Annotated in this window: 48 protein-coding genes (1 of these 48 running past the window's edge); 36 read left to right on the top strand and 12 right to left on the bottom strand. The window is 61.6% G+C overall.

All coding sequences use genetic code 11. From position 1 onward, the window contains the following. Positions 1-212 carry the 3' portion of a polysaccharide pyruvyl transferase family protein gene (locus tag ASD52_RS10840; protein ID WP_057224272.1) on the top strand. 739 nt of this gene lie to the left of the window's left edge, so 212 of the gene's 951 nt are visible here — the last part of the coding sequence; its start codon lies beyond the left edge, outside the window; the stop codon is at positions 210-212. Between the two features lie 44 nt (positions 213-256). On the opposite strand, the gene ASD52_RS10845 is transcribed toward ASD52_RS10840, so the two are convergent. Next, complete coding sequence (locus ASD52_RS10845; protein ID WP_057224337.1) at positions 257-1279, bottom strand: glycosyltransferase family 2 protein; 1023 nt, start codon at positions 1277-1279, stop codon at positions 257-259. Positions 1280-1431: 152 nt separating this feature from the next. Then, positions 1432-1716, bottom strand: a complete 285-nt coding sequence (locus tag ASD52_RS10850) for an exopolysaccharide production repressor protein (RefSeq protein ID WP_057214409.1) — start codon at positions 1714-1716, stop codon at positions 1432-1434. 784 nt (positions 1717-2500) lie between these two features. On the opposite strand from ASD52_RS10850, the gene ASD52_RS10855 reads away from it, so the two are divergent. From ASD52_RS10855 to ASD52_RS10870, 4 genes are all read left to right on the top strand, one after another. Beyond that, positions 2501-3181, top strand: coding sequence for a sugar transferase (locus ASD52_RS10855; RefSeq protein ID WP_057214412.1), 681 nt, complete (start codon positions 2501-2503; stop codon positions 3179-3181). 144 nt (positions 3182-3325) lie between these two features. Next, positions 3326-4528 (top strand): polysaccharide biosynthesis/export family protein, encoded by a 1203-nt coding sequence (locus ASD52_RS10860; protein ID WP_272502213.1) that lies wholly within the window; start codon positions 3326-3328, stop codon positions 4526-4528. 112 nt (positions 4529-4640) lie between these two features. Next, positions 4641-5924: an O-antigen ligase gene (locus ASD52_RS10865; RefSeq protein ID WP_057224274.1), complete on the top strand. Its 1284-nt coding sequence runs from the start codon at positions 4641-4643 to the stop codon at positions 5922-5924. Between the two features lie 14 nt (positions 5925-5938). Then, a complete protein-coding gene (locus ASD52_RS10870) occupies positions 5939-6940 on the top strand; it encodes an acyltransferase (RefSeq protein ID WP_057224339.1) in 1002 nt (333 codons plus the stop codon). A gap of 40 nt (positions 6941-6980) precedes the next feature. Here ASD52_RS10870 and galE read toward each other — a convergent pair whose 3' ends face one another. Next, on the bottom strand, positions 6981-7967 hold the full coding sequence (gene galE, locus ASD52_RS10875) for a UDP-glucose 4-epimerase GalE (RefSeq protein WP_057224276.1): 987 nt from the start codon (positions 7965-7967) through the stop codon (positions 6981-6983). 307 nt (positions 7968-8274) lie between these two features. On the opposite strand from galE, the gene ASD52_RS10880 reads away from it, so the two are divergent. From ASD52_RS10880 to ASD52_RS10910, 7 genes are all read left to right on the top strand, one after another. Further along, entirely contained in the window at positions 8275-9915 is a 1641-nt protein-coding gene (locus ASD52_RS10880; protein WP_057224278.1) for a TIGR04028 family ABC transporter substrate-binding protein, read from the top strand. Positions 9916-9984: 69 nt separating this feature from the next. Beyond that, complete coding sequence (locus ASD52_RS10885) at positions 9985-10929, top strand: ABC transporter permease (protein WP_057224280.1); 945 nt, start codon at positions 9985-9987, stop codon at positions 10927-10929. Further along, a complete protein-coding gene (locus ASD52_RS10890; protein ID WP_057224281.1) occupies positions 10926-11810 on the top strand; it encodes an ABC transporter permease in 885 nt (294 codons plus the stop codon). Before ASD52_RS10885 ends, ASD52_RS10890 begins: the two co-directional genes overlap by 4 nt. Next, positions 11807-13453, top strand: coding sequence for an ABC transporter ATP-binding protein (locus ASD52_RS10895; RefSeq protein WP_057224283.1), 1647 nt, complete (start codon positions 11807-11809; stop codon positions 13451-13453). Before ASD52_RS10890 ends, ASD52_RS10895 begins: the two co-directional genes overlap by 4 nt. Positions 13454-13482: 29 nt before the next feature. Further along, positions 13483-14529, top strand: coding sequence for a putative FMN-dependent luciferase-like monooxygenase (locus ASD52_RS10900; RefSeq protein ID WP_057224284.1), 1047 nt, complete (start codon positions 13483-13485; stop codon positions 14527-14529). A gap of 60 nt (positions 14530-14589) precedes the next feature. Further along, positions 14590-15207 (top strand): CMD domain protein, encoded by a 618-nt coding sequence (locus ASD52_RS10905; protein ID WP_057224286.1) that lies wholly within the window; start codon positions 14590-14592, stop codon positions 15205-15207. A gap of 19 nt (positions 15208-15226) precedes the next feature. Further along, positions 15227-15832 carry an alkylhydroperoxidase domain protein gene (locus ASD52_RS10910; RefSeq protein WP_057224287.1) on the top strand — a complete coding sequence of 202 codons (606 nt, stop codon included), beginning with the start codon at positions 15227-15229 and terminating at the stop codon, positions 15830-15832. A gap of 234 nt (positions 15833-16066) precedes the next feature. Here the strand turns inward: ASD52_RS10910 and ASD52_RS10915 are convergent, their stop codons facing one another. Together ASD52_RS10915 and ASD52_RS10920 are read right to left on the bottom strand one after the other, a co-directional pair. Next, positions 16067-16477: a DUF983 domain-containing protein gene (locus tag ASD52_RS10915; protein WP_025428846.1), complete on the bottom strand. Its 411-nt coding sequence runs from the start codon at positions 16475-16477 to the stop codon at positions 16067-16069. Between the two features lie 186 nt (positions 16478-16663). Continuing rightward, on the bottom strand, positions 16664-18061 hold the full coding sequence (locus tag ASD52_RS10920; RefSeq protein ID WP_057224289.1) for a PLP-dependent aminotransferase family protein: 1398 nt from the start codon (positions 18059-18061) through the stop codon (positions 16664-16666). Between the two features lie 479 nt (positions 18062-18540). Here ASD52_RS10920 and ASD52_RS10925 point away from each other — a divergent pair, with 479 nt between their 5' ends. Beyond that, positions 18541-19329, top strand: a complete 789-nt coding sequence (locus ASD52_RS10925) for a pentapeptide repeat-containing protein (RefSeq protein WP_082571793.1) — start codon at positions 18541-18543, stop codon at positions 19327-19329. A 13-nt stretch (positions 19330-19342) separates the two neighbouring features. Here ASD52_RS10925 and ASD52_RS10930 read toward each other — a convergent pair whose 3' ends face one another. Further along, entirely contained in the window at positions 19343-19918 is a 576-nt protein-coding gene (locus ASD52_RS10930) for a nucleoside 2-deoxyribosyltransferase (protein WP_057224291.1), read from the bottom strand. Positions 19919-20065: 147 nt separating this feature from the next. Here ASD52_RS10930 and ASD52_RS10935 point away from each other — a divergent pair, with 147 nt between their 5' ends. Next, positions 20066-20563 carry an acyl-CoA thioesterase gene (locus ASD52_RS10935; protein ID WP_244497454.1) on the top strand — a complete coding sequence of 166 codons (498 nt, stop codon included), beginning with the start codon at positions 20066-20068 and terminating at the stop codon, positions 20561-20563. 21 nt (positions 20564-20584) lie between these two features. Here the strand turns inward: ASD52_RS10935 and ASD52_RS10940 are convergent, their stop codons facing one another. After that, positions 20585-21544, bottom strand: coding sequence for a LysR family transcriptional regulator (locus ASD52_RS10940; protein WP_057224293.1), 960 nt, complete (start codon positions 21542-21544; stop codon positions 20585-20587). Between the two features lie 141 nt (positions 21545-21685). On the opposite strand from ASD52_RS10940, the gene ASD52_RS10945 reads away from it, so the two are divergent. From ASD52_RS10945 to ASD52_RS10985, 9 genes are all read left to right on the top strand, one after another. Then, positions 21686-22468, top strand: a complete 783-nt coding sequence (locus ASD52_RS10945; protein ID WP_057224295.1) for an ABC transporter substrate-binding protein — start codon at positions 21686-21688, stop codon at positions 22466-22468. An 80-nt stretch (positions 22469-22548) separates the two neighbouring features. After that, positions 22549-23196, top strand: coding sequence for an amino acid ABC transporter permease (locus ASD52_RS10950; protein ID WP_057206385.1), 648 nt, complete (start codon positions 22549-22551; stop codon positions 23194-23196). A 13-nt stretch (positions 23197-23209) separates the two neighbouring features. Then, positions 23210-23869, top strand: coding sequence for an amino acid ABC transporter permease (locus ASD52_RS10955; protein WP_057224297.1), 660 nt, complete (start codon positions 23210-23212; stop codon positions 23867-23869). After that, positions 23866-24630 (top strand): amino acid ABC transporter ATP-binding protein, encoded by a 765-nt coding sequence (locus ASD52_RS10960; protein WP_057224299.1) that lies wholly within the window; start codon positions 23866-23868, stop codon positions 24628-24630. The genes ASD52_RS10955 and ASD52_RS10960 overlap by 4 nt, the downstream gene beginning before the upstream one ends. 8 nt (positions 24631-24638) lie before the next feature. After that, on the top strand, positions 24639-26276 hold the full coding sequence (locus tag ASD52_RS10965) for a N,N-dimethylformamidase beta subunit family domain-containing protein (protein WP_057224342.1): 1638 nt from the start codon (positions 24639-24641) through the stop codon (positions 26274-26276). Positions 26277-26288: 12 nt separating this feature from the next. Beyond that, positions 26289-27656, top strand: coding sequence for an aspartate aminotransferase family protein (locus tag ASD52_RS10970; RefSeq protein WP_057224301.1), 1368 nt, complete (start codon positions 26289-26291; stop codon positions 27654-27656). A 10-nt stretch (positions 27657-27666) separates the two neighbouring features. Then, the gene (locus ASD52_RS10975) at positions 27667-28614 is read left to right on the top strand and encodes a 3-keto-5-aminohexanoate cleavage protein (protein WP_057224303.1); all 948 of its coding nucleotides are present in this window, start codon (positions 27667-27669) and stop codon (positions 28612-28614) included. A 61-nt stretch (positions 28615-28675) separates the two neighbouring features. Next, entirely contained in the window at positions 28676-29188 is a 513-nt protein-coding gene (locus ASD52_RS10980; protein ID WP_057224343.1) for a GNAT family N-acetyltransferase, read from the top strand. A gap of 22 nt (positions 29189-29210) precedes the next feature. Then, the gene (locus ASD52_RS10985) at positions 29211-30242 is read left to right on the top strand and encodes a histone deacetylase family protein (RefSeq protein WP_057224304.1); all 1032 of its coding nucleotides are present in this window, start codon (positions 29211-29213) and stop codon (positions 30240-30242) included. Positions 30243-30302: 60 nt separating this feature from the next. Here ASD52_RS10985 and ASD52_RS10990 read toward each other — a convergent pair whose 3' ends face one another. After that, positions 30303-31226 carry a LysR substrate-binding domain-containing protein gene (locus ASD52_RS10990; protein WP_057224306.1) on the bottom strand — a complete coding sequence of 308 codons (924 nt, stop codon included), beginning with the start codon at positions 31224-31226 and terminating at the stop codon, positions 30303-30305. A gap of 263 nt (positions 31227-31489) precedes the next feature. Here ASD52_RS10990 and ASD52_RS40590 point away from each other — a divergent pair, with 263 nt between their 5' ends. The 10 genes from ASD52_RS40590 (at position 31490) to ASD52_RS11040 (ending at position 49274) form a co-directional block, all read left to right on the top strand. Beyond that, positions 31490-37426: an Ig-like domain-containing protein gene (locus tag ASD52_RS40590; protein WP_057224308.1), complete on the top strand. Its 5937-nt coding sequence runs from the start codon at positions 31490-31492 to the stop codon at positions 37424-37426. Between the two features lie 126 nt (positions 37427-37552). Continuing rightward, a complete protein-coding gene (locus ASD52_RS11000) occupies positions 37553-39304 on the top strand; it encodes a type I secretion system permease/ATPase (protein WP_057224310.1) in 1752 nt (583 codons plus the stop codon). 2 nt (positions 39305-39306) lie between these two features. Then, positions 39307-40611, top strand: coding sequence for an HlyD family type I secretion periplasmic adaptor subunit (locus ASD52_RS11005; protein WP_038578260.1), 1305 nt, complete (start codon positions 39307-39309; stop codon positions 40609-40611). A 457-nt stretch (positions 40612-41068) separates the two neighbouring features. Continuing rightward, positions 41069-42631 carry an ABC transporter substrate-binding protein gene (locus ASD52_RS11010; protein WP_057224312.1) on the top strand — a complete coding sequence of 521 codons (1563 nt, stop codon included), beginning with the start codon at positions 41069-41071 and terminating at the stop codon, positions 42629-42631. Positions 42632-42690: 59 nt separating this feature from the next. Continuing rightward, complete coding sequence (locus ASD52_RS11015; RefSeq protein ID WP_025428826.1) at positions 42691-43662, top strand: ABC transporter permease; 972 nt, start codon at positions 42691-42693, stop codon at positions 43660-43662. A gap of 9 nt (positions 43663-43671) precedes the next feature. After that, entirely contained in the window at positions 43672-44622 is a 951-nt protein-coding gene (locus tag ASD52_RS11020; RefSeq protein ID WP_025428825.1) for an ABC transporter permease, read from the top strand. A gap of 3 nt (positions 44623-44625) precedes the next feature. Then, positions 44626-45819: an amidohydrolase family protein gene (locus ASD52_RS11025; protein WP_057224344.1), complete on the top strand. Its 1194-nt coding sequence runs from the start codon at positions 44626-44628 to the stop codon at positions 45817-45819. Then, positions 45816-47306 (top strand): amidohydrolase family protein, encoded by a 1491-nt coding sequence (locus ASD52_RS11030; protein WP_057224314.1) that lies wholly within the window; start codon positions 45816-45818, stop codon positions 47304-47306. The genes ASD52_RS11025 and ASD52_RS11030 overlap by 4 nt, the downstream gene beginning before the upstream one ends. Beyond that, on the top strand, positions 47299-48285 hold the full coding sequence (locus ASD52_RS11035) for an ABC transporter ATP-binding protein (RefSeq protein ID WP_057224316.1): 987 nt from the start codon (positions 47299-47301) through the stop codon (positions 48283-48285). The genes ASD52_RS11030 and ASD52_RS11035 overlap by 8 nt, the downstream gene beginning before the upstream one ends. Then, on the top strand, positions 48282-49274 hold the full coding sequence (locus tag ASD52_RS11040; RefSeq protein WP_038577875.1) for an ABC transporter ATP-binding protein: 993 nt from the start codon (positions 48282-48284) through the stop codon (positions 49272-49274). Before ASD52_RS11035 ends, ASD52_RS11040 begins: the two co-directional genes overlap by 4 nt. A gap of 81 nt (positions 49275-49355) precedes the next feature. Here ASD52_RS11040 and ASD52_RS11045 read toward each other — a convergent pair whose 3' ends face one another. Continuing rightward, positions 49356-50090 carry an aspartate/glutamate racemase family protein gene (locus ASD52_RS11045; protein ID WP_057206407.1) on the bottom strand — a complete coding sequence of 245 codons (735 nt, stop codon included), beginning with the start codon at positions 50088-50090 and terminating at the stop codon, positions 49356-49358. A gap of 308 nt (positions 50091-50398) precedes the next feature. Between ASD52_RS11045 and ASD52_RS11050 the strand changes: the two genes are divergently transcribed. Both ASD52_RS11050 and ASD52_RS11055 read left to right on the top strand, forming a co-directional pair. After that, positions 50399-51085 carry a GntR family transcriptional regulator gene (locus ASD52_RS11050; protein ID WP_057224318.1) on the top strand — a complete coding sequence of 229 codons (687 nt, stop codon included), beginning with the start codon at positions 50399-50401 and terminating at the stop codon, positions 51083-51085. A gap of 75 nt (positions 51086-51160) precedes the next feature. Further along, entirely contained in the window at positions 51161-51988 is an 828-nt protein-coding gene (locus tag ASD52_RS11055) for a bifunctional allantoicase/(S)-ureidoglycine aminohydrolase (RefSeq protein WP_057206409.1), read from the top strand. A gap of 245 nt (positions 51989-52233) precedes the next feature. Here the strand turns inward: ASD52_RS11055 and ASD52_RS11060 are convergent, their stop codons facing one another. Together ASD52_RS11060 and ASD52_RS11065 are read right to left on the bottom strand one after the other, a co-directional pair. Next, positions 52234-52779, bottom strand: a complete 546-nt coding sequence (locus tag ASD52_RS11060; RefSeq protein ID WP_063978339.1) for a class I SAM-dependent methyltransferase — start codon at positions 52777-52779, stop codon at positions 52234-52236. A 456-nt stretch (positions 52780-53235) separates the two neighbouring features. Beyond that, complete coding sequence (locus ASD52_RS11065) at positions 53236-55044, bottom strand: ABC transporter ATP-binding protein/permease (RefSeq protein ID WP_038578250.1); 1809 nt, start codon at positions 55042-55044, stop codon at positions 53236-53238. Between the two features lie 279 nt (positions 55045-55323). Here ASD52_RS11065 and ASD52_RS11070 point away from each other — a divergent pair, with 279 nt between their 5' ends. Next, entirely contained in the window at positions 55324-56172 is an 849-nt protein-coding gene (locus ASD52_RS11070) for a methyltransferase domain-containing protein (RefSeq protein ID WP_057224320.1), read from the top strand. Positions 56173-56374: 202 nt separating this feature from the next. On the opposite strand, the gene ASD52_RS11075 is transcribed toward ASD52_RS11070, so the two are convergent. After that, entirely contained in the window at positions 56375-57670 is a 1296-nt protein-coding gene (locus tag ASD52_RS11075) for a S41 family peptidase (RefSeq protein ID WP_057206415.1), read from the bottom strand. Position 57671 lies beyond the last annotated feature (1 nt).

A 57671-nucleotide genomic window follows, 5' to 3' on the forward strand; every position in this document is an offset into this window, starting at 1 on the left:
GGCAGATCGACGGAGACCTGGTCGTCGGAGCGACCCAGCCAAGGCAAACTTTCTTGCGTGGAGCGGCCAAGCAGCTTCTGGCGGCGCCGTCGACGTTGGCATTGTGGCAGGCAAGCAGAGCGCAGCCGCAATTGAGCGAAGACCGCGTCCTGGCCGAACGCAAGGCACGCTTCCGCGACGTACTCGATACAGTTCGTCGCGATTATCTCTAAGGGCTGAGATCAAGCGGCGCCCCGAGCGGGCGCCGTTTAGCCTATCATTGGCTCAACTCAGCGGAAGCTGGGAGCAGGTAGCGCAGCCGCCCCGAGCCGCCGAGTCCCACCGGGGCATCCGGCTTGCCCGGTCGCATACGTTCGGTCTTATCGGCAAAGATCCCACCGGCGACTGCCGGAACGGCCCCCGGCTTGCCGAGCAGGTAGGTGACGGCAGCCATTGGGCCGCCCTCGCTCTTCAGGTCGAGAAAGCGCCGATGTTCGTAACGTCCCCGGATATGGCGTTCATGCCGGCGGATCACGGCCGTCGCTTCTGCACTCAATTGATTGTCGGCGAGGATGGCACGGTCGGCCTCATAAAGGCGCTTCAGGTCTTCGGTGCGGTGACTACCGCTGAGCGAATTGCCACGCACGATCGCCGCATAGCCGCAGCTGTGGATGATCTTGTAGCGTGCACCCTTGGCAAGCGCCCGCAGATAGAGGTCGTAGTCTTCCCCGAGGCGGAGGGTCTCGTTGTAAGCGAGTTGATGGCTGGACAGAAACGCACGCCGCATGAGGGGTTTGAGAAAACCGATCTCGCCACGCCTGACACCGCGGCGCGAGATATTGCCTTCGACGAAGCCGGTGAGATCGAGAAGGCGCGGCTCCGGTTGGAACCGGCCCACGTCGGCCGCTGCGCTGGCGGCAGCCGTCTCGTCCATGAAGGCGATGTTGTCGGCGACAAAATCCCAATCCGAAACCCCAAGAAGCTGGGCCAGCCTGCCGGGCAGAAAGAAGTCGTCGGCATCGAGGATGGCGAGGATAGGCGAGCGGCTGATCGAGATCGCGTGGTTTCGTGCTGCAGCCGGCCCCCTGTTTTTTTCAAAGCGCACGATGTTCAATCGCCCGGTGTCATCGGCAGCGGACAGGGCGGCTGATGCGGTCGTGTCGGTGGAGCCGTCGTCGATGACGATGACCTCGGCCGTTTCCGGCTCGGCCAGAGCCGAAGCGACGGCCCTTGCGATCGTTTCGGCGGCATTTTTTGCGGCGATGATGACACAAACGTCCATCGTTGCAGCTGCGGTCATTGTGGCCTCCAGCGTTACGTCGGGCATGGCCGGCATTGGTTTTACTCGCCGGCCCGCCGCACGATGCAACGGGATCATGTCGCAACCGCGTCAAAACGTTGACATTTTTGTTGTAGGCATCGCGGGCGGCGAGGGGAGCTCCCCACCGTGCCCTACGGGTTGAAGTGACCCGGCCTGTTCAAACGCCCCGGCGAAACCTTACCCGCCTGTTTTTCATCGGTCGTTGCGCGTGCGTTCTCGGCCGCCTGCCTGTCGCGCTCGCGGGCCTTCTGCCAGACGAGAAAAACGACAGCCAGAAAATACCCGACCTGCATCAAGACGGCGCAAATCAAGGTTTGAAAAAGGGTCGAGGTAAGCGAACCGTTCAGCAGATAGGTGACGATGGCAAAGACCGCCAAAGCGCCAATCATGCTCGCAAAGACGCGTGGTGCGAACATCGCGCTACCTTGCCTTCGGGGCTGTTGTTGGTGTCTCCATATGAGCTAAGGCCCTTCCCACCACAGAGGTTCAATATATTGGCGGTTATCCCTCGGTTCAACCGACAATAACCGCAGATGCAATATAAGCCGCTATAGCCCCTAAAATGTTTATGTCGCCTTTAGAACAGGCCGCCTCCAATCAAATTCCGTTGATTGCACGGCGTGGGGCGGATGCAAGGAATCAGTTTGCGGCCGGCCATATCGAGGTTGGTTGGGGGTTTAACGGGGCGAAATGTGTCGCTCGATATTCCACCCTCCGTGGGTTTCGCCCTGTTTCGCTCGTCTCGAAGTTGGCCTCGCTCTCACTTTGTTATCAACTTTTGTTACAAGATTCGCGTTTGTGAAGGTTTTGTGCGTGCAGTGCAAAAGAATGCTGCGCCGCAAAAAGCGCCCGTGAATTTGACGGATTTCAATTTACAGAGCGGGAAAATCTTCTGATGCAAGACGAAAGCAAACATCACTAGTTCAAGGTAAGGCCAATTTTTTCATGAGTAAATTCGGTTTGCCCGCGAACTACATCGAAATCGACTGGAAGCCACTTGGCTCGCCATGAATAGATGATCTTCGGTCCCGAAGAAATATTACATATTCGCGATCGATGATATACGTCCGCGAACCGCGGGCACGGCACCGGCCATCATTTCGCCTTTAAAAACCAAATTCTAACCATACACTCATTCTTGGATACGAGTGCGCCCCCACAGGGGACCGACCAATCGCCAACGTAAATGGAGTCTTCTCTATGAAGTCTGCGACTCGATCGGCCAATTCGCCGTTTTTCAGTACCGCAGAGTCGGGAGCATTTCGTCCGGTAGGAGGAATATCGAAGCGTGGCTTTGATATTTTCACCGCTTCACTGGCTCTCGTCTTTCTCAGTCCGCTCTTCCTGCTCTTGATGATGCTCGTCAAGTTTTCCGATGGTGGATCCGTTTTTTACGGTCACCGCCGTATCGGCCATAACGGCCGTGCATTCCGCTGCCTGAAATTCCGCACGATGCGGGCAGACGGAGATCGGCTCTTGCAGGACTATCTCCGCAACAATCCGGGCGCCTACGAGGAATGGCGTGCGACGCGCAAGCTTCAGGACGACCCGCGCGTGACCATTGTCGGCAGCGTTCTGCGCAAACTCAGCCTCGACGAGTTGCCGCAGCTGATCAACATCATCCGTGGTGAGATGAGCATCGTCGGCCCGCGCCCTGTCGTGGAAGACGAACTCGAACTCTACGACGCCGCAGCCGTGTTCTATCTGCAGTCTCGCCCGGGTCTTACCGGCCTGTGGCAGATCAGCGGCAGGAATGACGTTTCCTATGCCGCCCGCGTCGCCTTCGACACGCACTATGTACAGAACTGGTCGCTGATCCGCGACTTCTTCATCGTCGTCAAGACGATCCCCGCAGTCTGCTTTTCTCGCGGCAGCTACTGACAAACGCTGCGCCACGGAGCCTGACGACCTCGTCGTCGGACGCCGGCGCGCGCGACCAGCAACCGGGAAACCGTAATGAAACATCAAATTGCCAAGGGGAGATCGCGTATCTCCCTCCGAAAGCCGTATTCTCTGAAGGTCGCCATGCTGGCGGCCATAACTGTGTTCGGCACCTTGCCTGTCCATGCCGACGAGTACCATCTCGGAGTCATGGACAAGTTGAAGATCCGCGTGGCCGAATGGCAGACCGCAGAAGGTGCTGTGCGCGACTGGTCGGTGGTCAGCGGCGAATACACCGTTGGTGCCTCCGGCATGGTCTCCATCCCCTTCATCGGCGATCTGCCGGCGGCGGGCAAAACGACCAACGAGATGAGCGAGGCGATCGGCCTCAAGATGCAGACGCTGTTCGGCCTGCGTGATCGGCCTTCGGCGTCGGTCGAGCTCGCGCAGTATCGTCCGGTCTATCTTTCCGGAGAAATCCAGAAGCCCGGTGAGTACCCTTACGTGCCGAACCTGACGGTCCTCAAGGCCGTCAGCCTTGGCGGCGGGTTGAGACGTTCGGAAAGCGGACAGCGCTTCGCACGCGACTACATCAACGCACGCGGAGATTCGAGCGTGCAGGTCTCCGAACGCAACCGGTTGCTTATCCGGCGCGCGCGCCTGCAGGCGGAGATCGCCGGCAAGGAAAAGATCGAATTGCCGAAGGACTTGAAGGACGCGCCTGACGTCGCCGGCTTGCTTGAAAGCGAGACTGCATTGATGGTTTCGCGCGACAAAAGGCAGAAACGCCAGCTGGCGTCGCTGGCCGATCTCAAGTCTCTGCTCGAAAGCGAAATCCAGGCACTGGCGAAAAAGTCAGAAACGCAGAACCGTCAATTGGATCTCGTGATCGAGGACCGGGACAAGATCGAGGGGCTTGCCGAAAAGGGGCTGGCGCTGAGCGCGCGCAAGCTCGCGCTGGAACAGCGCGTGGCGGAGCTGCAGTCAGCTGTTCTGGATATCGACACGGCGTCTCTGAAGGCAAAGCAGGATGTCAGCAAGGCCACCCAGGACGATACCAACCTGCGCAACGATTGGGATGCCCAGCTTGCCCAGGACCTGCAGAACACCGAAGCTGAGCTCGATACGCTGTCCATCAAACTTGGCACCAGTCGCGACCTCATGACCGAGGCGCTGCTGCAATCGGCCGAGGCGGCACAGTCCAAGGACGACATGTCGGACGCTGTCATCAGCTATTCGATCGTCCGTGAAAAGGATGGCAAGGCGCAACAGATTGCCGCTGACGAGAACACGCCGGTGCTGCCGGGCGACGTGATCAAGGTCGAAGCCAATCTGGCGATGCGCTAGAGCCTTTCCAAGGAAAAGTGCGAAGCGGTTTTCCGTCAGGAAATGCTTGGAAATAAAGAGATGGAGCGTTTCTGTGACTCTGTTTAACCCGGCTACGCTCTAAGGAATCGTGATGAGGATTTCCAAGGCAAGCCTCGTTTCTCCTGGTGCAAACCAGGCCTACGGTACGTTTGCGCTGGCGATATCGTTCTTCGTCTTTGCCTATTCCTCGCGGTTCGGGCAGGCGTCGATCCTTGTCTACTATGCGCTGTGGCTGCCGTTGGTGCTCGTCGACTATCGAAGCGTGCTCGGCAATTACGGCAGATATATCTGGATCCTTGCTTTTGCCGTCTTTGCCTGCCTTTCCGTCTTCTGGTCGGCAGCGCCCGGGATGACGGCAAGGACGGGAGTTCAGTATCTCTCGCATGTCGTTTGCGCGCTGATTGCCATGCGCACGATCGACATCCGCACGCTCGTGCGCGGCGCACTGGCGGGCGTCGGTATCGTGCTCACCTATTCGCTGCTGTTCGGCGTCTACCACCTCGATCCGCTCGACGGTACGTTCAGCTTTGTCGGCGCCTTTTCCTCGAAGAACCAGCTTGGCTTTTACGCCTCACTCGGGATCTACTTCGCCTTCATCGCCCCAGTCGCGCTCAGGGAACGCGGGCTTTGGCTCGCCGCCGCCGGGGCCGTTGGGCTGATATCAGCCTATTCGCTGCTTGCCTCGCAATCGGCGACGTCGGTTCTGACGGCCGTCGCCATCGTTGGCTGCTGGCTCGGCATGCGCGCCGTGGGCATGCTGTCGCCCGGTCATCGCAAGGGACTGTTCTTAGGTGCTGTTGTCGTCGGCGGGATCACCGCCGTCGCTGCGACCTATGGCGGCGGCGTCGACCTCGTTCTCGGCCTCTTCGGCAAGGATTCCACGCTTACGGGGCGAACCTACCTTTGGCAGCAAGGGATACAAGCCGCTTTATCCTCGCCTGTCGTCGGGGTGGGCTACCAGGCCTATTGGGTCCAGGGCTTCTCCGAACCCGAACGTCTCTGGGAAGAGTTCTTCATCGCCACCCGCTCGGGCTTCCACTTCCACAACACCTTCATCGAGGCGATGGTGGAGACCGGAGCAATCGGGCTCGGGCTCCTCTGCACCGTGCTTCTGGTCACTGTCTTCGGCCATATCAAACGGTTGCTGGCCTATGACGATCACATCGAATCCTCGGTGCTCTTCGGCGTCGCCATGCTGCTTTTCGTGCGGGCATTTGTCGAAATCGACATCATGAATCCCTATCACGTCGGTTCCTTCCTGCTCTACTTCGCAGCCGGCAAGCTGACGATAAGGCAAGGCCGGCGCATCGTCAGCGAGCGGCGCCTTGCAGAGGCCAGGGTGTTGGCGAGCCATCATCCGCAGCTGAGGTTCTGATGGCACCAACGCCGATGAAAACCATCCACGGCATCCAGTATCTACGTGCGCTTGCGGCGCTGGGGGTCGTGCTCTTTCACGCAGCCGAACGAACAGGCCATCACTTCGCGATCGGCGCGGCCGGGGTCGACGTCTTCTTCGTCATCAGCGGCTTTATCATGTGGGTGATCAGCGACCGGCGCCCGACCGCGCCGCTGGCATTCCTTAGAGAGCGCCTACGCCGGATTGCGCCGATCTATTGGCTCGCGACCCTGGTGATGATCGGCGGCGGCGTTGCCGGCCTCTTCCCGAACCTCGTGCTGACGCTCGGACACATCCTGGCGTCCCTGGTGTTCATCCCCGCACGCTCGCCAAGCAGCGGCGAGATCTGGCCGGTGCTCGTGCAAGGTTGGACACTCAACTTCGAAATGTTCTTCTACGTCGTCTTTGCGGCATCTTTGATGCTGCCAAGGGACCGCCGGCTACCGGTGATGGCAGCGCTGTTTGTGTCGCTGGTGCTGCTCGGCCTCACGATCACTACGCAAAACGCGCTGATTTTGACCTATACGCGCCCGGTCATCCTGGAATTTGTCGCCGGCATGATTGTCGCCGAGTTCTGGCTGCGGGGCAGGACCGCCGGGCCAGGCCTCGGCATTGTGCTTGTCCTTGGCGCATTCACCGGATTTGCAGCCCTTGCCGTCCTGCGCCTGCCGTTTGACGAAAGGGTATTGGGGCCGCTGGCAGTCATGCTTGTCGTCGGCACTCTTGCGCTTGAAGCCGGCGGCTGGTTTCAAAAATGGACATTACCGACGTTGCTCGGCGATGCCTCCTATTCGATCTACCTCTGGCACACCTTCGCCATATCGGTCGTCGTCAAGGCTGCTGCGATGATCGGTCTGAATTCAGTGCTGACGCTGCTCTGCGCTCTGGCCGCCGGCACGCTGGCCGGTGTTGCGGCTTATCTCCTGATCGAGCGTCCGCTCATTCGACGCACCCGCTCCAGATTGCCTCTGAACCGGGTACGCGAGGCATCCTAGGCATCTAAGCCTGGGGTGCGATCAGCCGAGGTGCCCGATGTCATGCGCCCTGGTTACGGCGGGAATGCCAGTTCCAGGCCGTGCGCGTGATCGCCGCCAGGTCGTATTGCGGCTCCCAGCCGAGGACTTCGCGAGCCTTGTCGTTGTTTGCGACAAGCGTGGTCGAATCTCCCTCGCGGCGATCGACATAGTCGATGCCGAAGCTGCGGCCCGAGACATCGGTAATGGCGTTCAGCAGTTCCTTCACCGTCGTGCCAGTGCCCGTACCGAGATTGAGTTCGACGCTGTCGCCGCCTTCAAGCAGGTATTCGACGGCGCGGACATGGGCGTCGGCGAGGTCGAGGACGTGGATATAGTCGCGTACGCAGGTGCCGTCGCGGGTGTCGTAGTCCGTGCCGAAGACCTTGAAGCCGTCGCGCCGGCCGAGCGCGGCATCGATTGCCAGCGGGATCGCATGGGTCTCGGGTTCATGCCACTCGCCGATCCGACCCTCCGGGTCGGCACCGGCAGCGTTGAAATAGCGCAGGATGACCGAGCGCAGGCCCTTGTACTGGCCATAGTCCTTCAATGCCTGCTCGCAGACCCACTTCGTGCGGCCATAGGGGTTGATCGGGGCCTGGCGGTGCTGTTCGTCGATCGGCACGCTCTCCGGCAGGCCGTAGGTGGCGCAGGTCGACGAGAACACGAAGGCTTCGATGCCGGCGGACAGTGCTGCCGACAGAAGGGTCAAGGTCCCGATGACGTTGTTGTCGTAGAATGAGACCGGATCCTTGACGGATTCCCCGACCTCAATCATTGCGGCAAAATGCAGGATCGCCCGCGGTTTGTGGCGCGCAAGCACCTCATCGAGACGCTGGCGGTCGCGGATATCGCCCTTTTCCAGAATACCCCATTTGACGAACTCCTCGTGGCCGTTCGACAGATTGTCGTAGACCACGGGTTCGAACCCCTTGGACGCAAGCTGAAGGCAGGTGTGCGAGCCGATATAGCCGGCGCCGCCGACGACAAGAACCTTGTTATTTGTCATGAATATCTCAATCTCGGGCTTGGAAGGAATTGGCAAAGTTTTCAATGAACAATGGCCGAATTGTCAATGGCTCGTGGCGCGTTTCGCGCGATCGTCTGCTCTCTTTCCGCACCATGATCCACATGCCGCTTGATCCCAGCAAAAGAAGGCAGGGAGGCGGCCGCGGGTGAAATATCTCCATCGGCTCTGAGGCGGAGATGCTTCTTTCGCTTCGCGCGAAACTTATAGCATATTAATTTACTAGATTTAGTTGATAAGCCGACGCCTAGTCGTACGATAGCCTACAGACATCCAAAGGAAGGCTCCCATGACGACGAAACTGAAACGGCTCGCGCTGACGCTGGCGACACTCTCCGCCTCCGGCTTTTTCCTGCCCGGCGCTTTCGCACAAGGTGCAGGCGATCCGATCAAGGGCGGGACGCTGATCTATCTCGAGCAGCAGGCCCATACCAATCTCTACCCGCCGGCCGGCGGCTTTTACCCAAATGGCGGCATCCTCAACCAGATCACCGACAAGCTGACCTACCAGAACCCGAAGACGCTCGAGATCGAGCCTTGGATCGCGGAATCGTGGACGGTCAACGCTGATGCGACCGAATACACCTTCAAGATCCGTCCTGGCGTCACCTTCTCCGACGGCACGCCGCTGGATGCCGCTGCCGTGGCAAAGAACTACGACGTCTTCGGGCTCGGCAACAAGGAACTGAAGCAGCCGGTCTCGGAGGTCATCAACAACTACGCGCGCAGCGAGGTCATCGATCCGCTAACCGTCAAATTCTACTTCAAGAAGCCGTCGCCGGGCTTCCTGCAGGGCACGTCGGTGATCGGCTCCGGGCTCGTTGCCGCAAGCACGCTGGCGCTTCCGTTTGAACAACTGGGCGATGCCACCAAGATCATCGGCTCCGGTCCGTTTGTCGTCGACAGCGAAACGATCGGCAAGGAGCTGAACCTGAAGGCGCGCGAAGAATACGCCTGGGGTCCGGCAAAGCTGGAGCATCAGGGGCGGCCCTATCTCGATGGTATCACATACATCATCACCGGCGAGGACAGCGTGCGCATTGGCGCTCTGCTTGCGGGCCAGGCCGATTTCATCCGGCAGGTCCAGGCCTATGACGAAAAACAGGTTGAAGCGCAGGATTACCAGATCTACGCGCCTTCGACGCGCGGTGTGAACAACAGCGTCGTCTTCCGACCCGACAATCCGCTCGTCGCTGACGTGAGGGTCCGCAAGGCGCTGCTGCACGCGACCGACGCCAAGGAAGTCGTCACCACGCTGTTTTCCGCCAACTACCCACAGGCGACGTCAATCATCGCCTCCACGGCGCTCGGCTATCGCGACATTTCGGCAAAGCTTTCCTTCGATCCGGGAAAGGCAAAAGCCCTGCTCGATGAGGCCGGGTGGACGGTCGGCGCCAATGGCCTGCGCCAGAAGGACGGCAAGGAACTGGTGCTGACCGCCTATGAATCCCTGCCGCAGCCGCAGAACAAGGAAACCTTGCAGCTTGTCGCCCAGCAATGGGGCAAGCTCGGCGTCAAGCTGACCGTGCTTGCCGGCGACAGCGGCAGCAGGATCGTCGACGATCTCGATCCGCTCAAGACACCGGTTTCACCGGCCATGGTCGGGCGCGCCGATCCTGACGTGATCAAGAGCCAGTACTACCCGAAAAACCGTGACGTCCTTCGCCAAAAGGGCGGCCAGAGCGACAAGGTCCAGAGCTTCGCCGATGACAAGCTGAACGGCCTGCTCGAGGCGCTTGCTTCGGAGCCGGACCGCGAGAAGCGGTTGGCGATTGCCGGCGAGGTTCAGGACTATGTCGTCGACCAGGCCTATGCGATCCCGATTTTCGAGGAGCCGCAAGCCTTTGCCGGTGCGCCTTACGTCCAGGGCGTCGCCTTCGAGGCGGTTGGCCGCCCAAGCTTCTACAGCACATGGCTTGCCGAACACTGACATCGACCGATCGGCCACGTCCATTGCCGTGGCCGACCCTCGCAATGAGATCAAGCAGAGGAACGGCGAATGTCCGGATATTTGCTCAACCGCCTGGGGCAGGCGTTGTTCGTCCTATGGGCGGCTTTTACCATCTCTTTCGTATTGCTTCAGGCGATGCCCGGTGACGCCATCCTGATCAAGTTTCAGAACCCGGAACTCGGGCTCAACCCGCAACAGATCGCCGATATCCGGGCGTCCTACGCCGCCGACAGCGCCATCTGGGTGCAGTATCTACAGACGATCGGCAGGTTTCTCACCGGCAACTTCGGCTATTCCGTTCAAGCGGGCGTTCCGGTCAGCACGATGCTTGCGACCCACCTGCCGGCGACGCTGAAACTCGCCTCTCTTGGTTTCGTCCTTGCCGCTGTCTTTGCCGTCGCAATCGCCTTCGTTTCGAGCCTCACGCCCTTCGCCTGGCTCCGCGGTGCACTCCAGTCCGTGCCGTCGCTCTTCATCTCGATCCCGACCTTCTGGCTCGGCATCATGCTGATTCAGATCTTCTCGTTTCGTTTGAAACTCGTACCGGTCATCAACCCCGGCCCTTGGCAGGAACTCATCCTGCCCGTCGTCACGTTGGCAGTGCCGATTTCCGCGCCGCTCGCCCAGGTCTTGGTGCGCAACATCGACGATGTGCTCACACGCCCCTTCGTCGCGGTTGCTCGCGCCAAGGGGGCAACCCGCCACTGGGTCCTGTGGCGCCACGTTGCCAAGAACGCGCTGCTGCCGACGCTCACCATTGCCGGCGTGCTCTTCGGTGAACTCATCGCCGGCGCCGTCGTCACCGAGACTGTCTTCGGCCTTAACGGCATCGGAGGGCTGACGGAAAGGGCGGTCGGCAGCCAGGACGCGGCCGTGCTCCAGGCGATCGTTGTGCTCTCGGCCTTGGCCTTCGTCGTCATCAATCTCATCGTGGATCTGCTCTTTCCTGTGCTCGATCCGAGTCTTCGGACAAAAGCAGGAGCCACCGCATGACCACGTTCGATACAATCCACGATGACGCCATCGCGTCAGGGCACGGACACCGGGTGGGCGGGCGCTTCTCGCTCCCCCATTTCATCCGCCGGTTGCCAGTGGGCCTGGCTTTGTCCTGGCTGGTTCTCGCCATCGCCTTCCTCTGGGCAGTCGCTCCGTGGCTTTTCACCATCTACAATCCGCTCGAAGGGGTTGGTGGGGAACAGCTTCGGCGGCCGGACGCCAGCCACCTGCTCGGTACCGACGCGCTCGGGCGCGATCTTTACGCCCGCATCGTCTATGGTGCTGTTCACTCGCTGACGGGCGCCTTCGTCGCCGTTGCCCTGGGTCTGGTCATCGGAACCGGCCTCGGTGTCGTGGCAGGTTCGGTCCGGCGCCGGCTTGACGATGCCATCATGCGGCTTGTCGACGTCTTGCTGTCGATACCGCCCCTCTTGCTGTCGCTCAGCATCATCATTCTGCTCGGCTTCGGCACGATCAATGCCGCCATTGCCGTTGGTGTTACCTCGATTGCAAGCTTTGCGCGGCTGGCGCGCTCGGAAGTGGTTCGTGTCCGGCGCAGCGATTATGTCGAGGCGGCTTTCGGCAGCGGCGGTACTTTCGCGGCTGTCCTTTGGCGGCATGTGCTGCCGAACTCGCTGACCTCGGTCTTTGCCATCGCCGCACTGCAATTCGGCTCGGCCGTGCTGCAGATCTCCACACTAGGCTTTCTGGGCTATGGCGCACCGCCGCCGACACCGGAATGGGGCTTGCTGATTGCAGAGGGCCGAAACTACATCTCGACCGCTTGGTGGCTGACGACCGCGCCCGGCATCGTCGTCGTTCTGGTCGTTCTGGCCGCCAATCGCGTCAGCCAATCCTTCGGCAAGGTGACGGCATGAACACCTCAACCGCTGCATACCCGGTGCTGGAGGTCGAGAACCTGTCGATCTCCTACCATGACGGCATCGCCCATCGCCCTGTCGTGCACGACGTTTCGTTCCGGATCGAACCGGGCGAGGTGGTCGCGCTGGTCGGCGAGTCCGGCTCCGGCAAGACGACGACGGCGCAATCGATCATCGGTCTGCTCCATGCCAATGGCCGCATCGATAGCGGCAGCATCAAGCTCAACGGCACGGACATTTCCCGCTGGTCGGATCGTCAGCTTGATGCCGTGCGGGGGGCCAAGATTAGCCTGGTGCCGCAGGATCCGGCAAGTTCGCTCAATCCGGTGAAGACGATCGGAGCGCAGGTTGGCGAAATTCTTCGAATTCATGGCGCCGCGAGCGGTCGAGATCTGGAAGCGCAGGTGATTTCGCTTCTGCAGCGCGTCGGGCTGAGCGAGCCTGCGCTTAGGGCGCAGCAATATCCGCACGAGCTTTCGGGCGGCATGCGCCAGCGCGTGCTGATCGCGATTGCGGTCGCGCTGAAGCCGCAACTCATCATCGCCGATGAGCCGACAAGCGCACTCGACGTGACGGTGCAGAAACGCATCCTCGACCTGATCGACGAATTGCGCACCGAATACGGCACATCGGTTCTGCTTGTGACCCATGACCTCGGGGTCGCCGCCGACCGAGCCGACCGGCTTGTCGTCCTGCAGGGCGGCCGGGTCCAGGAAGTCGGTGCGACCAAAGTCGTGCTCGCCGCACCGCGAAGCGCCTACACACGGCAACTGATTGCCGACGCGCCGTCGTTCTCAGCCGTTGCGCGCAGGGCCCCAGCGACCGCGCGCGAAAAGCCCGCATCATCAGACGATGATGTCGTTATCGTCGAAGGTCTTGTGCAGGACTTCGTTCGCCCCGATGGCGATGGCAAATCCTTTCGCGCCGTCGACGGTCTCAGTTTTCGGGTCCGTCGCGGCACGACCCATGCCATCGTCGGCGAATCCGGCTCCGGCAAGACCACCACCATCCGGGCGATTGTCGGCTTTCAGAAACCGACTGCGGGGCGCATCGAGATCGATGGCACCGATCTCTCGTCACTTCGCGGCGAAACGCTGCGCCAGTTCAGGCGCAAGATCCAGTTGGTTTACCAGAACCCTTACGGCTCGCTTGATCCGCGCCAGACGGTGTTCGACATCGTTGCCGAGCCACTTCTGAATTTCGCCAAGCTCTCGCGACCGGCGCGTGAGGAAAAAGTCCGGGCAATCCTCAGTCGGGTCGGCCTGCCGGAAGCGGCGCTTGGCCGCCGCCCTCACGCGCTTTCGGGCGGTCAGCGACAACGGGTGGCAATCGCCCGCGCACTCGTTCTCGACCCCGACGTTGTCGTGCTCGACGAGGCGGTCTCGGCTCTCGACGTGACGGTGCAGGCCCGCATCCTCGATCTTCTCGACGAACTCCAGCGCGATCTCGGTCTGACCTACCTGTTCGTGTCTCATGACCTCGCGGTCGTTCGGCAGATCTGCGACACGGTGTCCGTGCTGAAGGACGGTCGTTTGGTCGACGGAGGACCCGTCGAGGACGTCTTCGAACGGCCGGGCAGCGACTATACCCGCGAACTCATCAGCGCCATCCCCGGACAAAAACGAGCAGCCCTCGTCTGAACCCGCAGTAATGAATGACAGGACATAAAATGACGAATACGACGCCACGCAAGCGACTGGGGTTCTTTACGCGTCTCCTCGACGACGTGCCCGCCGGTGCGCGCTATCATTATGCGGCCGAGCAGATCGCGACCGCCGAACGTTTCGGCTTCGATACCGCCTGGGTCGCCCAGCATCACTTCCATGCCGACGAAGGCGGTTTGCCGGCGCCACTCGTCTTCCTGGCACATGTCGCCGCGCAGACGTCGCGGATCAGGCTCGGAACCGGCGTCATCACCCTGCCGCTTGAAAATCCGATACGGGTTGCCGAGGATGCGGCTGTGCTCGACCTTCTCTCCTGCGGGCGGGTCGAAATCGGCTTCGGTACCGGTGGCACTCCGTCGTCCTTTACGGCCTTCGGCCTCGAGAGTGCCGAGCGCGGAGACATTTTCGCCCGGCATCTGCGCGTCGTGCTCGACGCCTGGGCCGGACGCAGCCTTTCAGGCGGCGACCAACTTTATCCGACGGCGCCGCAATTGCTCGACCGGATTTGGCAGGCCACGTTCTCCGTCGCAGGCGGGGAGCGGGCAGGGCGGGCCGGCGACGGCCTCATGCTATCGCGCACCCAGCCCCGGACCGCCGAACGACCGGAGGCGTCGCTCGCCGAATTGCAGAACCCGATCATCAACGCCTATCTCGCGGGATTGCCGGCAGGCAGCGCACCCCGAATTTTGGGTTCACGTAGCCTGTTCGTGGCAGACAGCCGCGCTGAGGCATTGCGCCTGGCCGAAATCGGCTTGCGTCGCGGCGCCGAACGGCTGATTGCGGCCGGCCACAAGCCGACGGGCAACTCGCTCGCCGAACTGATCGCCGCTTTCGACGTCCATGTCGGGACGCCCGACGACGTGATCGAAAGCCTCCGTGCGGATACGACGCTCGATCGGGTTACCGACCTCGTCTTCCAGGTTCACTCCATCGATCCGCCCCACCCTCTGATCCTGCGCTCGATCGAGCTAATCGCAACCAAGGTCGCACCGGCGCTCGGATGGGCGCCGGAGGAAAAATTCGCCCCCCGCCGCCTCGGAGCCGTCGGCTGACAACGCCGATCACCACAGTGGCACCCGGGGCGCCGCTAAACTGAAGGAAGGAGACTTACAGTGACCACATCGACACCCGATATCATCGACCTGCTGGCCGGCATCAAGCCGGGCTCATCGCTTGATCGCATCCGCACCCAGCGGCCGGAAACACGCGAGCAGGCGCAGAAGAGCTATCTCGCACTCTTCGAACCTGAAAATTTTGGCGACGTCTCTCATGCCGAACGGCAGGCAATTGCCAGCTTCGTCGCGGGATTGCATCGGCATCCGGATATTTTTGAGTTCTACGTCAGCCCACTGGAGGAAGGCGAAGCGAACCGCTGGGTGGTCGAGGTGTTGAAGGCCGAGATCGGCGCGGCGCAGGCCGTCGGCCCCTATGGGCGATATCCGGCCGGCGCTTTGAGCGTCGAGGACGCACCCGGGCCGATCTACCAGGTCTCTGATGCCGGGCGTGAAGCGCTCGGAGCAAAGCTTGCGGCAGCCTTGGAACATGCGCATCTGCTTGTCTTCCATCTCCGTGACGCAAGCCCTGGGGCGCTTCATGCGCTCATCGCTGCCGGCTGGACGACGAACGGTATCGTGACGCTGTCGCAGCTTGTCGCATTCGTTGCGTTCCAGATCCGGGTGATCGCCGGCCTTGGCCTGCTTGCGGCTTCCGCCAGGCGCGCTGCCGCCTGAGCCTTAGAAGGAGTTTGTCATGACTGACCACATCATCACGCCCAAGATTGAAAATCGTCCTGTCGCGTTCACGCAGGCCGAGATCGGCTGGACACCGTGGCTGGAACCGCTCGCGGAGGACGATCTGACGGAGGCACACCTTGCCGGTCTCGTCGAGGCGTCGCGCGCCAAGTCGCCCTACTTCCGCTTGCTCGTTCGCGATCCCCAGGTTCTGGAGGCCCGGACGAAGACGGACAAGGACATCTTCTACAACACCCGCACGGGCCTGCCGCGTGCCGAGCGCGAGCTTGCAGCGACTGCGGCATCGCGGTCAAATGGATGTATCTTCTGCGCCTCCGTGCATTCGCGTTTCGCATCTCACCATTCCAAGCGGGGCGACGACGTTCAGAAGCTGCTCGATGAAGGTGTGGATGCAGATCTCGGCGAACGCTGGAATGCAATCGTTGCAGCCTCGGTGGCGCTGACGGCGACGCCACCCACATTCGGCGACGATCATATCGAACGCCTGTCTGCCGCCGGCCTCGATGAACTCGAGATTGCCGACGTGATCCACGGCGCCGCCTTCTTCAACTGGGCGAACCGCCTGATGCTCTCGCTCGGCGAGCCGACACCGGCGGTACAATGATCTGAGATTGAGGGGCGCGGCCAAGCATGCTGCGGGGTCCCGGCAAATGCCCGCATCACCGCGGTTGGACCGTGCCGATGGCTCGCACGGTCCGGCCATGCCGCATCGATCAGCGTCCAAGAAGGCCAACCGAACAAGGCGCGAGCATTGCTCGCGCCTTGTTGATATTCGTTATCGGTACCGAACCATGACGGATGGCCATCTGACGTTCAGTGCCAGCCAGGCAACGAAAGCCTATTGGGTCGGGGCGAGCGGTGGCTCGACCTGTCTGCGCACGAGCTTTCCTTCCTCAGCCTTGTAGAAAAACTGGCTTGAGACCAGCCATCCCTTGAGTGGTCGAAGTGGTGGAATGCACGTCAGCAACATGAATGGGCCGGTGACCAGAAGGTGTATCCATAGCGGGGCGCTGAATTGCACCTCCAGCCATACGCCGAGCAGCACGCTGGGCACGCAACCGAAGCAGATGACGAAGAAGGCGGGGCCGTCAGCGGGATCGGCGAAGGAGTAGTCGAGATCGCAGACCTCACACTTCTTGCGCATCTTGAGGAAGCCTTCGAACAGATGCCCCTGGCCGCAACGCGGACAACGACCGCGCAAGCCAGTTTGCATCGGAGGTATGGGAGGCCAGTCGTGATCCGAAGACATATGTGTTCCTTTCAGGCGTCTGCGGCGCAGCCATTCCGGCGCGCCAGCTGATATGCCTGGGTGCGGTCGACGAATGCTCCGTGCCGCCTCAGGCCTGCTGGGATTAAGACGCCTAAAAGCACGCATTGTCAATTTATTGTATGCATACATTGCTGCGACAATTTCGCCGGCCGCAAACAAAAGACCTCAAACGACGAGACTCGATGCAGCCGGAGATTGCTGAAGCAGATCTGCAATCGTCATCAGGCTGCGCTGCAACTCCTCGTGCGTCCGTGCCGCGCCAAGGCCGAGGCGCACGGCTTCAGGTGCTAGGTCAAGCGCGAAGGCATCGCTGGCCACGACGCTGATGCCTGATGCCCGCAGCCGACCGGAAAAATCGCCTCGCGTCCAGGGTAGTGGCAGGTGTAGCCATACGTGGAAGCCTTCCTGGTCCGTCTGGACAACGTCCCTTGGCAACAAGCGGCTGACAATGGTCTGTCGGATCGTCACTTCCTGGCGGATGGCGCCGAGGACCTCCCTTGCCGTCCCGTCCTCAATCCAGCGTGTTGCGATCGCGGCGTTGAAGGGGGGAGCCATGCCACTCGTCGCGCGTATCGCGCCCTCGATGCGCACGCAGCTTTGGCGATCCGGAACGACGAGATAGGCAATCCGCAGCGCTGGCGATAGGCACTTGGCGAGACCGGCAATGTGATAGACGAGGTCAGGCGCAAGTGCTGCCAATGGCGGCGGCGCGGCGATTGGCAGCGCTCCATAGGCGTCGTCCTCGATGATTGCTACGCCGTGGGTTCGGGCAATGGCAACGATCGCCTTGCGGCGCTCAAGCGGCAGTGTTGCTGTGGTCGGGTTGTGGAGCGTGGGGTTACAGTAGAGCGCTCTTAATTTCGTGCTTTTGCAAATCGCTTCAAGCTGTTCTGGTATAATGCCATTTTTGTCGATAGGAACGCCGACGAGATCGATGCCGAGATGGGCGGCGAGCGCCCGTAGGCCGGGATAGGCAATGGTTTCCGCGGCGATCACATCGCCGGGCTTTGCAAGGCTGCTGATCGCGGCCAGCAGGGCGCTTTGTGCTCCTGCGCAGATCAGTACGCGCTCGGCTGGGATTTCTCCCAGGCGCGGCTGTAGCCAGTTGGCCCCGACAGCGCGATTGTGAAGCGTGCCGCCGGGCGCCTGATACCGCATCAACAGATCGAGCCCATGTTCGCCCTGCAGGCTGGCGATGTCGCTCCACAGGCGCATTGTCAGGGCCGCGTCGTCGAATAGTGGCGGCAGGTTCATACTCATGTCGACAAGGCCATCGGCTGCCGGCTGCAATCCCTTCATTCTTTTCGCCTTGACATAGGTGCCCTGGCCGACGCGCCCTTCCACCAATCCGCGGTGTCGCGCCTCGTTGTAGGCGCGACTCACCGTGGTGAAATCGATGCCCAATGCGCTGGCGAGCGCGCGCTGGGGCGGCAGCCGCGCGCCTTCGGACAGGCGACCTTCGGCGATATCAGCTGCGATGGCGTCGGCAATAGCGATGTAAAGCGGTCCGTTCGCTTTCCGGATGGCCGGCAGCCAGGTCGTCTCCGATGCATCCGTCGTCATGGCACTACCTCAAGATCACATTGTATGGATATTGCATGTTTTACCATGCTGGCGCAAGCCGCCGTATTTCGGGGACGGGCTAGCGTGCTCGGGGCCACCGAATCGCTGCGTCGAGCGGCACAAACGGTTGCTCCATTTCCGTTACTGCGGAAACCTAGGAAGCTGTTCGACGTTCAACCTACCCGGCGCTCGACAGTTGAGCGTTCGATGCAGGCATTTGGTTGCATTGTCCTGACTGCTCGCCGGGCGACCGGACCCCATCGCCGCTTGGGTTGCTGCCGAGGCTGGTAGGTTTCAGTCTTTTTCCCGCTCAAGGCAAATCTTGTTTGTCATATCGCGTGGCTGTCATTTGCGCGAAGGGCAACAATGTCATACGCTTAAGCCGTGACGCGCGCTTTGTATGGTCGTTTTCGCCGACGAAGCCTGCAAACGAGAAATGCAACAGAACCGGACCATCCTAAGGGCCGTGGAGCAGCGCCATGCATATCCCAAAGCCGAAGCCCATTCGTTCGTTTGTCGCAACCGGGGAGGGTGGGTTTAGCGACACAATTGGGATCAAACGCGCCATTCGCGCCTGTGGCAAACGGTCGGCGATCGGCCTCTCTGCATTTCTTGTGACGCTGACGCTCTCGAACCTTGCCTATGCCGCGAACTGCAAGGATCCATCGGCGCCGGGCGCTGACTGGAGCGATTGCAACAAGAAACAACTAATGCTTGGCGGGATCGATCTCGAGGGTGGGAACCTGGTCAACACTGATTTCACCCTGACGGATCTGAGAGGCGCCAATCTCACGGCCGCAAACCTGGAGAAGGCGACGCTGGTGCGTTCGTCCTTGGCCGGGGCCAGGGCCGACAAGGCGAATTTCGCCAAGGTCGAGGCCTACCGAAGCAGTTTTGCCGGCATCTCGGCGGAAGGCGCTTCATTCAACAGTTCCGAACTGCAGCGAACGAATTTCACCGGAGCCAAGTTGACGGGCGCGGACTTCGAGAAGGCCGAGCTCGGGCGCGCCAACTTCGAAAAGGCGGTGATCACGGGCACGCGTTTCCCGATGGCCAATCTGTCGCGCGCCACATTCAGCGGCTCTAGCTTCGAGGGCCCGATCGACTTCACCGATGCCTTCATGTTCCTGACGCGCATCGAAGGGGTGGATCTGTCGGCCGCAACCGGGCTTGAGCAGGAGCAGGTCGACCTGACATGCGGCGACAGCGCCACCAAACTGCCGGCCGGGCTATCTACTCCGGCCAATTGGCCGTGCCCGGTCGACTGAACGCGGGGCGATCTCAACGGAGATGTTGCTTGGCGGCAATCGCCAGGCATTGCTTGAATGCCTCGAGATCGGTCAGCCGGTCGGCTTCGGCCACTTCGCGCTTTACGAAGGTTCCTCCGCGCGCCAGGATGCCGCCATCGAGCATCAGATTGTCGGCCATATCGAAATCCTCGATGCTCAACCCGTCCTGTCCAGCCATGCGGCCGTCCGGGCGCAATGCGGCCGTGCCGCCGTAATGGCCGTGAAGGATGCGGTCGTAATAGCTGCGCGAGGTGTTGGTGTAGGCATAGACATGGCGGCCACGGCCGCACATGAAGCCAAGCTCGAAAACCGTGCCGACATCGGCGCTGATGCCGCGAAACGGCGTCAGATTGGCGATGATCATGTCGCTGGCCAGCATCATGCCTTCATCGACGCCATAGATCGCCACGCCGCGCGCGTGCTTGGTTTCGGCCGGCGGAATTTCCAGGTCGCCCGGCACAAGTGGCGTAAAACCGGCCGCACGGGCAAGTTCGGCCTTCCGTGCCTGGATCTCCACGGCATTGCTCAGGAACACTTCAGGCCCGGCCAGATACACTTTCACGATCATGCTCCTTGCAGATTTCCCAGTCCGTCTAGGGAGGGCAGCCTAGGGAGGTGGCAGGCATGCGCCTAGAGGGTGTGTTGGCGCCGCCGGCGCTTTCCCACCGATATTTCGTTACGCGTCAGAGCTGATTGCCGGAGCATCGATCAGCGCATGGCATGGACAGGCGGCTTCGTCATCCGCTATCTCTCAGCCGTTCTGTCCAGGCATATCCATCAGCGGGGTCCATCGATGCCAAGCCAGCCTTTGACCACCTATGTCGGCGTTGCGCATCCGTGGATGTGCGACACTATGGGGCACATGAACGTTCGCCACTATGCGGCGATGTTCGATGATGCCAGCTTCCAGCTGCTTGGCCATATTGCCGGGATCGAGGTTGAAGGCGAGCCGGGCAGGGGCTGGGCCGACGTGCGGTCGGAAGTGGAATACAAACACGAGACGAAGGCCGGCACCCTCATCACCATTCGCTCGCGGGTGGTCAAGCTGGGCCGTTCGTCCGTGACCTTCGAGCAGATCATGTCAGGCACACTCGATGACGTTGTTCACGCCGTCAACCGAACGGTGACCGTTCGCTTCGATCTTTCGGCGCGCACGGCAATGGCGCTGGAGCCGACGGCCCGCGCCCGTGCGGAGGCTTTGCTTCAAGCGTGATCTGCCGCCCGCGGTCCGTCGTCAGTCCGCATAGATCCGCTCTTCGACCGGGGTTTCGGCGATTAACATCTGCAGCCCGGCAAGCAGTGCCTTTTCTGCACGGTTCAAGGCCTTGTCGGGGTTCGTCAGCAGGAAGATGTCGATCGCCGGCGGTGCTTCATAGGGTGGCAGCCGCCACAACACACCATCGGCCACGTCACGGCGTGCCACATGCAGCGGCAAGGGACCGACGCCGAGGCCCGCGACAATCATCCGGCGAACTTCTTCAAGGCTTGACGAAACGCCAACCACGTTGGCATTGAGCTTGGCCTCGCTACGCAGCAGCGCAACGGGCCGCAATGCATCGGCGATATGGTCGGTGTGGAACGACACCGAAGTCTCACCCTTGAGGTCAGCGAGTTTCAATCCTTGCCTGCCGAACAGCCGATGGTGTGGACCGCAGAAGAAGCCGAAGAACTCGCGAAAGACCAAGAGGTAGTCGAGTGCCGGGTCGCGGACGCTGACGAGGCAGAGGCCGAAGGATGCGCGTTTCTCCCGCACCTGGCGGGTGACTTCGCCGCTTGCAGCAACCGAGATGTTCAGCGTCGCGCGCGGATAGTTGCGATGAAACTCCATCAGCGCCCGATCAAAGATCGGCGATACCACATGGCTGGCGACGGCGATCGTCACATGCCCGGTCACGTCGTCGCTGACCCCGCGCACCAGTTGCGGCAACTGGGATATGGTTCCGAAGACCTCGACCGCCTGCTCGTAGAGAAGTTGGCCGACCTCCGTCAGGTCGAAACGCGTCGCGTCCCGCTCGACGAGCCGACGCCCGACCCGGTCTTCCAACCGCTTCAACGCGTTGCTGACGCTTGGCTGTTTCAGGTTCAGCCGTTCTGCCGCGCGCGTGATGCTTTTGACCTCGGCGATCACCACGAAAGTGCGCAGAAGGTTCCAGTCGAGCTCCCAGACGAGCCGTTCGGATCGAGGTGTGACCATTCCTGAAATCTATGCCCTCCATTCCCATTATCTATTTGCGCAATGCTGATGCAAAGGCAATCATGAAATTCGCAAAGCGCCTCGATGCCCGTCCCAAGCGCACGAGAAGGCGCATTCATCCAGAGGAGCAAGGAACATTTCATGAAGACCATTTTCTCCGGCCTTTTGGCCGCTACGCTCACCATGGCCGCAACCTTCTCCGCCGTTTCGGTGCGCGCTGACGACCTCGAAGCGGTGAAGTCTGCGGGTGAACTGAAGATCGCGATGAGCGGGCAGTATCCGCCCTTCAACTTCGTCAATGAACAGAACCAGGTTGTCGGCTTCGATGCCTCGATCGGCCAGGCGATTGCAGAGCGCGTCGGCGTCAAGGGTACCCTGGTGACGACCGCCTGGGACGGCATCATCGCAGGTCTGCTCGCCAACAAATACGATACCGTCGTCGGCTCCATGACCATCACGCCCGAGCGCGAGAAGGTCGTCGATTTCGTCGGCCCGTACTATCACGCCGGCCGCGCGGTGTTCGTCGCCGAAGCCTCCGCCGTCCAGAAGCTCGACGAACTCAAGGGCAAGACGCTCGGCGTCACGCTCGGCGAAACCCATGAGAAATGGGCCCGTGAGCAAGGTGGCTGGGACGTGCGCACCTACAAGGGCCTGCCCGAGCTGATGATGGAACTGAAGAGCGGCCGGGTCGATGCGATCGTCGTCGACAACATTCCGGTCATGGTGGCCGTCAAGGAAACCGGTGAGAAGGTTCGCCGTCTGGAAACGCCTGACATCGAAGGCGGCAGCGTCGCCATCGGTATTGCCATCCGCAAGAACAATCCGGAGCTGAAGGCTGCTATGCAGAAGGCGCTCGAGGATATGCTGGCGGACGGCTCCTACGAGAAGATTTCGATGGAATGGGTCGGCAGCGACATCCGCTGATCGCTGGCTTCTACCCGTCTCCGGCCGCCCATTGACGGCAGCGGCCGGAGATCGTCGCGTTCTCCCCCCGGAGTTTTCCAATGGACTTTTCGCTGGTGCAGCGCGTCTTCCCGTTCTTCGTGGAAGCGGCGTGGATAACGATCGAGATATCGGCGCTTTCGCTGGCGCTTGGGCTTGTCGTCGCCTTCCTCGTGGCGGCGGCGAAGATGTCGCGCTCTTGGCCTTTGCGCGTCTTTGGTTCTGCCTATGTCAGCCTGTTTCGCGGCACGCCCTGCCTGATCCAGCTTTTCGTCCTCTATTTCGGCGGGCCGCAGATCGGCATCAATCTCGAGCCGTTCGCCGCCGGCGTGATCGGGCTTGGGCTCAATATCGGCGCCTATATGGCCGAAGCCATCCGCGGCGCGATCCAGTCGGTCGACCGCGGCCAGACCGAAGCTGCCCGCTCGATCGGCTTCAGCCGGTTCCAGACGATGCGCAAGGTGGTGCTGCCGCAGGCCGCACGGTTGATGATCCGCCCGCTCGGCGTCAACGCCGTGGCTCTGGTGAAGGGATCGGCGCTGGTATCGACGATATCCGTTGTCGAACTCACCTACACGGCCCAACGCTACATCGGCTCGACCTACAAGCCGTTCGAGATCTTCGGCGTTGCCGCCGTGCTCTACATGCTCATCGTCTATGTCGTCGCGCGGATCGTCGATCTGCTTGACCGACGCTACGCCATAGCCTGAGGGGGAGGCGCGCATGCAAGGTCTCGATTTCAGCGTCGTCCCGCCCTATGCCGATATCCTCTGGATGGGGGTCTGGTGGACTGTCGTCCTTACTGTCTCCGCAGCGGCCATCAGCTTCATCTTCGGCGTCGTTTTTGCCCTGGTTGTTCTCTATGCGCCGAAGGCGGTGGCCTTGCCGGTGCGCGCCTTCATGTGGCTCTTCATGGGCACACCGCTGCTGTTACAACTGTTCCTGATCTACTACGGGCTGGGGCAACTGGGGTTCAAGATCCCGGCACTTGTCGCCGGCATCATCGGTCTCGGCCTGCACTTTGCCGTCTATAACGCCGACATTCTGCGCGCCGGGATCGTGGCAGTGGATGTCGGGCAGACAGAAGGCGCGCGCAGCCTCGGTTTCGGCCGTTTTCAGACGCTGCGCTACTTCGTCGTGCCGCAGGCCGTGCGCAACACCATTCCGGCCATGGGCAACAACCTGATCGTGCTGTTGAAGGAGTCCTCGCTGGTGTCGATCATCGGCATTGCCGAGCTGGTTCATGCTGCGCAGCTGGCGATCAGCGAAACCTTCCGGCCGTTCGAATTCTACATCACGGTCGCCGCACTCTATTACATCCTAAACCTCGTGCTCGAAGCGGGTCTGCGCCGGGTCGAACAGAACGTGGAGGTATCACGATGACCGCCCAGCGACCCATGGTCGAAGTCAAGAGTGCTCGCAAGGCCTATGGCGAGCTTCAAGTCCTGAAGGGCATAGACTTGTCGGTTGCCCGGGGGCAGATCGTTGCGATCATCGGCCCGAGCGGCTCCGGCAAGAGCACGCTGCTGCGTTCGATCAATCATCTCGAAACGCTGAACGGCGGCGAGGTGTGGCTCGACGGCGTCCAGGTCAACCAGAGCCTGCGCGGCCAGGCCTTCGAGCGCCACATCAACGCGGTGCGCCAGCAGATGGGCATGGTGTTCCAGCACTTCAATCTCTTCCCGCACCTGACGGTGATCGAAAACGTCACGATGGGACCGATTATCCTGAAGGGCATGGCTAAGGCGGCTGCACGTGAGCTGGCGGTCGAGCTTCTGTCGAAGGTCGGGCTGGCGGAGAAGGTCGACGCCTATCCCTCGCGGCTGTCAGGCGGCCAGAAGCAACGTGTCGCCATCGCCCGGGCACTCGCGATGCAGCCGAAGGTCATGCTTTTTGACGAGGCGACCTCGGCGCTCGACCCCGAACTCGTCGACGAGGTCAATGCGGTGATGAAGCAACTCGCCGCCGAGCACATGACGATGCTGATCGTCACGCATGAGATGCGCTTTGCCGGCGAGGTCGCCGACCGCGTGCTGTTCATGGATGGCGGTGTCGTCGTCGAGCAGGGTGCGCCAGCCGAGATTTTCCGCGAACCGAAACAGGACCGCACGCGGGCTTTCCTCAAGAAATATCTGGCGGCGTGATGGATGCGATGAAGATGACCAGCAACCAATTCCCCGATTTCGGCCTGACACCTGAGCAGCGCCGCGAAGCGGTGCTCGGCCACTACTTCGAATACCCCGGGATGGATGGCGAGCGCGGCGAAATCTGGTGCTACACCGACGCCTATGCCTACCCGCCCGGTGCAACGGTCCGGCTTCAGGTGAGTTCGACCGCAGCCCTCTTCGAACTGGAGATCGTACGCGACGGCGCCGTCGAAACACCGGTCATGAAGCGAAGCGGCATTGCCGCCCGCTGGCAGGATACGCCGGACCAATGCTCGGTGGTCGGCTGCGGCTGGGAGACGACGCTTGAATTCCAGGTGGGCGCGGACTGGTCGTCCGGTGCCTATCGCGTCACCTTGACGGCTGAGGGCCGCGACCGTTCGCCCATTCGCTGTCACCATCTGTTTATCGTGCGCCCCGAGGCCGGCCGCAAGCCGGGCCGCGCACTGCAGGTGGCGGCGACAGGATCCTGGACGTCTTACAACACCTGGGGTGGATCGAACCATTATCAGGGGATCACCGGTCCAAATCGCGACCAATATGCAACGACTGTCAGCATCGAGCGGCCGTTCTGCCGCGGCTTCGTCCAGCTCCCAATCGATGCGCCTCGGGTGCCGCTGGAGATCTATTCTCCGATGGCAGTGGCGCCACGCTACCCGCACATGGAATGGGCCTATGCCAACGGCTATTCCAAGAAATATGCCTCGTCCGGCTGGGCAAGCTATGACAGTCATTTCTTCCGCTGGGCCGAGCGCGAAGGTTATGCTGTCGATCTCGCCACCCAGCATGAATTGCATTTCAATCCGGAAATTCTCGACGGCTACGATTGCGTCGTCTTCGTTGGTCACGACGAATATTGGACCTGGGAGATGCGCGACGCGGTCGACACCTATGTCGAGCGGGGCGGCCACGCCGCCCGCTTTGCCGGCAATTTCATGTGGCAGACGCGGCTGGAGGACGGCGGCAAGCGGCAGGTATGCTACAAATATCGCTCGCGTGCCGAGGACCCGGCCTACCGTTCCGCCGATCAGACGCGCACGTCCGGCTCCTGGGAGGCGGCAGAGATCGGCCGCCCCGGCGCTTCGACCTTCGGGCTCAATGCCACGCGCGGGCTCTATGTCGGCTGGGGCGGTTGTGCGCCGCGCGGCGCCCGCGGGTTTCCGGTCTATCGTCCGGAGCATTGGGCATTTGCCGGAACCGGTATCTACTATGGCGACATCCTCGGCGCCGAAGGTCATGCCTTCGGTTATGAGGTCGACGGCCTCGACTACATCATCCGCGGCGGTCTGCCGGAGCCGACGCAAGACAGCGGCGCCCCGGATGGTCTGGAAATCCTGGCGCTCGGCATGTCATCGCTGAAGGAAGAGAGCGCCGATATACCCGCCGACGATCAGTTCCTCTCCGACGCGGACGCTAAGTTCGTGGCGGAAACACTGATCGGCGATACCGGAGAGGCGGCAGTCGATCGCGTCAAGCGCGGCTGTGGCATGATCGTCAATTTCCCACGCGGCAAGGGCGAGGTGTTCCACGCCGGCAGCTGCGAATGGGTTGCCGCCCTGATGCGCGGCGACGCGATGGTCGAACGCGTCACCGCCAATGTTCTTAACCGTTACCTCAAACGCTGACAGAGACCCGACATGCTCAAGACGACAGCTTCCAATGAACGGCCCGCTTCACACCTGTTCTACCAGTCGCGTCTCCGCCGGCCGCTGGTCGACCGGGCCGAGGGCATCTATCTCTGGGATCAGGATGGCCGCCGAGTGATCGACGGCTCCAGCGGTGCGATGGTGGTCAATATCGGCCACGGCAATCGCAACGTGCTCGAGGCAATGAAGCGACAGATGGATCGCGTGACCTTTGCCTATCGTCTTCACTTCGAAAACGAACCGGCGGAAGAACTGGCCCGCCGCGCCGCCGAAAAGCTGCCCGAAGGCATGGACAAGATCTTCTTCGTCTCCGGCGGGTCCGAAGCGGTCGAATCCTGCCTGAAGCTCGCCCGCCAATGGGCGGTTGCGACCGGCCAGAAGGACCGTTGGAAGGTGATTTCGCGGTTTCCGTCCTACCACGGCGGCACGCTCGGCGCACTGGCGGTCACCGGCTATGCGGCGCTCTCCGATCCGTTCTCGCCGATGATGCGGGAAATGCCGAAAGTGCCGGCTCCAACAGCCTATCTCGACCGCGACAATCTCTCGATGGAGCAACGCGGCATTAAATATGCCGACATGCTGGAGGACAGGATCCAGTCCGAAGGCCCTGATAGCGTGCTTGCCTTCATCATGGAGCCGATCGGCGGCGCCTCGACCGGCGCCCTGGTCGCACCCGACAGCTATTACAAGCGCATCCGCGAAATCTGCGACAAGTACGGTATCCTCTTGATCCATGACGAGGTCATGAGCGGAGCCGGTCGTACCGGAAAATTCCTTGGCGGCGACCATTGGGATTGCAAGCCGGACCTGATCGCGCTGTCGAAAGGCTTTGCCTCAGGCTATTGCCCGCTGGGCGCCATGGCAGCACCATCGAGGCTGGTGCAGCCGGTGCTCGACGCCGGCGGTTTCCAGCATGGTTTCACTTATGCCGGCAATCCGCTCGCCTGCGCTGCCGGGCTTGCGGTGCTGGACGAGATCGATCGGCTCGGCCTGATCGACAATGCAGCCGTCATGGGCGACGCGCTCAAGGCCGAGCTGGTCGCGCTTTCCGAGCGGTTCCCGTTTATTGGCGATGTGCGCGGCAAGGGTCTGTTGCTTGCCGCCGAGTTCGTTTCTGATCGTGAGACGATGAAGCCCTTGCCGAAGGAATTGAACGCACATCAGCGGGTCGTTGATCTCGCCTATGAGCGTGGACTGATCATCTATTCGCGGCGGACACGCGGCGGCGTCGAAGGCGATCATTTTCTGGTCTGCCCGCCGATGATCATCACCAGAGAGCAGATCGGCGAGATCGTCGCTATTCTCGGCGATGTGCTCGAGCAACTTGCCGCCGAACTCAATCTTCCCGACAACCGTTGAGATCGACATTATGACGAAAACCAAGACGTCGCGCAGGAAGGTCATCATCACCTGTGCGGTGACGGGCTCGGTGCACACGCCGACCATGTCACCCCATTTGCCGATCACGCCGGACCAGATCGCTTCGGAAGCAATCGCTGCGGCGGAGGCCGGCGCCTCGATCCTGCACCTGCATGCGCGAAATCCCGTGGACGGCCGGCCTTCGGCCGACCCTTCGCTGTTCATGCAGTTTCTGCCGCGGATCAAGCAGTCGACCGACGCCATCGTCAACATATCGACCGGCGGCTCGTCGCTGATGGCGCTGGAGGACCGCTTGGCGGCGTCCTTGCGGGCCGAGCCGGAAATGTGCTCGCTGAACATGGGGTCCATGAACTTCGCCCTGTTTCCGGCGCTCGACAAGCCAGTGGCGTGGAAACACGATTGGGAGCCGGAGCTGCTGGAGGCGACGCGCAGCTCGATCTTCAAGAACACCTTTGCCGACATGGAGTTCATCCTCACCCGGCTCGGTCAGGGATGCGGCACACGGTTCGAATTCGAATGCTACGATGTCGGCCATCTCTATTCGCTGGCGCATTTCCGCGACCGCGGTCTGGTCTCCGGTCATCTGTTCATTCAGTTCGTCTTTGGCATTCTCGGCGGCATCGGCGCCGATCCGGAGAACCTGACGCATATGAAGCGCATCGCCGACAAGCTTTTCGGTGACGACTATTCGTTCTCGGTGCTGGCCGCCGGCCGGCACCAGATGCCGATGATCACTATGGCGGCTGCGATGGGCGGCAATGTGCGGGTGGGGCTGGAGGACAGCCTTTACAATGGCCGCGGGCAACTTGCGACCAGCAATGCCGAACAGGTTCTGCGCATCCGCACCGTTCTCGACGCCTTGTCGCTGGAGGTTGCCACCCCTAAGGAAGCACGTGATCTTCTCGGCCTCAAAGGCGGAGATCAGGTGGCATTCTGACGCCGCTGGCAAGAGGCGCGTCATCGATGCCATCGGCTCATCGGCAGCAAAGGGGACGGAAGTGACGACAACGCAAAGAAAGATCGCGGGCATCCGCATTCGCCCCGGTGAGGTTGAGGACGCCAAGGCGATGCACGGCGCGATCCAGGCGATGGGCCGCGGGCTCGATATGGTCGGCAAGGTCACCTGCACGGTCGAGGACTTCAGCCGCTTCGGTTTCGGTCCCGCTGCTGCCTTCGGTAGTTTGATTGCCGAGGTGGATCGAGAATTTGCCGGCCTTTGCCTGTTCTTTCCGATCTTCTCGACCTGGCGCGGCCGGCCCGGTGTCTTCGTGCAGGATCTGTATGTCGGCGATCGCTTCCGCGGCCTCGGTATCGGCGAGCGCCTGCTGCGGGAAGTGGCCTCGTGGTCGAGGGCGCGGGGCGGGGACTACCTGCGGCTGGAAGTCGATGTGGAGAACGAGCCGGCGCAGCGCCTTTACCAGCGGCTCGGCATTACCTGGCAGACGAAAGATCGCGCTCATGCCGCCTATGGCGAGGCCTTTGTGGCACTCACCGAGGGACTGAAAGCTTGATGACGCAGGAACGGGAGAGAGCATGAAAGCCTTCTACGCACAGGAACAGAAGCGACACGACCCGAAGGCTTTCCTTTCGAGCGGGGCGCCGCAGCCTAACCCGGAGCAGCCCGAACGGGTTGAAAGGCTCCTGATCGGCGCCCGTGACGCCGGATGCTCCGTCGTTCGGCCGCGCGACCACGGGCTCGCCCCGATTGCCGCCGTGCACACGCCCGAATATCTCGACTTTCTCGAGCATATCTACGCGCGCTGGCAGCGCATCGCCGAAGCCTCGGACGAGGTGATACCGAACATCCACCCGCTGGCCCGCGATGGCCGATACCCGGCTTCCGCAGTAGGGCAGGCCGGATATCACATGGCAGACACCGCATGCCCGATCTCCGGCGAAACCTGGGAGAGCGTGCGCTGGAGCGCCTGGAGCGCGGTCGATGCGGCAGATGCGGTGCTGGCTGGGGATCGCGCCGCCTATGCGCTCTGCCGCCCACCCGGTCATCATGCCTTTGCAGACGTTGCTGGCGGTTTCTGCTTCCTTAATAACTCCGCCGTTGCGGCGCAGCGTTTTCTGTCGAACGCGGCGCGCGTCGTGATCCTCGATATCGATCTGCATCACGGCAACGGCACGCAGGGCATATTCTATCAGCGCTCCGATGTGCTGACGGTCTCGATCCATGCGGATCCGGTGCGCTTCTATCCCTTTTTCTGGGGACATGCGGACGAACGCGGCGAGGGGCCGGGCCTTGGCTACAACCTCAATCTGCCGCTCGAGCGCAAGTCCGGCGACGCCGATTTCCTCGCAGCCCTCGACGTCGCCTTCCGCCGGATCCGCGCCTACGCGCCGGACGCGCTTGTCGTGGCGCTCGGGCTCGATGCGTTCGAGGGCGATCCCTTCGGTGGCTTGTCGGTCTCGACATCAGGCTTCGCAAGGATCGGCGCGGCGATCGCCGGTTTGGGCTTGCCGACGGCCATCGTTCAGGAGGGCGGCTATCTCTGCGATGCGCTGTCCGACAATCTGACGTCTTTCCTCACGGGCTTCGGCGCGACGGCCAAGCTCTGAGGCTGCCGTTACGTCAACGAACGGAAGCTATAATCTATTGTGTTAGGAAAGACGCAGAAACTATTGTTTTGGTATCGCTTTCTGAATAGGCAATGGCGTTCTGAACGTGTCGCCCACTTCGGGCAACAGGCGGCTCGCCTCATCGAGGAAGCCGCGGATCAGCGGCAGATGACGGCGCTCCGCCAGGCAGATCGCGTACTCGTCGATGATCTCTCTCGCGTCGTCGATCGGCACGAACGAGAGCCTGATGTCATGGCCGAATTCGAGATCGGCAACGACGCCGCAGCCGACGCCATTGGCAATTGCTTCGCGCACGCCTTCGCGGGAAGAGATCTCGACGATCTGGTGGATCGAGATGGAGTGGTCGGCGAGATTCTTCTCGAAGATCTCGCGGGTGCGCGAGCCGCGCTCGCGCATGACGAAGGAGAGACCTTCGAGTTCCTTCATGGTGACGCCGTCGCGCGATGCCAGCGGATGGGATGCCGGCACGCAGAGGCCGAGGCGCATGCTCAGAAAACGGACGCCATGGAGGCGCGGGTCGTCGGGGATCTGCGCGGTGATTGCGACATCGGCGCGATAGTCGATGATCTGGTCGATCACACGGGCGGAATTATCGACGGCTAGGGAGAATGTCAGTTTTGGTCGATCGATCTTCAACCGCGAAAGGATCGGTAGCGCCAGGATGGGGCCGTCGGCGGCAACACGCAGATGACCGCCAGTCGTGCCGGCCTCGCCGCGCAGGAAGGCGTTGGCTTCCTTCTCTGCTTGAAACAGGCGCGAGGTGATTTCGAACAGGCGCTCGCCATGGGCGCTGAGGCTGACGCCGCGCGCCTTTCGATCTAGCAGGTTCTGCCCGCATAAAGCCTCCAGGTCCCGCACATGCTGGGACAATGTGGACTGGCTGATCGCCATGTCGCGGGCAGCCTGGGAGAAGCCGCCGGACTGGGCGACGATGTGAAACGCTTTCAATTGAGTGATCGACATTGCTTCCGGTTCTGTTGCCCGCGGGCATGGCCTGTTGGAGCCGCGCGCGCATCATTGTCGGAAAAGCTGACAGGCACATGACACCGGCGGTTACCACACCGATTGGCCCCCCCGAGGTGGGGTGAAACCGATGGCAGCCATCGGAAAACGCTATGACCGTTTTACGTTTTGTTAAGCAACTGTCATCTGCGCGGTAAGCGTGGCGGCTAACGGTGACGCACGGCCAAGAGCCGATCCCGTTCACCTTTAGAGAGAAAGCCGACATGACTTCCTCCCCCAATTCGCTTGCGACTCCGATCCAATCTTCGTCCGATTGGCTCCTGAATATCCCGCGTGTGCAGGCCCAGCAGGGCATTCTCGTGTCGCCCGGCGGCACGGGCAATGTTTCGTCCTACAGCCTGATCTACGACGCCTACTTCCCGTCGGCTGGCTCCAGCGGCTGGATCCCATTCCTGCAGACGGATGTCACCAACACGTCTGATGGCGATATCTTCGGCAAGGTTGGCGGCGAGAGCTTCGGCCTCGGCATCAACAGCGACTATCGCGGCACCGCCAAGCTCGATGCCTGGAACCGAATTGGCCTGACGATCGACAAAGACGCCAGCGGCGGCGTCTCGATGAAGAAATACATCAACGGCGAGTTCGTGGCCGAACAGAAGATGACCGGCACGCTTGCCGCCCGCTTCACCATCGACAAGGCCAAGGGTTTCCTGATCTTTGCCGACGAAGACGGCGAAACGTCTTCCGGCTATCTCAGCAACTTCCTCTTCATCGAAAAGGTGCTCACGGGTACGGAACTGTCGGCGCTCGGCAATGCCAAGCCGGAGGGCATCGTTCCTGATGCGCTGAAGACTGATGCGCTGTCGTCCAACGGCACCGAGTTCCGTTTCGGCGAAGGCTCGACTACGCCGGCATTCGGCCAGGGTTCCTTGAGCGGCCAAGGCACCACCGTGTCGACAACGACGCCGGCAACGGCGGGCATTCCGGCCGTCGGCCAGGACACGACGCCGAACCCGGGCTCCGTCGTCAAGACCACTACCATCAAGGACATGATGGTTACGCCGGACGCGGCCAATGTGACGCTCGACCTGTCGCAGCATTTCTCCGGTGAAAACCTGACCTTCACCGTCCAGAACAGCAAGGGCGAGGTGCTGAATGCCGTCCTCACCAATGGCAACAAGCTGGTGCTGGACTTCGCAGCGCTCGGTCACTCCGACGTCCGCGTGACGGCAACCGACGCCGCCGGCCATGCGGTCAGCGATGATTTCCGCGTCCGCGTCGCCGGTGCGAATGCCTATACGATCGCCGTCTTCCCGGACACGCAGGACTACACGTCCAACGATGGCATCAAGCACTTCTTCGGCGACATGACGCAGTGGCTGCTGGACAATCGCCAGAGCCACAACATCGTCTTCATGACCCATGTCGGCGACATCACCCAGAACAACCTGTCCGGCCAGTGGGACATCGCCGAAGCTGCCCTTCGCAAGCTCGACGGCAAGATCCCCTACGCCCTGCTTCCGGGCAACCATGACCAGGCCAATGGCGGCAGTGCTGCCGACCACTCGTCGATCTATCTCGACCAGCGTTTCTCGCCGGACAAGCAGGCAGAAACCAGCCCGGGTACCTTCGGCGGCGCCTACGATCAGGAGCTGATGAGCGCCCGCAACACCTACAGCACGTTCACGGCCCCCGATGGAACCAAGTGGCTGTCGATCTCGCTCGAGTTCGGTCCGCGCGACGACGTGATCCGTTGGGCAGGCGACGTCATCGAGGCCCATCCCGATTATCGCGTCATGCTCGCCACCCACTCGCTGACGAGCTATGCCGGCCGCCAGGACAATCTCGCCCTGCCGCTCTACGACGAGGGTGCTGGTTACGACTACGGCATGCGCACCGACCAGCGCGGCGCCAATGACGGCGAATATGTTTCGCGCGAACTGCTCGCCCGCTACCCGAACATCGTCATGACCTTCTCCGGTCACATCTTCGGCGACGGCGCTGAGACCGACATCACCTACAACCAGTACGGCGAGCCGGTCTTCCAGTTCCTGGTCAACTACCAGAATGGCGTGTCGCGCGAGATCACCGGCAATGGCAACGAGGCCAAGGGCAACAATGGCGGTAACGGCGCCATCCGCCTGATCACCATCGACCCCGACAACAACCGCATTTCCACCGAGACCTACTTCACCGGCTTTGACGACTACCTCGACGGCTTCCGCACCAAGCCCGAACTCGATCGCGACGGCCTGACCGGCTATTATCGTGGCCACCAGGAAGTGTTCGAAAACATCGACGTCAGCGGCGGCACGGCACGCGCCATGGCTGAAGCCGGTGACGACATCATCGCTGACGCTTCTGCGGGCGCCTCGTCCGCCAATGTCACGCTTTCCGGTGCCAAGTCGCTGCTGCCGGCAAGCGTCAAGAGCTGGGTATGGACCAACGAGAACGGCGACGTGGTGGCCGAAGGCAAGGACGCCAAGGCCGAGCTCGAGCTTGGCAAGCACAAGCTGACGCTGACCACCACCGATTTCAACGGCATCAAGACCAGCGACACCGTCGACGTGATTGTCCGCGGCGATCGCACTCTGTTGGTCGAAACCTTCAACGACGGCAATGCCAACGGCTGGGCAACCGATATCGGTGCGGCCGACGGCAATACCGGAAACTTCCTGTTGAAGGGAACGGTCTTCTCGCGTCCGACCGGAGCAGCTGGCCTTGCCGCACCTGAGGCCGCGCTCTTCGACCAAAGCGATGCCGCCCGCAACAAGCTGGTCTTCGTCGGCGAAGGCTCGTCCACCTGGACGGACTACGTCTTCGAAGCGTCGTTGACCCAGCTCGACAACGACGCGATCGGCGTCCTCTTCTACTACAAGGACGCCAACAACCACTATCGCTTCACGCTCGATGGCGAAACCAACCGCCGCCAACTGGTCAAGGTGGCCAACGGCGTCGAGACCATCCTGGCATCGGTGAACGAAGGTTCGCCCTACAATATGGAAATCCCGTTGACCGTGGCTGTCACCGGCGGCGCCATCAACATCTTCCTCGGCGACAAGAATGTCTTTGCCGGACCGGTCATGGACGCCAATGCGCCGCTTAGTGGCGGTACCGTCGGCCTCTATTCCAGCGGCCAGCGCGCTTCTGTCTTCGATGATATCGTCGTCACCAAGGCGGACACAACGGCAAAGGCCGGCATCGCCCAGCGGACCTACGACATCGACGGCGACGGCAAGGCTTCCGTCAAGCTCGACGCCTCCGGCTCGTTCGGTCCGAAGCAGTTGCTCGACTACGTCTGGACGGACCTCGCCGGCAACGTCATTGCCAATGGCAAGACCGCCAACGTCAATCTCGACACCGGCGTCAACAAACTGCTGCTCAAGGTGACGGCTGTGGACGGTTCGGTCTCGACCGATCGTGTCGATATCACCGTTGTCGACCGCACCAAGATCCTTGTTGCCGAAGACTTCTCGTCGCCGCAGTCCCTGTCGCGCTTCAACATCGTCGATGAGGGCGAGCTTGGCGGCATCGGACCTGATGGAAAGGCCTCCGAATGGCTGCTTGCCGACGGAAAGCTGGCACAGACGACGGGGCTTGCGAGCCGCGAACTGACTTGGAGCGGGGCAACTGCCGCGGATCTGTGGAAGCGTGGCTGGAGCCCGCTTGGCGACGGCGTCAACGTCCTTCGTCTCGGCACTTATGCTTTGTTCAAGGATCCGGCAGCACTTGCCTGGACCGACTATGCGGTCGAGGCGACGATCCAGACGCCTGACAAGGACGGCCTCGGCTTCCTGTTCCGCTACAAGGACAACAAGAACTACTACAAGCTCGAGCTCGATGCCGATGGCATCCTCGACCGCAGCCCTGGCAATGGTGCTGGCAGCATCTTCAACCTGGTGCGCATGAAGAACGGGGTCGAGGAGATTCTTGCCCAGGTTCCGGGCAAGTATGAGCCGGGCCAGGCGATGAAGCTGCGCGTCGAAGTCGTCGGCGACAAGATCACCGCCTTCCTCAATGACGAGGCACTCTTTGCCTATCCGGTCGGCGACCGTGGTCTCGATGCTGGTACCTTCGGCCTCTATTCCTGGGGCAATGCCGGATTGTCCTTCGACGATCTGACGGTTGTCGATCTGAAATCGGGCCTCGAAGGGGGCCAGGTGATCAACGGCACCAATACCCGTGACATGCTGGTCGGTGGTGAAGCCGGCGAGACGATTTACGGTCTTGGTGGCAACGACACCCTCATCGGCAACGGCGGCGACGATCGCGTCGATGGCGGCGACGGCGACGATACGCTGATGGGTGGTGCCGGACGTGACGGGCTTGTCGGCGGCAAGGGCAACGATGTGCTGATGGGCGGCGAGGGTGCCGACATTATTGCCGGCGGTCTCGGCGACGACCTGATCGAAGGTGGTGCCGGCAACGACGTGCTGATCGGCGGTGACGGTTCTGATACTTACGTCTACGGACGTGGCGAAGGCTCCGACGAAATCGTCGAAACGGCCGCTGCATCTGCTGATAGCGACGTTCTCGTCCTGCACGACATCGCCCGCGGCGAAGCCGTCCTGCATAAATACGGTGAAGCCGTCGAGGTCGAATTCGCCAATGGCGAAAAACTGACCCTCAACGGCCAACTGGCAGGCGGCGGTGTCGAACTCGTTACCTTCGCCGATGGCACGGTCATGAACCGCGCGTCGATCGCCAACAGCCTCGTCAACCGTGGTCCGGTTGCCGCCACCGACACGCTTGCCCCGATCGATGAGGATGCGCCATCCTTCGTCATCCCGTTTGCGAGCCTGCTCGCCAACGACAGCGATGCCGATCTCGATCAGTTGAAGGTAACTGGCGTCACTTCGGTCGTCGGTGGTACCGCCACCGTCGAGGAGGGTGGCATTCGCTTCACGCCCGCCGCCAACTTCAATGGCGAAGCCTCCTTCCACTATCAGATCTCCGACGGTCGCGGCGGCTCGAGCGAAGCCGGCGCCACCTTCGTCGTCAAGCCGGTCAACGACGCGCCTGTTGCATCGTCGCTGACCATTGAGACGAGCGAGGATACGTCGATCAGCGGCACGATCACGGCAACCGATATCGATGGCGATACGCTGAGCTATGCCGTCAAGACGGGCGCTGGGCCCGCCAATGGCAGCGTCGCACTCGATAGCAGAACCGGCGCCTGGACCTACGCTCCGAACGCCAATGTCAACGGATCGGACAGCTTCATCGTCGTTGTGTCCGACGGCAAGGGTGGCAGCAGCGAGAGCACCGTCAGTGTGACGATCAAGCCGGTCAATGATGCACCGGTGGCTGTTGCCGATACCGGCGGCGTTGCCGAGAACGAGACCGCCACCTTCGACCTCGTTGCCAACGATACCGATATCGAAGGCGACCGGCTGACGCTCGTCGGTTTTGCGGTCACGGCGGTGACCGGTCTGGCACTGACGAATGCTCAGGCTGCTACAGCCTTCTCGATCGTCGATGGCAAGCTCGTCGCCGATCCGTCTTCTGCCTTTATGGCTCTGGAAGACGAGCAGAACGCCATGGTCACCGTCACCTACACCGTGCGTGACGCCCAGGGTGGGGAATCGACCGGCACCGCCTCGATCAAGATCGACGGCTACACCGAGTACAACGTCGTCGAAGGCACCGACGGCAACGACACGCTGGTTGCCACTGACCGCAAGGACATGATCGAGGCCGGCAACGGCAACGACACGGTGCTGGCGGGCGATGGCAACGACATGGTCGATGCCGGGGCAGGCAATGACCGCGTTGTCGCCGGAGACGGCAACGATGTGGTCGAGGGTGGTGCTGGCAACGACGTGCTTATGGGCGGCGCTGGCAATGACGCGCTGAGCGGCAGTGCCGGCAATGACCAGCTCAACGGTGGTACCGGCAATGACACGCTGAATGGCGGCACGGGCAATGACGTGCTGACCGGCGGTGCGGGTGCCGACACCTTCGTCTTCGCCTCCGGCGACGGTCGCGACGTGGTCCTGGACTTCCAGGCGGGTGCACAGGGCGACGACGTGGTCGTGCTTTCGAAGGACATGTTCGCCGACTACCAGGCGCTCGTGTCCTCCGGTGCCTTCACCGACGGTGACGCCGGTGCACAGATCGCGTTCGACGATGGGTCGTCCATCACCTTCAACGGTGTGAAAACGGAAAACTTCGTCATCGACGACTTCCGCTTCGCCTAACCAAAGCGAGGGGCGCACTATTCGGTGCGCCCCTTTTTCGCGCGGCGTAGGCTTCGGCCACTTCAAGCATGTCATTTCCTTGTGATGCCTGCCTGCTACCGCCGCGATCTCAACGGATCAGGGACCATGCGCGACAGTTCTTCCAACAGAAATTCCAGCCAGTTCAAGGGTGTGTTTGCGGGCTGTGCGAGTGCCTTCGTCGGCATTGGCCTGATGAGTGCCGTCGTCAACGTGCTCTACCTCACCGGATCGCTCTTCATGATGGAGGTCTACGACCGGGTGCTTCCGAGCAGAAGCCTGCCGACGCTTGTTGCGCTTCTCGCCATCGTTGTCGTGCTATACGCGTTTCAGGGCCTGTTCGACGCGCTGCGTGGCCGATTATTGGTGCGCATAGCCGATCGGCTCGACCAGGCGCTTTCACCAAGGATCTACGATGCGATCGTCGGTCTGCAGTTGCAGGTGCCGATCAGCGGTCGCTACGCCCAGCCGTTGCGCGATCTCGATACCATCAGGGCCTTTCTCTCGGGCAGCGGGCCGACCGCGCTCTTCGATCTCCCCTGGCTTCCGTTCTATATCGCCATCTGCTTTGCCTTCCATTTCTGGCTGGGTGTCACGGCACTCGCAGGCGCTGTCATTCTGGCGGCGATTACCCTGTTGACGGAACTCGTTTCGCAGCGGCCGGTCGAGGAGGCTGCGCGCCATTCTTCCAAGCGCAATCGCATGGCCGAGAGCGGCCGCCGCAATGCCGATGTGATCACGGTGATGGGCATGGGCCCGCATCTGAGGCACCGCTGGCAGGATGAGAACCGCGCGTTTACGCGTGAGCAGCGCCGCGCAAGCGATGTTTCCTCGGGATTCGGCGTGTTGAGCAAGGTGCTGCGCATGATGCTGCAGTCCGGCATCCTTGCGGTCGGCGCCTGGCTCGTGATTAACGAGCAGGCAACGCCCGGCATTATCATCGCTGGCTCCATCCTGTCCGCCCGGGCACTGGCGCCGGTCGATCTGGCGATCGCCAACTGGAAGGGCTTCATCGGTGCCCGCCAAAGCCGCAGACGCCTGCAAAAGACGCTGGCGCTTTTGCCCGATGCGCCTGATCGCATGGATCTGCCCGCACCGAGCCGCGCTCTTTCCGTCGACCGCATCAGCGCTCTTCCGCCTGAAACGACAGAGGCCGTGTTACGGGATGTCACCTTCACACTGGAGGCTGGCACGGGGCTCGGCATCATCGGTGCGAGCGGCTCCGGCAAAAGCTCGCTTGCGCGTCTGCTTGTCGGCATCTGGCATCCGGCGCGCGGCGCGATCCGGCTCGATGGCGCCACGCCGGACCAATGGCCGGCCGCAGCGCTTGCCCGCCATATCGGCTACATGCCGCAATCGATCGAGTTGCTCGACGGCACCATCGCCGAGAACATTGCCTCCTTCGACCCCGACGCTGGGTCCGACGACATCATCGCCGCTGCCCGCGCAGCAAGGGTTCACGATCTGATCGTCAGCCTGCCGGAAGGCTATTCCACCGAAGTCGGGGAAAATGGCCGGCCGCTTTCCGCCGGTCAGAAGCAACGGATCGCGCTTGCAAGGGCCCTTTACCGGGATCCCTTCGTCGTCATCCTCGACGAGCCGAATTCAAACCTCGATTCCGAAGGAGAGGAAGCTCTGACGTCGGCGATCCTCGGGATCCGTGAACGCGGCGGCATCGTCATCGTCATTGCCCACCGCCCGAGCGCGCTGCTTGCGGTCGACAAGGTGCTGATGCTTGCCGCCGGCCGCCAGCAGGCTTTCGGCCCGAAGGACGAAGTTCTCTCGAAGGTTCTAAGGCAGACAACCGCCAATCCGGGTGCGCTCAAGGTGGTGCAATCAGCAGAAGCAGCAAAGGCATGAACATGGATGATTGGCAGACACTCAGACGTTCGATCCGCACCCACCTGATCGTCGGTGTGCTCGGATTTGCCACGCTGGTCGGGCTCTTCGGCGGTTGGGCGATCGGTACGGAAATCGTCGGGGCGGTGATCGCTCAAGGATCCGTGGTTGTCGAAAGCAGCCTGAAGAAGGTGCAGCATCCCGTTGGCGGCGTCGTCAGCGAACTCATGGTGCGCGACGGCGATCACGTGAAGGCGGGGGATGTCGTCATGCGCATCGACGCGACGATGACGAAGGCCAATCTGGCGATCATCCTCAAGAGCCTGGACCAGTTCGCCGCCCGCAAGGCGCGGTTGGAGAGCGAACGCGATCGTACGGAACGTGTCGTTTTCCCGGAGACATTGCTGTCGCGCGCCGAGGATCCTGATGTGGCTGCAATGATGCATGCCGAGCAACGCCTTTACGAAAGCCGCAGGGATGTGCGCGAGAGCAAGAAGCGGCAACTGGAGCGGCGTGTGCAGCAGCTGAACGACGAGATCCGCGGCATGGATGCCGAGCGCACCGCCAGTAGCCGCGAGCGGATCTTGATCAAGGAGGAGCTTGGCCGCTACACCTTCCTGCATGACAAGGGGCTGATGGAAAAGAGCCGCCTCAGCGCACTCGAGCGCCAGGCAACCGACATCGATGGCGAGATGGGCAGGCTGCTGGCAGGCGTCGCCGGCGTGCACGAGAAGATCGCCGAGACATCGCTGCAGATCATTCAGGTCGACGAGCAATGGGCCGAGGAGGTCGGAACCGACCTGCGCGAAATGGATGCCCGCATCGGCGAATATGTCGAGCGCAAGGTGGCGGCCGAAGACCAGCTGAAGCGGGTCGATATCGTCGCGCCGCAGAACGGCATCGTGCACCAGCTCGCCGTCCATACGGTCGGTGGTGTGGTCGCTCCGGGCGAGCCGATCATGATGATCGTGCCGGATATCGACAAACTCGTCGTGGAGGCCAAGGTCGCGCCGCAGGACATCGACCAGATCTATTCCGGACAGAAGGCGATCCTGCGTTTCTCCGCCTTCAGCCAGAAGACGACGCCGGAAATTGTCGGGGCCGTCGAGCGGGTGTCCGCCGATGTTTCGGTCGACCAGCGGACGGGTGCGAGCTTCTACGTCGCGCGCATCGCGATCACGCCGGCAGAGATCCAACGGCTTGGCAATGTCTCGCTGATGCCAGGCATGCCGGTGGAGACGTTCATTACCACCGGGGAACGAAGCGTTGCTTCATATTTCATCAAGCCGCTGATGGATCAGGTCAGCCGAGCCTTCCGCGAGAGCTGAGCCAACCGTCGATTCGCGGTCCGCCGGCCGTTGCTAACGAAAAGCAGTCCGTTCCATCCGGTCATCCGACTGCGACGGGGCGGGCTGTTTTGGTGTTCTGGACGCAATGAAGCAGCAAGAACCCGCAGATTTCTGCCTGCATGCGGCCTGCTAAGATCATGCTGCCGCCGGCTCATTGTGTCTCCCTCAACAGCAATCCACCTTGAAAAGTGGGCTGTTGCCCACTTTATCACGTCACGATTGCAAGTAGCCGCCGCTTCAAAGTCGCTGAATTCGCACGGTTTTTCTCCGTAAAACCGGAATCGCTAATTCTTGCCAACATAATTGTCGACAAAATAGTTGACATTAGAGCCGACAACTTCAAATCTAGCGCTGTCAGCCATCCAGTAATCGAGGGATCGCGGACCGACCGGGTCGGCACGGCACGGCGACGAATGGGAAAAACAGAGGGAACCACATGAAACTGAGAAAGCATCTCCTTGCGGGGTTGGCATTCGCCTTTCTCGCCTCGACGGCACAGGCCGAAACGCTGCGCTGGGGCAGCCCGCGGGATATCTTCTCGCTCGACCCGTATTCCTACGGCAGCACGTCGAACCTCGCCTTCCTCAATCACGTCTATGAGGGACTGACGCGCTACACGCCAGATTTCGTCGTTGAGCCGGCACTCGCCACCAAGTGGGAGTTGGTCTCCGAAAAGGTTTGGCGTTTCCACCTGCGCAAGGGTGTGAAGTTCCAGAACGGCGCGGATTTCAACGCCGACGACGTAATGGCCTCGATGGCTCGCGTCAGCCACCCGACGTCGCCGCTGCGTGGCAACATTCCGGCCTATGTCTCCACCACGAAGGTGGACGACTACACGGTCGATATCGAGGTGAATTCGCGAAGCCCGCTGTTCCTGAACGACATGACCAACATCTTCATGTTCGACAAGGACTGGCTGATCGAGAACAAGTCCGAATTGCCGACCGATGTCGGCGGCAAGGTCGAGGGTTACACCACCTATCACACCAACGGCACCGGGCCGTTCATCGTTGAGTCGCGCGTGCCTGACAGCAAGACCGTGCTCGTCAAGAATAACGGCTGGTGGGATACCCCGAAGCACAATCTCGACCGCATCGAATTCACCCCGATCACGTCGGCTGCTACTCGCGTCGCGGCCCTCCTGTCGGGCGAGATCGACCTGACCGACGGTGCGCCCGTGCAGGATCTCGACCGGCTGAAGAGCGATCCGAACATCAAGGTCGTCGAGCGCTCCGACCTGCGCACGATCCACCTGGTCTTCAACCGCAAGGACAAGCTCAACGACGGCCGCGAAAACTTCTTCAATGACATCAAGGTCCGCCAGGCGATCGATCATGCGATCGACCGTCAGCTGATCTTCAAGCGCGTCATGCGCGGCAAGTCGCATGTGGCCGGTACCATGGTTGCGCCCGAGATCCCGGGCTACAGCGCCGAACTGGATGTGCCGACCACCTATGATCCGGAACTGTCTAAGAAGCTCCTGGAAGAAGCAGGCGCCGTCGGCACCGAGTTCACGCTTGTCTGCATGAACGACGAAAGCGTCAACGAAGAAGACGTCTGCAGTGCGCTCGTGTCGATGCTGTCGCGTGTCGGGCTCAAGCCGACGCTCGACATTGGTCCGCGCGCCGTGCAGGCGCCGAAGCGCGCCGGCGGCAAGTCCGATGCCTTTATGATCGGCTGGGCCAACGAGCCGACGCTCGATGCCTACTCGATCCTGATCCAGGTGCTTTCGACCCGCGAAGGTGCTGCCGGCGTCGCCAACTATGGCGGCTGGTCCTATCCCGAACTCGACGCCATGGTGAAGAAGGCCGCCGTCGAAATGGATCGCGACAAGCGATTGGCGATCGAGACCGAAGCGCTGAAGTTTGCCAAGGATCAGGTCATCATGATCCCCTTGCATCAGCAGCCGATGGCATGGGCGATGTCGAAGGAAGTGACCGACGTCACCATCCGCGCCGACAACAAGCCGCGCCACTGGCTGACCCGTGTCGGCGATTGAGTCCACATTGCCCCGGCAGAGCCTGCTCTGTCGGGGTTTCTCATTGAGCGGGAAACCCAATGATTGTCTTTCTGATCAAGCGGCTGGCTAATGCCGTGATGGTCATGCTCGCCGTCGCGCTGATGGCCTTCATGATCTTTCGTTTCGCCGGCGATCCGGTCGAACTGATGGCCAACGAACAGATGTCGCAGGCCGATCGGCTCGAACTGCGCGAAAAGCTCGGGCTGAACGATCCGTTCCTGACCCAGTATGTGCGCTTCGTCGTCAACGCGGCCCAGGGCGATTTCGGCATCAGCTACCGAAACGGTCAGGACGTGATGACGCTGATCGCCGAACGGTTCCCGGCGACCATCGAACTGGCTCTGGTCGCCACGGTCCTGTCGCTGCTGGTCGGCATTCCGCTCGGCGTGCTGACGGCGATCCATCGAGGCCGCTGGTATTCGGAAGGCTTGCAATTCGTCAGCATTATCGGCGTTTCCCTGCCGAGCTTTGTCGTTGGCATCCTGCTGATCCTTGTCTTTGCCGTTTCGCTCGGCGTAGTGCCGGCCTTCGGCCGCGGCGACGTCGTCCAGATCGGCTGGTGGAGCACGGGCCTCTTGACCGCATCCGGGCGTGCGTCCCTGCTTCTGCCGTCCTTTGCGCTTGCCCTCTACCAGATCACGCTCGTCATGCGGCTCGTGCGCGCCGAGATGATGGAAGTGCTGCGTTCTGATTTCGTGAAGTTTGCCCGTGCCCGCGGCGTGCCGCGGTGGCGCATCAATTTCCGCCATGCGCTTCGCAACTGTCTGATGCCTGTTGTCACCATGACGGCGATGAACGTCGGCTCGCTGATCGCCTTCGCGCTGATCACTGAAACCGTGTTCCAGTGGCCGGGAATGGGCATGCTGTTCATTCAGGCGGTGACCTTCCTCGATATCCCGGTGATGGCAGGCTACCTGTGCATCGTCTCCTTCATCTTCGTCACGCTGAACACGCTTGTCGATATCGCCTATGCGGTCATCGATCCCCGTCTTCGCGATGCCACACGCTGAGGCCGCCCCATGACTGACCAGGCTCAGGAAACAACCTCGACAGCCAAGATCGGCCGGCTCGCGCGCTGGCGTCAGAGCGATCTCTGGTGGTCCTTCACCCGCAGTCCGTCGGCAATCGCCGGCGCGCTGATCCTGCTCGTGCTCATCGCCGCGGCTTTTGCCGCGCCGTTGATCGCGCCGCAGAACCCGTTCGATCCGGCGCAGCTCGATCTCTGGAACTCGGAGCTGCCGCCGATCTGGCAGGCTGATGGCCAATGGCCCTTCATTCTCGGCACGGACACCCAGGGCCGCGACATGCTTTCGGCTATTCTCTACGGCTCTCGCATTTCGATCCTGATCGGGGTCTGCTCGGTGATCCTGTCGCTGACGGTCGGCCTCAGCCTCGGTCTCATCGCCGGCTATTTCGGCGGCGTTGTCGACAACATCCTGATGCGCATCGGCGATGTTCTGCTCTCGATCCCGACGATCCTGATCGCCATTCTCGTTAGTGCCGTTGCCCGCCAGATGCTGCCGCCGGAGCTGCGCGACGTCGGATCGGCAGCTGTTCTCGTGCTGGCAATCACGCTCAGCGCCTGGGTTCAATATGCCCGAACCGTCCGCGCCCAGACGATCGTCGAGCGCGGAAAGGAATATGTCCAGGCAGCCCGCCTCCTGAAGACGCCGGCGCGGCGGATCATGCTCAACCATATCCTGCCCAACACGCTGACGCCGATCATGGTTGCAGCCACGCTGAACTTCGGCATGGCGATCCTCACGGAAGCGACGCTCTCTTTCCTCGGCATCGGCATGCCGCCGAGCCAGCCCAGCCTCGGAACGCTCATCCGACTTGGCAACCAGTTCCTGTTCTCCGGTGTCTGGTGGGTCGTCCTCTTCCCGGTGCTGCAGCTTTGCCTACTTGTCGTCTCGGTCAACCTTCTTGGTGACTGGCTGCGCGACGCACTCAATCCGAAACTGAGGTGAATGATGTCCAACCTTTTGATCCGTAACGTCCGTCCCCACGGCGGGGCGCCGACGGATATCCTGATCCGCAACGGCAGGATCGAAGCGATCGGCCAGAACCTTCAGGCCGATGGCTTGGCGATCGAGGATGGCCGTGGCCACATCGCCATTCCCGGCCTGGTCGAAGCCCATACCCATCTCGACAAGTCGGTCTGGGGCATGCCCTGGCATGAAAACGCCAAGGTCGCATCGTTACGCGGACGCATCGATTTCGAACGCGAGAAGCGGCTTGAGATCGGCATCGATCCGCATCGCCAGTCCATGCGCCAGGCGATCCTGCTGGCGGCGAACGGCGCCAGCCATATCCGCAGCCATGTCGATATCGACACAACCCATGGCCTGCGCCTGATGGAAGGCATCATCGAAACGCGCGAGGCGCTCGACGGCATCATTGACATTGAGATTGTCGCCTTTCCGCAGTCGGGCCTGGTGACCCGCCCGGGCACGGTTGAACTTCTCGATCAGGCTCTGAACAATGGCGCGGAAGTCCTTGGCGGAATTGACCCTTGTGGCATCGACCATGACCCGAAGGGGCATCTCGATGCCGTCTTCGGCCTTGCGGAAAAACATGGCAAGCCGATCGATATTCATCTGCATGAAGCCGGTGAACTCGGCGCTTTCAGCATGGAAATGATGTTCGAACGCATTCGCGCGCTTGGCATGCAGGGAAAGGTTGCGATCAGCCACGCCTTTGCGCTGGGCGCCCCGGATTACCTGCGGGTCGCCGGCCTGCTCGAGCAGATCGCCGAGCTCGATGTGCGCATCGTCACGACGGGCTCGCCGTCCTCGACGGTTCCGTCAATCCTGCGCCTCAAGGAGGCTGGCGTGAAGGTGGGCGCCGGTTGCGATGGCATTCGCGACACCTGGGGCCCCTGGGGCCAGCCGGATATGATGGACCGCGTTCGCATCCTCGGCATGAAGAACGGCCTGCGCCGCGACGTCGACCTGGAGCATGCGCTTCATGTCTGCTCGACCGGCGGTGCTGACGTCATGGACATTGCCGGCTACGGCCTCGAAGTCGGCTGCAATGCCGATTTTACCCTGCTCGTCGGCGAAACGCTTGCCCATGCAGTCGTCGAAGTCGCACCACGTCCGCTGGTCGTCAAGCGCGGCCGTGTCGTTGCCCGTAACGGTGTCGCGGAGGTAGCCATCCCATGATCGACCTCAAGGATTTGAAACTCGGCGCGCGCGCCGAAGGCCGTACGTTGCTGACGGCGCAATGGGTTCTCGGCCACCGCGACGGCAGTCACCGCCTCATCCCGAACGGCGACGTGGTCATCGAAGGCGGCAGCCTGCTTTATGTCGGGCCGCACTTCGAGGGCGAGGTCGCACGTAGGGTGGATTTCGGCGCGGCGATGATCAGCCCCGGCCTGATCGATCTCGATGCCCTCTCGGATCTCGACACGACGATCCTTTCCATCGACCATCAGCCAGGCTGGGCCAAGGGCCGGGTCTGGCCGCGCTCCTACGTCGAGCGCGGGCCTTATGAAATGTATACGCAGGAGGAACTGGCATTCCAGAAACGCTTCTCCTTCGCTCAGCTTTTGCTCAACGGCATCACCACCGCGGCACCGATCGCGTCGCTGTTCTATCGGGAGTGGGGCGAAACGGTCGAGGAGTTTGCAGCCGCCTCGGATGCCGCCGGCGATCTCGGCCTGCGCGTCTATCTGAGCCCAGCCTACCGATCGGGCGGCATGGTTCTGGAAGCGCCGGGACAGCTCGAGGCAGTCTTCGACGAGGCGAGGGGCCTTCAGGGTCTCAACGACGCCATCGGTTTCATCCGTGAGCATGATGGCCGTCATGGCGGTCTGGTTCATGGACTTCTGGCCCCTGATCGCGTCGAGACATGCACCGAGGCGCTGCTGAGGAGAACGGCGGATGCCGCGCGCGATCTCGATTGCTCGATCCGGCTGCACGCCGCACAGGGCACGATGGAGGTCGATACGGTCCGTCGTCTTCACGGCAAGACGGCGCCGGAGTGGATGGCGAGCCTCGGCTTCCTGAGTTCGCGGTTGATCGCCCCGCATGCCACGCAGGCAACGGCCAACGATCTCAAGCTCTATGCCGAAAACGGCGTCAGCATCGTCCATTGCCCAATGGTCTCGGCACGCGGCGGCAGCACGCTCAACTCCTTCCGCTCGGTCAAGGAGCGCGGCATCAACATCGCCATGGGCACCGACACGACGCCGCCCGACATGCTGATGAACCTTCTGGTCGGCCTCATCACCTGCCGCGTAGTCGAGGGCGACACCGCAGCCGTCAGCTGCGCCGATCTCTTCGACGCCGCCACTTTGGGTGGAGCAAAGGCATTGGGACGCAGCGATCTCGGGCGGCTCGAGCCAGGCGCCCGGGCTGACATCGCGGTCTTCGACCTGATGGATCACCACATGGCACCGGCGATCGACCCGATCACGACGCTGGTTGTCGGTGGCTCCGGGCGTGTCACCAAGACGGTCTTTGTCGATGGCCGTCTCTCCATGCACGAAGGCAAGGTCGCCGGCATCGACATGGATGCGGCACGCCGGCAGGCACAAAAGCAGTTTGACGGGCTGATCGCCAAGTACCCCGAACGCAGCTGGGCGCATCCACCCGTCAGCGAAATCTTCCCACCCAGCTATCCCTTGGAGGACCTGCGGCATGAGTGAGCTCGTAACTTCGCCGGTTCTCGACGTGCGCGGACTTTGCGTCGAGTTTCCCGGTCGGCACGGCACCGTGGCGGCATTGTCCGACGTCTCGCTCAGCATACGTCCCGGTGAGATACTGGGTGTGGTCGGCGAATCCGGCGCCGGCAAGTCGATGACTGGCCTTGCCGTTCAAGGTCTGCTCGAACCGCCGGGACGGATATCCGGTGGTGAGGTCTGGCTTTCGGGTCGCCGCATCGACCAGCTTTCCGACAGGGAAATGCAGGGCGTGCGCGGCCGACAGATCGGCGCGATCTTCCAGGATCCGCTGACATCGCTCAACCCGCTCTTTACCGTCGGCGCGCAACTGGTCGAGACGATCCGCCTTCACCTGAAGCTGTCGAAGCAGGGTGCCAAGGAACGGGCTATCCACCTCCTGAAGGAAGTGGGTATTCCCGCACCTGAGGCACGTTTCGATCACTATCCGCACCAGTTCTCGGGCGGCATGCGGCAGCGTGTGGTCATTGCGCTTGCGCTTGCGGCGGAGCCGAAGCTGATCATCGCCGACGAACCCACGACGGCGCTGGATGTTTCGATCCAGGCGCAGATCACCTCTCTCCTGCGTCGTCTCTGCGACGACCACGGCACATCCGTGATGCTGGTGACGCACGATATGGGCGTGATTGCCGAGACAGCAGATCGGGTCGCTGTGATGTATGCCGGTCGTCTGGTCGAGATCGGGCCCGTGGAAGAAGTGCTGCGCAATGCGCGCCATCCCTATACGCGCGGGCTGATGGGTTCGATCCCGGCGCTTGGGCGCCGTGTCGAGCGGCTGAACCAGATCGACGGCTCGATGCCACGCCTGAACGCCATCCCGCGTGGATGCGCCTTCAATCCGCGTTGTCCCGAGGCAGGACCGCGTTGCCGTGAAGATCGTCCGGAGCCGACCCCGGTCGGCTTCGGCGTCAGTGCTTGCTGGCTCAATGCAGGAGGAGTTCTATGAGTGACGCCCTGACCGTCAATGATCTGACGTGCAATTTCGATGTGTCGGCCCCCTGGCTGAACCGGGTCCTGGAGCGCAAGCCGCGCCAGTTCGTGCGCGCGGTGGACGACATCAGCTTTTCCGTGCCGATGGGCGGCTGCCTTAGTCTCGTGGGAGAATCCGGCTGCGGCAAGTCGACCGTCGCCCGGCTTGTCACCGGCCTCTATCGCGCCTCGGAGGGTGAGGTTCGTTTTGCGCCGGGTCGCTCCGGCGAGCCCCTTTCCGCCCAGATGATCTTTCAGGATCCTTTCGCCAGCCTCAATCCGCGCTGGCGGGTGAAAAACATCATCGCCGAGCCGCTGCGCGAGCTGAAGCTGCGCAATTCGGAAGCAGAGGTGATGGAGCGCGTCGGCGAATTGCTGCGCATCGTCGGACTTGCGCCTTCTGATGGTTCGAAGTTTCCGCACGAGTTTTCCGGCGGCCAGCGACAGCGCATTTCGATTGCGCGTGCGCTTGCTGGTGAGCCGGAATTCCTTGTCTGCGACGAACCGACCTCGGCACTCGACGTATCGGTACAGGCGCAGATCCTCAATCTGATGCGCAAACTGCAGGATGAGATGGGGCTCACCTATCTCTTCATCAGCCACGACATGAGCGTCGTCCGCCATATGTCGGACCGGATTGCAGTGATGTATCTCGGCCGCATCGTCGAGGAGGCGGACACGGAAACGCTTTTCGCCAATCCGCGCCATCCCTATACGCGGCTGCTGCTGGAAACGATCCCCGATATCGCCGAACCGAAGCGCCAGCGCAGCATCACGGCCAGTGAAGTGCCGAGCCCGCTCAATCCGCCGTCGGGCTGCACCTTTCACCCGCGTTGTCCGCTGGCTGATGCCCGCTGCAAGAGCGAACGTCCGGCAATGAGAAGCTTTGCCGATGGTTCCCGCGCGGCATGCCACCGCGTCGAGGAAGCTGTCGCGTCAATGGCAAAGCCGACGCAGGCAGCCTAGCCCAAGCGTCATCACAGAATGAAAAGCTCCGGAGGTAGTTGCCTCCGGAGCTTTTTGTTTTCAGTCGGTTGCAGCGGTTTGCTAAGCTACCGTATCCACAAGGTGGGTGACGGCCGCAGACTTAACCCGCGGATAGTCATAGGCGCCCACCTTGGAGGTGGCATAACCCGCGCCAACCAGTGCTTCGGCGAGCTTGATTGCAGCGGTCACGCCGTCAATCACCGGCATGCCCGTTCTAAGCTTAAGCCGGTCGCACAGTTCCGACATTCCCGCACAGCCGAGAATGATCGCCTCAGCGCCATCCTCATGCTTGGCGCGCAGGATTTCCTGTACGAGCATTTCCTCCGTGTGGGCGAGGTCTTCCTCCAGCGCCAGCACCGGCATGTCGACAGAGCGCACCTTGCGACAGCGGTGGCCCGCACCATAGGCGTCGACCAGGTCCTCGATGATCGGCACAGAGCGAGGCAATGTCGTGATGATGGAGAAGCGCGTGGCGATGTTCATCGCCACCTGGATGGCGGCCTGGCAGATGCCGATGACCGGTCCGCGGGCGATCTCACGTGCAGCGCCAAGGCCGGGGTCGTCGAAGCAGGCAATGACATAGGCATCGACCCCGCGCTCCTCTCCGGCGCGGATTTCGGCAAGCATCGCCGGCACCGCCATGGCTTCGTCCGCATGGCCCTCGATGCTGGCGGGACTTGTGGTCGGGTTGACGGACTCGACCAGCGTCGGGGCGGCTGCAACCCGCTCGGCGCTGCGGTGCGCCTGTTCGGTCATCGAGGCAGTGGAGTTCGGGTTGACGAGAAGGATGCGCATGGATCAGTTCATTTTCGTTTTGAGGGCGGCAAAGGACGCGATGTCGGGTGTCCGCATCTCGAACTGACGATCGGAGGTGATGTAGTTGTTTGGCTGTTCGGTGAAGTCAAAGTCCATCAATGAGCTCTCAGGTCAGCGCGGTCGGTTGTCACACCGGTCGATGGCCGTCGTTTAAGTGGTTGCCACAGCATATCAAGTTACGGTACACAATATTGTCTACAATTTTGTAGTCAATATCAAACTGCAGTGAGTGGAATTGACTTTGAACGCTGGCCGACGAGAGTATGCGAACGGCTATGGGAGATTTCATGTACAATGCGGACGAGACCGCCGGAGCGCCGACGGCTATCATTTGTGAGAAGATCTGGCTTGCCATTGCGGAGCGGCGCCTGCGCCCAGGCACCCGCCTCAAGGAAGAGCAGCTTGCCGAGATTTTCTCCGTCAGTCGCGCCCGTATCCGCCAGGCGCTGACCGCGCTCGAACGGGATGGGCTGGTTACGATCATGCCGAACCGGGGCGCCTTCGTATCCGAGCCGTCGGTGGATGAGGCGCGCGACGTCTTCGTGACGAGAAGGGCGATCGAGCAGCGGGTGGTCGAGCGCTTGTGCGAGCGGGCGACGGTGGAAGACATCGAGCGTATGCGCTCCCATATCGACGAGGAACGGGTTGCGGGTAGGGCAGGCGATCTCTCTGCAATCGTTCGTCTTTCCGGCGGATTCCACCTGCTTTTGGCGGAGCTCTCCGGCTCTGCCTTCCTTTTCGGCATCCTGCGCGACCTGGTTTCGCGCACATCGCTGATCACCGCCATGTACCGTTCGAAACACCTGCACAATTGCGGGCCGGACGAGCATATGGCGGTCGTCGACTGCATCGCGGCGAGGGATGTGGACACGGCGATCCGTGAGATGGCCGAACATCTGCATCACGTCGAGGCGGAACTGGATCTCGACGAAGAGAAGGATCAGCCGCGCGACCTGCGCGCAGCACTGCTTTGACATTCTATTGGCAATAACCCAACCGCACCGCTCTTGTGAGGAGGCGGTGCCTGTTTTGAGAACTGAAGGACGGAAATGACTGGTCGTAATTACTATGCGCCCCATGGCGGCGCTCCGGAACAAACGCAGCTCCTGACCGACCGTGCGGTCTTCACCGAAGCCTATGCGGTGATTCCGAAGGGCGTGATGATGGACATCGTCACCAGCTATCTACCGTTCTGGGACAAAACCCGCCTGTGGATATTGTCGCGACCTTTGTCCGGTTTTGCTGAAACATTTTCGCAGTACATCATGGAAATCGCTCCAGGCGGCGGCAGCGACCGGCCGGAACTCGATGAGGGCGCTGAGGGTGCGCTGTTCGTCGTCGAGGGTGAACTGACCGTCACGCTTGATGGCAAGGAGCACCGCATGCAGCCCGGCGGCTTTGCTTTCATTCCGCCGGCCAGCAACTGGGCGGCGCATAACAGAAGCGAATCTCCCGTTCGCTTCCATTGGGTCCGCAAGGCCTATGAATACGTCGACGGCCTTCCTGCTCCCGAAGCCTTCTTCACCAACGAGGCTGACATCACACCGTCCGCCATGCCCGGCACTGAAGGCAAGTGGGCAACGACGCGTTTCGTCGACCCGACCGATCTGCGGCACGACATGCACATGACCATCGTGACCTTCGAGCCGGGCGCGATCATTCCCTTTGCCGAAACCCACGTGATGGAGCATGGCCTCTACGTGCTCGAGGGTAAGGCCGTCTACCGGCTTAACCAGGATTGGGTCGAGGTCGAAGCCGGCGACTATATGTGGCTTCGCGCATTCTGCCCGCAGGCCTGCTACGCCGGCGGCCCCGGCAAGTTCCGCTATCTGCTCTACAAGGACGTCAACCGTCACATGAAATTGCGCGCGCGCTAAGATCCGCGGCAACATTGTCCTACCGAAACAGCGCCTTCCAAGAAGGCGCTGTTTCTTTTTAATCAAAGGGATGCGTTAGCAATTTAATGTGCATGTGCCGCCTTGGGTCGGTGAGGGCCAAGCTTTTGCCCCACGGGCCGAAGATATTCGCCGGTCTGAATGACAAAAGCGCGATCTCGCTCCTGACTCTCGTCCTCGTTGCGGCCGGCGCAGTCAACGTTGTCCCGTAGCGGCACGCCAGCGGATCACCACGGTCCATTGACGTAGAGAAAATACTTGTCTTTGGGCGCGCCCGGCGGAAGCGGTAGCGAACGCGTCCCCGCCAGTTCGAGCGGCAAATCGGACAGGACGATGGCATGCGGCGCAAGGACTGCCGGGAGGCATCGGCTCAGTTTGGCGCTTGTCGCAATATTGTTCGCGTTGACATATGAACCCATATCCGCATGCGCCAGGATGACCTGTCTGTCAAAGCGGGTGGCAGCGGCACCAAGCGTATCCTCGATGTCGCCGAGCAGCAAATAGTTCTCTGGCGGCGTGCAGTCGGCGAAACAGTCGATCTCGCGATCCAGAACATAGATCTCGCGCTCCGGGAGATGGATGCGCAAGTGGTCGTAGGTACGACCGTGACCCAGCCCCATCTCGAACACAATGCCCGGACGGTCGGCTATTTCTCGGAAGGCCCATTCGAGGCAGATGTGCTGAGCCTCCAGACGGAACAGCAATGTTTCGAGCCGGGAGTCTTTACGTCTCCCTTCAGCGCGCGGTTCTTTCAGTGTGGCACGTGTCGGCATACTTATCGTCCCTGCGGGTTATGGAATCGAACGCGGCTCGGATGGCTCCAATTGGCGCCGGCGCGGTGGCCTGCAACCGGTGAATGAAAGATATAGGACGAACGTCCGATGTGCCAGTGCCCAGCCTGGGAGGAAAAAATGCAGTGATCTCAAGGAACATCTAAGTTCCAGGAGGCATCTAAGGTGGACGGGCAACCAGGCTGGCGATTTTGCGACGTTTTTTTGGGGGCTTCAACGGAGATCCCGACCCCATGAGAGAAGGCCGTGGGCGCGATCCCGACGTACAGGACGGTACGACTGAGGGGCAGCAAAGGGTTGCACTCTGCCGTCTGCAAGGTGCTTTTCCAACGACTGTTGTGTGGCGAAACCGGCCATATCCCCGTCGTGTGAGCGTCGCCATGGCGCTTAGGGTTTCGCCCCCTACCGGAATCGCTCCCGCCTTCAGCGCGAGCGCTGTCAATCGACAAGTTGTGGATTGGTGGGGCGCAGGCTCTTTGGCCGGATCAGACGCAACGAACCGCCGGCGGCGTCCTTTTCGAGTTCCAGCACGCGGGTGAAGAAGCCGTTGGCGCGTTCCCTGCGCCCGATGTTGACGATTGCCGCCTTGCCCATTTCCTGGTCGAGGAACGTCATCACCTTGCGATAGGCATCGTCTTCCAGTGTATCCAACGCCTCGTCGATGATCAGCCACCGCGGTTTGTGCAGACCAAGGCGGGCGATCGCCAGAAGACGCATCTCGACCTCGCTCAGATTGAGCTTCTTGCGCATGTCCTGGTCGAGACGATCGGCGAGGCGGCCAAGGCCGACCTTGGAAAGCACGCCGCTAAGTTCGCCGTTCTTGAAGCTGTCTGGCGTCTTCGGGTAGGCAAGCACCTCTTCCAGCGTGCCCGGCGCAAAATACGGCGAGCGGGGAACGAAGGCGAGGCCATCATCGATCGGCAGCGAGATGCGGCCATGCCCCCAGGGCCAGAGACCTGCAATGGCGCGGAAGAAGGGCGCTTTTTCCACCTCCGCCGCACCGGTGACAAGCACGCGTTCACCAGGATTGATGGTGACATTGGGCTCCGAAAGCTTGATACAGCCGGCGGCCGAGACAATCTCGATATGATCGAACATCATCTGCGGTCCATCAGCCGTAACGAACTCGATGCGCTTGTCGCCTTCATGCCGGTCGTCGACGACGAGCAGGGCTGAGCGGAACGCGGCGACGCGCATCAATGTCGCGCGCCAGTCGGCAATGGCACCGATGTTGTCGACGAACCAGCGCAGCGATGCGTGCACCTGGTTGAAGGCGCCCACGGCCATCATCAGGCCGCCGAAGCTGAGATCGCCGGCGAAATAGACCGGCGAGGCGATGACGATCGGTGCGACGACGGTGATCCAGCCATAACCGGCCGTCACCCAGGTCAGCCGCGTGACGGCGAGCAGGAGGCTCTGGCTGATCTCCAGAACGGACGCCAGATCCGCCTGCAACCGGCGTTTCTCGTTCGTCTCGCCCGATGACAGCGAGACCGCCTCGATGTGTTCGTTGATGCGCATCAGCGAGAAGCGCAGCGACGCCTCGCGTGCGTAGTGTTCGCCGTTGAGCTTGACCAATGGCCGCCCGACGAGCCAGCTCAGCCATGACGCCGTGCCCGCGTAGAGAATGGCAGCCCAGACCATGTAGCCAGGGATGTTGATGGCCATGCCCGAGATGTGAAAGACGAAGCCGTCCGACAGCGACCAGAGCACGCCGATGAAGCCGGCCAGCAGGATGCCGGATTGGATCAGCCCAATCGTCAGCCCGGCGGAGAGATCTGACAGATGGCGTGCATCCTCGTGTATGCGCTGGTCTGGATTGATGCCGATGGCGCCTGCATTCGCCAGCCGGAACGCGCGCGCCGGCTTCATCCATTCGTGGATGAGATCGAGTGTCAGGCCTTCGCGGAGCTTCAGCCGAACAAGCTGGCCGAGCCATGTCTGCAGAACATTGAGAACGAGCAAAGCTCCGGCGATCTGGGCGAAGACAACGAGCTGGTGCAGGAAGGCCGGGAGGTCACGTCTTTCCAGCGTGTCGTAGAACGGCTTGTACCATCGATTGAGGATGATCTGACCGAAGGCAGTGGTGACGATGACGGTCAGGATACCAAGGGCGAGCCAGATGATCCGGTTTCGGAGTGGCGAAGCCATGAAGGCTGCATGCATCATCCGTAACTGGGCGCTAAGGGGTTGTTCGTCGTTGGCCTCTACCCGACCATTGTTCTTGCCGTTTGTTGGGTTCGGCATCGATGCGAATCTCTCCGTCACGATCTCCACAGGGGAAATATAGCCTGCCGAGCCCGGTCTCCCTAGCGCCGATTGTCGTTATCCAAATCAGCAGAAGGCAATTTGGGTGGCCCCTGTTGCCCAAGCAACAGCATTCGGGCTGCAAAACTCAATTCAACAAGGAGCTGGACGACAGTGCGGCACGCGCCCCAAAAGGCATGAAACTGATTGTATCCATATAAAGAGGGTTCATAGTTCCGATCGATGAGACACGAGAGCGCATCCACGGGAGGAACGTGCATGTCCAACAATCTCGACCACATCCGTGAGCAGCAGAAGGATCTCTGGGACCGGTTTTCAACCGGCTGGCAGAAATGGGACGAACTGGTTCTGGGCTGGCTCGCTCCGTTCGGCGATGCAATGATCCACCAGGCCAAGCTTAGGGATGGTGACCATGTTCTCGATGTCGCGGCTGGCACCGGCGAACCGGGGTTAACGGCTGCCGCTTTGGTCCCGAATGGTCGAGTGACGGTAACAGACCTGTCCGAGCGCATGCTCCAGGTGGCCGCCGAGAATGCCCGACATCGCGGTCTCAGCAATTTCACGACCGAGATATGCGACGCCGGCAGTCTGCCTTTTGCCGATAAATCCTTCGACGCAGTACTATGCCGGTTCGGGTTCATGTTTTTCCCGGATGTCGGCGCGGCGGCGCGACAATTCAGTCGTGTCGCGAAACCTGGCGCGCGTGTTTGTGCTGCTGTTTGGAGCGGGCCTGAAAAAAATCCCTGGGCGACGACAATAATGGCAACGATCGCGCGGCACGTGACTTTGCCCGCGCCGATGCCCGGCGCGCCCGGCCTGTTTCGTTGCGCAGCCGCGGGCATGATGTCGGCGGCATTCGCCGACGCAGGTTTGCAAGATGTCGATGAGCGGGAGATCTCAACTATGATGGTGCACGAGTCTCCCGAACGGTATTGGACCTTCATGACCGAAATAGCGGCGCCCGTGGTCGCGGGGCTGGCTCAGGCGGACGCCGCGACGCATGAGGCGATCAAAAATGAGGTTCTTGATTTGGCGCGTCAGTCCATGCGCGGCAACAAGGTCGAGTTACGTTCTACTGCGACGATTGTCACGGGAACACGAAGATAAAGGCGGACGAGGACCACGGCGGGGCTTTCAGACACGACCGTGCATGGAGAACACTGTCTGAGGGTCGCGATCAACAATCACCGCACCAGACGCCAGGACTTGAAGTTGCTCGTCGACGAGGTCGTCCGGCTTGGCCGGGAAATCGTCCGGGCGAGCGCAGCTGCCTGAATGGCCCGCAAACCCCAGGGTGTCACGTTCGTTGTCACCGCGTCAGCGACGGTTGACGTGGCGTGACGATGCGGTCCGAGGTGCCGTCGGCCAGAAGCCGAAGCATCTCCGAGACTGCGGCTTCCCGTTGCGGATCTCGGCCGGCGGCATAGGCGAGGGGCAGGGCGACGCGAATGTCCGGGGCGATCCCGTTTCCTTCCAGCCGAACATTGTCGTCGATGACCGCATCGGAAACGGCAATTTCAAGGAGGCTGTTGTCGGGCAATGTATAGGCGCGGCCAGCCAACAGCGCGCCAGCGGTTCGCTCGCCCACAAGCGGAATGCCATTGATCTTCAGCGCGTAGGCGAAAAGCTCGAGCCCGCTGCGCGTGCCCTCATCGACCAGCGCCACCACCGGCCCGCGCCAGCGAACATTTGCCAGCGTGTCCTTTCCGCGCCGCGGGATCAATCGGAACGACGGCGTGTCGCCGACGAACAGTTCGGCGGCGTCCGCAGCGCCACCGCCCCAACGCCCGCGGAGGTCGACGATCACCCCGTCGACATTGCTCAGGCGACCGGTCGAAAGCTCGCGCTCCACGATATCAAGCCCATCGCGCGTCGAGAGGGTCCAGAACCTCACATAGCCGATCTTTTGCCCGTCCCGTTCGCTCACTGCGACGCTGTTTTCGATCGCCTTTTCGAATGTTGGGAGCGGACGCAGCCGTTCGACCGCAACCTTGACGCCTATCGGCGCCGCATCGGCCCTGCGGCGGAGACGGATGTCAACCGATTGCCCGACCTTGCCTTGAAAGGAGGCGATCTCGCGATAGGGCTTACCATCGACGGCAAGGATCTCGTCGCCCATGACGATCCCGGCTTTTGCTGCCGGAGAACCATCATAGACATCGGTCACGAACCGGGCATCGCCTAACTGCGTGACCATGCCGATGCCGGCGTAGCTCACTTCTCCATCGGGCGGAAACAACCGACGCAGGTCATCACGGATAGCGAAGCGGAAGATGTCGCTCAACTCGAAGTACGCAATCGTGTCCGATTTGAAACGGCCATTGTGGGAGGCTTGCAGGCTGGCCAGCGCCGTTTCGATAGCCGCATCCACGCGGGCCGTGGAACCCGTCGTGGACAGCGCGGGTGCCGCGCTTTCGATTTCTTTTTTTGCCGCGGCGTTGAAGCGATCGAGCGCATTTTCGTCGTGAAACTCCGAATTCACCAACGTGATGACGCGGTCGAAGACCGGATCGCCCGACCGAGGCACGTCGGTCGCAAAGGCGCTCACGGATATGAACGCCAGCAGGATCGGGGTTTGTGCGGCCCTGAGTATCGCATTGCGCATC

Source organism: Ensifer sp. Root142 (assembly GCF_001426785.1).
GTDB lineage: Bacteria > Pseudomonadota > Alphaproteobacteria > Rhizobiales > Rhizobiaceae > Ensifer > Ensifer canadensis.

Bases quoted from the DNA above. Each gene is read 5' to 3' on its own strand.
- ASD52_RS10845 (WP_057224337.1), bottom strand. From the start codon at position 1,279: ATGACCGCAGCTGCAACGATGGACGTTTGTGTCATCATCGCCGCAAAA.
- ASD52_RS10850 (WP_057214409.1), bottom strand. From the start codon at position 1,716: ATGTTCGCACCACGCGTCTTTGCGAGCATGATTGGCGCTTTGGCGGTC.
- ASD52_RS10855 (WP_057214412.1), top strand. From the start codon at position 2,501: ATGAAGTCTGCGACTCGATCGGCCAATTCGCCGTTTTTCAGTACCGCA.
- ASD52_RS10860 (WP_272502213.1), top strand. From the start codon at position 3,326: ATGCTGGCGGCCATAACTGTGTTCGGCACCTTGCCTGTCCATGCCGAC.
- ASD52_RS10865 (WP_057224274.1), top strand. From the start codon at position 4,641: ATGAGGATTTCCAAGGCAAGCCTCGTTTCTCCTGGTGCAAACCAGGCC.
- ASD52_RS10870 (WP_057224339.1), top strand. From the start codon at position 5,939: ATGAAAACCATCCACGGCATCCAGTATCTACGTGCGCTTGCGGCGCTG.
- galE (WP_057224276.1), bottom strand. From the start codon at position 7,967: ATGACAAATAACAAGGTTCTTGTCGTCGGCGGCGCCGGCTATATCGGC.
- ASD52_RS10880 (WP_057224278.1), top strand. From the start codon at position 8,275: ATGACGACGAAACTGAAACGGCTCGCGCTGACGCTGGCGACACTCTCC.
- ASD52_RS10885 (WP_057224280.1), top strand. From the start codon at position 9,985: ATGTCCGGATATTTGCTCAACCGCCTGGGGCAGGCGTTGTTCGTCCTA.
- ASD52_RS10890 (WP_057224281.1), top strand. From the start codon at position 10,926: ATGACCACGTTCGATACAATCCACGATGACGCCATCGCGTCAGGGCAC.
- ASD52_RS10895 (WP_057224283.1), top strand. From the start codon at position 11,807: ATGAACACCTCAACCGCTGCATACCCGGTGCTGGAGGTCGAGAACCTG.
- ASD52_RS10900 (WP_057224284.1), top strand. From the start codon at position 13,483: ATGACGAATACGACGCCACGCAAGCGACTGGGGTTCTTTACGCGTCTC.
- ASD52_RS10910 (WP_057224287.1), top strand. From the start codon at position 15,227: ATGACTGACCACATCATCACGCCCAAGATTGAAAATCGTCCTGTCGCG.
- ASD52_RS10915 (WP_025428846.1), bottom strand. From the start codon at position 16,477: ATGTCTTCGGATCACGACTGGCCTCCCATACCTCCGATGCAAACTGGC.
- ASD52_RS10920 (WP_057224289.1), bottom strand. From the start codon at position 18,061: ATGACGACGGATGCATCGGAGACGACCTGGCTGCCGGCCATCCGGAAA.
- ASD52_RS10925 (WP_082571793.1), top strand. From the start codon at position 18,541: ATGCATATCCCAAAGCCGAAGCCCATTCGTTCGTTTGTCGCAACCGGG.
- ASD52_RS10930 (WP_057224291.1), bottom strand. From the start codon at position 19,918: ATGATCGTGAAAGTGTATCTGGCCGGGCCTGAAGTGTTCCTGAGCAAT.
- ASD52_RS10935 (WP_244497454.1), top strand. From the start codon at position 20,066: ATGGCATGGACAGGCGGCTTCGTCATCCGCTATCTCTCAGCCGTTCTG.
- ASD52_RS10940 (WP_057224293.1), bottom strand. From the start codon at position 21,544: ATGGTCACACCTCGATCCGAACGGCTCGTCTGGGAGCTCGACTGGAAC.
- ASD52_RS10945 (WP_057224295.1), top strand. From the start codon at position 21,686: ATGAAGACCATTTTCTCCGGCCTTTTGGCCGCTACGCTCACCATGGCC.
- ASD52_RS10950 (WP_057206385.1), top strand. From the start codon at position 22,549: ATGGACTTTTCGCTGGTGCAGCGCGTCTTCCCGTTCTTCGTGGAAGCG.
- ASD52_RS10955 (WP_057224297.1), top strand. From the start codon at position 23,210: ATGCAAGGTCTCGATTTCAGCGTCGTCCCGCCCTATGCCGATATCCTC.
- ASD52_RS10960 (WP_057224299.1), top strand. From the start codon at position 23,866: ATGACCGCCCAGCGACCCATGGTCGAAGTCAAGAGTGCTCGCAAGGCC.
- ASD52_RS10965 (WP_057224342.1), top strand. From the start codon at position 24,639: ATGAAGATGACCAGCAACCAATTCCCCGATTTCGGCCTGACACCTGAG.
- ASD52_RS10970 (WP_057224301.1), top strand. From the start codon at position 26,289: ATGCTCAAGACGACAGCTTCCAATGAACGGCCCGCTTCACACCTGTTC.
- ASD52_RS10975 (WP_057224303.1), top strand. From the start codon at position 27,667: ATGACGAAAACCAAGACGTCGCGCAGGAAGGTCATCATCACCTGTGCG.
- ASD52_RS10985 (WP_057224304.1), top strand. From the start codon at position 29,211: ATGAAAGCCTTCTACGCACAGGAACAGAAGCGACACGACCCGAAGGCT.
- ASD52_RS10990 (WP_057224306.1), bottom strand. From the start codon at position 31,226: ATGTCGATCACTCAATTGAAAGCGTTTCACATCGTCGCCCAGTCCGGC.
- ASD52_RS40590 (WP_057224308.1), top strand. From the start codon at position 31,490: ATGACTTCCTCCCCCAATTCGCTTGCGACTCCGATCCAATCTTCGTCC.
- ASD52_RS11000 (WP_057224310.1), top strand. From the start codon at position 37,553: ATGCGCGACAGTTCTTCCAACAGAAATTCCAGCCAGTTCAAGGGTGTG.
- ASD52_RS11005 (WP_038578260.1), top strand. From the start codon at position 39,307: ATGGATGATTGGCAGACACTCAGACGTTCGATCCGCACCCACCTGATC.
- ASD52_RS11010 (WP_057224312.1), top strand. From the start codon at position 41,069: ATGAAACTGAGAAAGCATCTCCTTGCGGGGTTGGCATTCGCCTTTCTC.
- ASD52_RS11015 (WP_025428826.1), top strand. From the start codon at position 42,691: ATGATTGTCTTTCTGATCAAGCGGCTGGCTAATGCCGTGATGGTCATG.
- ASD52_RS11020 (WP_025428825.1), top strand. From the start codon at position 43,672: ATGACTGACCAGGCTCAGGAAACAACCTCGACAGCCAAGATCGGCCGG.
- ASD52_RS11025 (WP_057224344.1), top strand. From the start codon at position 44,626: ATGTCCAACCTTTTGATCCGTAACGTCCGTCCCCACGGCGGGGCGCCG.
- ASD52_RS11030 (WP_057224314.1), top strand. From the start codon at position 45,816: ATGATCGACCTCAAGGATTTGAAACTCGGCGCGCGCGCCGAAGGCCGT.
- ASD52_RS11035 (WP_057224316.1), top strand. From the start codon at position 47,299: ATGAGTGAGCTCGTAACTTCGCCGGTTCTCGACGTGCGCGGACTTTGC.
- ASD52_RS11040 (WP_038577875.1), top strand. From the start codon at position 48,282: ATGAGTGACGCCCTGACCGTCAATGATCTGACGTGCAATTTCGATGTG.
- ASD52_RS11045 (WP_057206407.1), bottom strand. From the start codon at position 50,090: ATGCGCATCCTTCTCGTCAACCCGAACTCCACTGCCTCGATGACCGAA.
- ASD52_RS11050 (WP_057224318.1), top strand. From the start codon at position 50,399: ATGTACAATGCGGACGAGACCGCCGGAGCGCCGACGGCTATCATTTGT.
- ASD52_RS11055 (WP_057206409.1), top strand. From the start codon at position 51,161: ATGACTGGTCGTAATTACTATGCGCCCCATGGCGGCGCTCCGGAACAA.
- ASD52_RS11060 (WP_063978339.1), bottom strand. From the start codon at position 52,779: ATGCCGACACGTGCCACACTGAAAGAACCGCGCGCTGAAGGGAGACGT.
- ASD52_RS11065 (WP_038578250.1), bottom strand. From the start codon at position 55,044: ATGCCGAACCCAACAAACGGCAAGAACAATGGTCGGGTAGAGGCCAAC.
- ASD52_RS11070 (WP_057224320.1), top strand. From the start codon at position 55,324: ATGTCCAACAATCTCGACCACATCCGTGAGCAGCAGAAGGATCTCTGG.
- ASD52_RS11075 (WP_057206415.1), bottom strand. From the start codon at position 57,670: ATGCGCAATGCGATACTCAGGGCCGCACAAACCCCGATCCTGCTGGCG.